The organism is Planomonospora sp. ID91781 (assembly GCF_015711595.1).
GTDB classification, from domain to species: domain Bacteria; phylum Actinomycetota; class Actinomycetes; order Streptosporangiales; family Streptosporangiaceae; genus Planomonospora; species Planomonospora parontospora.
In genome coordinates this window covers 171106-228206 of record NZ_JABTEY010000002.1, presented here as the reverse complement: position 1 = coordinate 228206, position 57101 = coordinate 171106, and the positions used below count along the sequence as shown (strand labels likewise).

Here is a 57101-nt window from a genome sequence, read left to right as displayed (position 1 = left end):
CGAACCGCGCGAGCGCCTCGTCGCGGGCGCGCCGCACGCTCGCCGGATCGGTCACGTCGGCGGCCAGCGCGAGCACCTCGGCGCCCGCCTCCTCCATCCGGCGGACCGCCGCGACGGCCCGGGCGGTCCGGTCCGTCCCGCCGGCGAGCGTCTCCCACTCCTGCCGCGGGGGCAGTCCCGAGCGGCCGAGCAGGACCAGCCGGGCCCGCACCCGCCGGGCCAGGTCCTCGGCCAGGGTGAGGCCGATCCCGCCGAGGCCGCCGGTGACGAGGTAGACGCCGCCCTCGCGCAGCCCTTCCGGCGCGCCGTCGCGGGGGGCCGGGGCGGCCACCGGGACGGGCTCGTACCCCCGCACCCAGCGCCGCCCGGACCGCAGCACCACCGGGGAGGGCGGCGTCCCCTCCGCGGGGGCGTCGAGCCGCGGGTCCCGGGCGAGCTCGGCCAGCACGGGACCGAAGCCGTACGGCACCGCCCCGGTTCCGGCGGGCTCCCCCGCCGCCCCCGCTGCCATCTCCGTGGTCTCCGCTGCGGCCTCCAGGTCGATGTGGCGGACCGACAGCCAGGGCGCCTCCAGGGGGACGACCTTGGCGATCCCGGCCACCGTCGCGTGCTCGGGGCGGCGCAGGTCGGGACCGAGCACGCCCTGCGTGCCCGCGGTCAGCACGTCCAGGTGCACCGCGGACTCCCGCTCGGCCGCCGCCAGCGCCTGGACGAGGGTGAGCAGGCTGAAGAAGCCGAGGTCCTGGGCGGCCAGCGTGCCGGCCGCGTCGCGGGCGGGCGGGCCGTCGAGCGCCCAGGCGTGGACGATCCGCTCCGGCACCCCGACCTCGGCGATCAGGGCCTCGTAGTCCTCCCGGGCACCGGGCCGGACCGTGATCCCGCCGTCGGCCGTGCGGCCGTACCGCTCTCCGGCGGCGACGGTCAGCACCTGCGTCCCGGCCGCGCGCAGCGCCGCCGTGAGCGGGGCGGCGGACGGGCCGGCGAAGACCAGGCAGCGCTCCGGCGCGGGCGCGCCGGATACGGGGACGGGCTCCTGCCGCCAGGCGGGCAGGCTGAACCACTCCTCGACGGGGAGCGCGCCGGTGCGTGGCGGGACCGGGTAGATCAGCTGCGGGTCGGGCAGGATCGGCACCCAGTGGTGGGAGCGTTCGAAGGGGTAGCCCGGCAGCGGGACGCGGCGCCCGGGTGCGCCCGCGGCGTCCGGGTCGATCGCGACGCCCGAGGCCCACAGGGCCCCGGCCGCGGCGTGGAGCACCTCCGCGTCCGGCTTGGGGTCCGCGGGGCCGGGCAGGCTCGCCAGCGGCGCCGGGGCGCCGGAGGGCAGCTGGGTCCTGGCCAGGCCGGCCAGCTGGCGGCCGGGGCCGCACTCGACGAGCCGCCACTCCCCCTCCGCCAGGAGGGTCGCCACGCAGTCGCCGAACCTGACCGCCTCCCGCAGGTGGCGGGTCCAGTAGGCGGGGTCGGTCGCGTCCTCGGCGGTGATCCACGTCCCGGTGACGTTCGACAGGAAGGGCAGGGCGGGGGCGTTGCGCAGGGTCGAGGCGACCACCTCGTGGAACTCCGCGAGGACGGGGTCCATCATGGCCGAGTGGAAGGCGTGCGAGGTGCGCAGCACCGTGCCTCCGACCCCCTGCCCGGCCAGTCGCGCGCCGTACTCCTCGACCAGGCCGGTGGGCCCGGCCACGACGCAGGTGCCCGGCCCGTTGACGGTCGCGATCGACAGCCCGTCGGGCAGGCTCTGGCGGACCTCCGCCTCGTCCAGGCGGAGCGCGAGCATCGAGCCCGGCGGCATGCTCTGCATGAGCCTGCCCCGGGCGGCGACCACGTGCAGCGCGCCGGGCAGGTCGAAGACCCCGGCCACGGTCGCCGCGACGTACTCGCCGATGCTGTGGCCGATCATCGCGGCCGGTTCGACGCCCCAGGAGCGCCAGAGGCGGGCCAGCGCGTACTCGACGGTGAACAGCGCGGGCTGGGTGAGCGCGGTCTGCCGGAGCCGCTCGTCGGCGGCCTCCCGCCCGCCGTCGCCGGGGAAGAGCAGGTCCCGCAGGTCGAGGCCGAGCTCGGCGCGGAGGATCTCGGCGCACTCGTCGACGGCCTGGCGGAAGACCTCCTCGGTCCGGTAGAGGCCGGACCCCATCCCGGCGTACTGCGCGCCCTGGCCGGGCAGCAGCCACGCCACCCGCGGCGCCGTGCCCGCCGCGCCCCTGACCAGGCGGCGGGGGTCGGTGAGCGCGCGGGCCGCGTCCTCGGTGTCGGTGGCGACGACGACCGCCCGGTGCTTCATCTCCTTGCGCCCGGTGCGCAGCGTGAAGGCCACGTCCGCCAGGTCGAGGTCGGCCGCGCCGGTCAGCCGGTCGGCGAGCCTGCCCGCCATGGCGTCCAGCGCGGCCGGGGTGCGGGCCGACAGCCGCAGGAGGTGGACCGGGCGGTCCTCGCGGGGGGCGGGCGGGACCGCCGGCGCCTGCTCGAGTACGGCGTGCGCGTTGGTGCCGCCGATGCCGAAGGAGCTGACCCCGGCCCTGCGCGGCAGGTCACCGGTCTCCCACTTGGTCAGGGCGGACACGACGTGGAAGGGGTTCTCGCCGAAGCCGATGCGGGGGTTGGGGCTGGTGTAGTTGAGGCTCGGCGGGATCATGCCGTGCTCGATCGACAGGACCGTCTTGATGAACCCGGCGATGCCCGCGGCGGGGCCGAGGTGCCCGATGTTGGTCTTGACCGAGCCGATCCCGCACCAGCCGGTCTCGGCGGTGTCCCTGCCGAACACGCTCGACAGCGCGGCCACCTCGATCGGGTCGCCCAGGGAGGTGCCGGTGCCGTGCGCCTCCACGTAGGTGACGGTGCGCGGGTCGACGCCGGCCAGGTCGAGGGCCTGGGAGACCGCGACGGCCTGCCCCTCGACGCTCGGCGCCGAGAAGCCGACCTTGGTGGCGCCGTCGTTGTTGATGGCGTTGCCGATCACGATCGCCCGGACGTGGTCGCCGTCGGCGAGGGCGTCCGACAGCCGCTTGAGCACGGCGATGCCCCCGCCGCCGCCCCAGATGGTGCCCGCGGCGGAGGCGTCGAACGCCCTGCAGTGCCCGTCGGGGGCGTAGATGCCGTCCTGGTGGTACTGGTAGCCCCACTCGGGCGGCATCTCGATCGACACGCCGCCGCTGAGCGCCATGTCGCACTCGCCGGACCGCAGCGCCTCGCAGGCCGTGTGGATGGCGACCAGCGAGGACGAGCAGGCGGTGTGCAGGGTGAGGCTGGGGCCGCGCAGGTCGAGCTTGTAGGACACCAGCGTCGACAGGTAGTCCGGGTGGTTGCCGGTGTAGATGGCGAGGTTGCCGACGGAGGCGTGCGTCCTGCGGTCCCTGCGGATGAACATCCACTGGTACTCGTCGGAGCCGATCGCCCCGTAGACGCCGACCTCTCCCGGGTAGCGCGCGGGGTCGTAGCCGGCGTCCTCCAGGGCGCTGTGCGACAGCTCCAGGAACATCCGCTGCTGCGGGTCGCGCAGCTGCGCCTCACGGGGGGACATGCCGAAGAAGGCGGCGTCCAGGGCGCCGTAGTCGTCGGCGATGGACGCCGCGCGCACGAAGTTCGGGTCGTCGAGCAGATAGTCGGGCACGCCGAGCGCGGCCTGCTCCTCCCGGGTGTAGAACCTGACCGACTCCACTCCGTCGACGAGGTTGCGCCAGAACGACGGGACGTCCGGAGCCCCCGGCATCCGGCACGCGAGCCCGACCACCGCGATCGGCTCGACCGCGTATTCCTCGGTCATTCCTCATTCTCCTGTCTTCCGGCCGGGTGGGGCCGGCGGGATGGTGCCCTGCGGGACGGGGTCCGGACCTGCCTGGCGGCGATCCGCCGGGAGGCGCGTTCCGGACCCGGGGTGCGCCCGGCGCCGTCGAGGTGGGCGGCGAGGGAGCGGACCGTGGGGAAGCGGAAGAGGTCCACGATGGGGACGGCGCGGCCGAGCAGCGCGGCGAGCCTGGCCTGGACCTCGGCGGTGGCGAGCGAGTGCCCGCCGATCTCGAAGAAGTTCTCTCCGGCGGAGATCCTCGGCAGGCCGAGGACCTCCCGCCACACCCCGGCGACGAGCCGCTCCGTCGCGCCGGACGGCTCGTCGGCGCGCGTGCCGGCCGGGCGGGGCGCGGGTTCGGGCAGCGCGGCCCGGTCGACCTTCCCGTTCGGGGTGAGGGGCAGCGCGGGCAGCAGGACCACCTCGGCGGGGACGGCGTGGGCGGGCAGCCGGTCGCCCAGGTGCCGCCGGAGGACGGCCGGGCGGACCCCCGCCCCCGCGGGGACGGCGTAGGCGCGCAGCACCGGCCCGCCCGGCCGGTCGGCGACCGCCGCCGCCGCGGCCCGGACGTCCGGGTGCTCCATGAGCACGCCCTCGATCTCGCCGAGCTCGACCCGGTGGCCGCGGATCTTCACCTGGCCGTCGGCCCGCCCGGCGAGCACGACCCGTCCGGCGGGGTCGTAGCGGCCCAGGTCGCCCGTCCGGTACCGGCCCGTCTCGCCGTCCCCCTCCAGGGTGAAGCGCTCCTCGGTGAGCCGCTCGTCGAGGTAGCCCTCGGCCAGCCGCCGGCTGCGGACCACCACCTCGCCCAGCTCCCCCACCGCGGCCGGCAGCCCGTTCCCGGCGAGTACGAGCAGTTCCGCGCCGGCGACCCCGTGCCCGACCGGGACGGCGTCGCCGCGGTCGTCCCGGCCGCCGTGACCCGCCCGGCCACCGGGGTCCGCCTGCTCCGCCCGGCCGCCGTGATCCGCCTGCTCCGCCCGGCCGCGGCGGTCCCCGCCGGTGATCTCGTAGACCGCCTGGACCTGGGGCGTCTCGGTGGTGCCGTAGGCGTTCAGCAGGCGCGCGCCGGGCGCGACCTCCCGGAACCGGGCGGCCTGTGCCCAGGTGAGCCGGTCTCCGCCGAGCAGGACCAGCCGCAGGTCCGGCAGCGGCACCCCGGCGGCGGCCACGAGCACGGCCAGCTGCGGGGTGAGGTGGGCGACGGTGACGGCGCGGTCCCGCAGCCAGGCGGCCAGGCGGGCGGGGTCGCGGATGTCGTCCTGGTCGGGCACGTGCAGCGTGCCGCCCAGGACGAGCGGGGTGAAGGCGTCGCGGAGCAGGGGGTCGTGCGCGAGCCCGGCGAGCAGGGCGAACCGGTCCCGCCCGGTCAGGCCGTACGTTCCGGGGTACCAGTCGAGGAATCGCGCGAGCGGCCCTTCCGCCGCCCGCACGGGTTTGGGGTCGCCCGTGCTGCCGGAGGTGAAGGAGAGGTAGCCGCGTTCTCCGGCCGGTGCGACCGGCCCGGGGTACGGTCCCGTCTCCTGGTCGCGACCCCCTCCTGAGAGGGTCTCCGCACCGGCCTCTCCGGGGAGCGCCTCCGTGCGGCCCTCTTCCGGGGGAAGCGGCCGCACCGGTGGAAGGCCGGCCAGTTCGGGCGGCGGGACCGCGCCGGGGCAGCACAGCAGCGCACGCGCGTCCACGGCGGCCGTCTGGGCGGCCAGCCGGGCGGGCGGGAGGGCGGGGTCGAGCACGGCCCAGCGGGCTCCGGCGGCCAGCACCCCGAGCAGCAGGGCGGGCAGCTCGACCCGGCGGGCGGCCAGGACCGCGACGGCCTGTCCGGGACCGGCCGCGGCGGCGGTCGCGGCGGCGGTCCGTGTCACCAGGGCGGCCAGCTCGCCGTAGGTCAGCTCGCCCCCGGCTCCGGTGACCGCGATCCTGCCGGGGTGCTCGGCTGCCCTGGCCAGGACGCGTTCCACCAGGCCGTCGGCGGCCGGGCCGGGCGGGGCCCCGGCGGACACGGCGGACGCGGCCCCGGCGGACGCGGCGGGCCGGGCTCCCGCGGACACGGCGGTCGCGGTCCCGGGCAGCGGGGCGCCGGGAGGGCGCATCGACGCGAGCCGCACGGGCGGTTCCGGAGCGGCGACCAGTTCGCCGAGCAGGTGGACGTATCCGGCCAGCAGCGCCTCGATCCGCCCGGCGTGGAACAGCCGGGGGTTGTACACGGCCTGGAAGACGTAGCGGCCGCCCCGCTCGCCGACGTAGAGGGTCAGGTCGAACAGGGAGCCGGGCAGCCCGGGCGGGAGCGGGCGGGCGCTCACCCCCGGCAGGTCCAGGCGGGGCTCGGTGAAGTCGTACATGTTGAACAGGACCTGGATCAGCGGGTTGCGCGACAGGTCGCGTCCTGCGCCCAGTCTCTCCACGAGGCGTTCCAGCCGGACGTCGAGGTGGGCGAAGGCGCGGGACAGCTCCCGCTGGCACGCGGTGACGTGGCCGGCGAACCCCGCCTCGTCCGTCACGGCCAGCCGTACCGGGACGACCTGTACGAGGCAGCCGACCAGCGGCTCGAACGCCGGGTCGCGGCGGTCGGCGACCGGTGTCCCGACGATCATCTCGGACTGCCCGGTGAGCCTCCTCATGACCTGGGTGAACGCGGAGAGCATCACGGCGTACGGCGTCGCGCCCAGCCGGGCGGCGAGCGCGCGGACCCCGGCGCAGGTCTCCGCGTCCGCCTCGGCCCGGGCGGCGGCTCCCTCGAAGGTCTGCACGGCGGGGCGCGGCAGGTCGCGCGGCAGGTCCAGTACGGCGGGCGCCCCGCCGAGCTGCTCCACCCGCCGCTCCAGGGCCGCGGTGTCCTCGCGCGCGGCGAGCCAGGCCGCGTACCCGGCGAAGGAGGCGGGGAGCGGGGCCGGGGGGTCGCCCCGGTAGGCGCGTGCGATGTCGTCGTAGAGGACGTCCTGCGACCAGCCGTCGAACACGATGTGGTGCGCCGTGACGGCCAGTACGTGGTCGCCGGGCGCCAGCCGGAGCAGCCGCGCCCGCCACAGCGGTCCCGCCGCGAGGTCGAAGGGCGTGCGGGCCTCCTCCTCCAGCCATGCCCGGACCCGCTCCGGGAGGTCGCCGTCCGCCCGTGCCCGTTCCGGGAGGTTGCCGTCCGCCCGCGCCCCGGCCGGGGCCTCCGGCGCGGCGCCGTCCGCCTCCGGTGCCCGGCCGGTCCCGTCCGGGGAGGGCCCCGGGGAGGGCTCTGGGAAGGGCTCCGCCGTTCCGGAGTCGACCGGGAGCGCGACCTCCCCCGCCGGGTCGACGACCACGCGCGGCACGCCCCCGGACTCCTCGATCCTCCAGCGGAGCACCTCGTGCCTGGCGGAGACCGCCGACAGCGCCGCGCGCAGGGCTCCGGTGTCGAGCGGGCCGGTCAGCCGCTGCGCCATGGCGATGTTGTGCACCGGCGTGCCCGGGGCCAGGCGCTCCACGAACCACATCCGCCGCTGCGCGGCGGTGAGCACGGGGGCGGCGGCCGCGACGGGCGCGTCCTCGATCGGCGGGGCCTGCCCGGCCCGCAGGGCGAGGCCCTCCACCGTGCGGCCGGCCAGGACGTCCTCGACGGCGATCTCCCTGCGCAGCTCGGCCCGGAGCCCGGCCACCAGGTGCATGGCGAGCAGGGAGTGGCCGCCCGAGGTGAAGAAGTCGTCGTCGAGGCCCGGTTCGGGCACCTCGAACGTCCTCGACCAGACGGCGGCGACGGCCCGCTCCACCGCGTCCCGGGGAACCCGCCTCCCCCCGGAGGGGACCTCCCGCTGCGCCGCCGGGCCCGTCCCGGCGGGCGGGCCGTCCTCGTGCCCGCGGAAGTCCTCGCCCCGGACCTGCCCGCGGGGGTCCTCACCGCGGGAGCGCGGGCGGGGTTCCCCACCATGGGCCTGTCCCCGGAGGTCCTCACCATGGGAGCGCAGGCGGGCGAGATCCACCTTGCCCGCCACGGTCAGCGGCAGCGACGGCAGGCGGACGACCCGGGTGGGGACCATGTAGACCGGGAGCCTGGCCAGGCAGTGGTCGCGGACCCCGTCCGGGCCGGGGGCGGACTCGGGGGCCAGGTAGGCGGTGAGCTCGGCCAGCCCGCCGGGCCCGGAGTCCAGGTCGACCACCGCGTGGCCGACGTCCGGGTGGGCGCGGAGCACCGACTCGATCTCCCCGATCTCCACCCGCTGCCCCTGCACCTTGACCTGGCGGTCCAGCCGGCCGAGGAAGCCGATCCGGCCGTCGGCCTCCAGCACCACCCGGTCGCCCGTGCGGTAGAGGCGGGAGCCGGGCGGGCCGTAGGGGTCGGCGACGAAGCGCTCGGCCGTCAGAGCGGGCCGGCCGAGGTAGCCCCGGGCGAGCTGGGGGCCTGCGATGCACAGCTCGCCCGGCGTGCCCGGCGGGCAGGGCGCGAGCCGGTCGTCGAGGATCCGGGCGGTGCACCCGGGCAGCGCGTGGCCGATCGGCAGCGGCCGGTCCCAGCTGCCGGTCAGCTCGCCGCCGACCACGCAGACCGTGGTCTCGGTGGGGCCGTACCAGTTGTGGAAGCGCCGGACTCCCGGGCGCGACCAGCGGGCCACCTGCTCGGGACCGGCCGGCTCCCCGGCGGTGAGCAGGTCGCGCAGCAGGGGCAGCCGGTCCGGGTCGAGCAGCGGGAGCAGCGCGGGCGGGAGGGTCCCCCAGGTGACCTCGTGGTGTTCCAGGAAGCGCTGCAGCCGTGCCGGATCGGTCCGGTCGCCGTCGGGGACGAACATCACCGAACCGCCCCTGGCCAGGGGGGCGAACACGTCGAGGACGGACACGTCGAAGCCGAGCGCGGCGAAGCCGATGCTGCGGCAGCCGGAGTCGAGGCCGAACAGCTCGCCGGCCATGGTGACGAAGGAGACGGCCGCGGCGTGGCCGACCACGACGCCCTTGGGCCGCCCGGTGGATCCGGAGGTGTACAGGACGTAGGCCGCCTGATCGGGACGGGCCGGGCTCGGCGGGACGGGCGTCCCGGCCGGACGGGCCGCGGGCCCCCACCGGGAGCCGCCGTCCCCGGGCCGTCCGGGCGGCTCCTCCGCGGCCGTTTCGGCGCGCGGTCCCGTCAGCCGCACCGGGGCCCCGGCGAGCAGCTCGCGCCCGGTGTCGTCGGCGACGACCGTGCCGATGCCGGCGTCCTCGATGATCGTGCGCAGTCTGGCGGGCGGGTGCGAGGGGTCCAGCGGCACGTAGGCCCCGCCCGCCATCATGATTCCCAGTACCGAGACCAGCAGGTCGGGCGTGCGGCGGCCGCAGACGCCGACCCGGGTCTCCGGCCGGACGCCCGCCGCGCGCAGCCGGTCGGCCAGCGCGCCCGCGGCGCCGACCAGCTCACCGTAGGTCAGCGTCCGGTCCCACTGCCGGACCGCCGTCGCGCCCGGCGTGCGGGCGGCCTGCCCCACGACGAGATCGTGCAGGGACCGCACCGAGGTCATCAGCTCACCGTTCCGTCATCGATCGGTCCACACGTCGGCGCTCAGCCGGGTCCGGCCGCGGGGCTCCGCGACCGCCGCCAGCGCCTCGCCCAGCGGCGTGTGCAGGGGCAGGAAGGTCACCTGCCAGCCGGCGTCCGCGGGCCACGGCCCCGGGGCGGCCAGGTCGGGGAATCCCGCCGCGGCCTGGGCGTGCGCGCCCGCGCGGGACAGCGCCCGCCTGGCCGTCCTGGCGCGGAGCTCCAGCCAGGGCCGGTCCTCCTCGGCCGCGTCCGCCAGCTGCTCCCGCTCCCCCGGCCCGAGCCCGTCACCGGGTCCGTCGCCGGACCCGCCACCGCGACCGGCGCCGGGGGAAGCACCGTGGACGGGGCCGTGGGCAGCGCCGGGAAACGCATCGCGGGCGGCATCACGGGCGGCGCCGTACGCCGCCGGCAGCCCCACGGCCGCGCCGACGGCACCGCCGCGGACCGTCACCTCGACCGCCAGGCCGCCCGCCCGGTCCACCGCGCGGGAGGGTCCGCCCGCGCCCGCGCCGGGAGTTCCCGGCGGCTCCCCGGCGGGGAACACGCGGACGTGGATCTCGTCGTCCTGCACGGGCGGCGGGTCCGTGCCCCTGCCGGGGCCGGGGCCCGCGAGATCCGCGGTGATCAGCCGGGCGAGCTCCGCGGAGCCGTCCCTGACGAAGAGGTGGCCGCCGCGCAGGGTCCGCAGGGCGAATCCGGCACGGGTGTGGCGTGCCCAGCCGAGCATGTCGCCCGGCGGCACCTCCGCGTCGCCGAGACCCGCGAACGCCACCACGGGGACGTCCAGTGGCGGCTCGGGCGCGTAGCGGTACCGCTTGATCCAGGTGAAGTCCGCCCGCAGCACCGGCAGGAGCAGCTCCCGCAGCTCGGGCACGTCCCTGAGCTCCTCGGGGGCGCCGGCGCGCCGTACGAGCTGGTCGATGAACGCCTCGTCGGGAAGATCCGCCGTCGCGGCCAGCGGCACCCTCCGGTCCGGGGGGTGGGCGGCCCCCGCGTAGAGCCTCAGCGGCGGGGGCAGTCCCCGGCGGCGCAGCTCGCGTGCCACCTCGAAGGCGATCCGGGCGCCCATGCTGTGCCCGTAGAGGGCGTACGGCCGTGCCGTGTGCGGGGCGATCTCGTCGGTGAGCCGCGGCACGGAGAACTCGGGCGGCTCCGCGATCCGGTTCTCCCGGCCGGGAAGCTGGACGGCGACGACCTCGACCGCGCCGCAGGCGCCTCTCAGGCCGTGATACGCGCCTGCCGCCCCTCCCGCGTAGGGGAGGCAGAGCAGGGCCGGGGCGGGTCCGGCCGGGGGATCCGGCTGGGGGGTCGGAGGGGGGGTGGGTCGCGTAATCGAGAGGGGCTCGATCGCCATGTGCCAGGTGCTCCTCCGCGGGGCCGCATCGCCCCTGACGGTTCAGAAGGATTTAATGCGCACGACAAATCACCTTATATCCACACGCACAACCCGGCGTCAACCTTCCTTAATGTAGTCCGATAACCGGGGTTTCGGACATGCCTATTCACAGAAGAGTCATTTATGACCCGCTTTTCATCTCGACTCGGGACGGGCGGATATGCATGAATGTCCTTCATCCGATGTAACGCGCCGCCCACCCGAAAGTGAGCCAGGTGTGACATCCACGCCCGACCTTTCCCCGAGCGGTCTCCGGCTCTCCGACACCAAGCGGGCCCTCCTCGAACAGCGGCTGCGCCGCCGCACCCCCGTCCGGGCCGCCGCCATCCCCCCGCGCCCTCCGGACCGGCCGGTCCCGCTCTCGTTCGGGCAGGAGCGGCTCTGGTTCATGGAGCAGTTCGCCCCGGGGAGCGCCGCCTACACGATTCCGATCTCCCTGCGGCTGCGCGGCCCCCTCGACCCCGACCGGCTGGAACTCGCCCTGCGCGCCGTCGTGGCACGGCACGAGAGCCTGCGGATGCGCTTCCCCGCCGACGAGGACGGCCGCCCGTACGTCGTCGTCGGGGAGACGGCCGACATCGAGCTGCGCCGCGCCACCGCCGACGAGGCGTCCGCCGCGGACCTCTTCAGCGCCGAGGCGGCCCGGCCCTTCGACCTGGCCGAGGGCCCCCTGATCCGCTCGATCCTGGTCCGGCTGGCGGAGGACGACCACGCGCTGCTGGTCACGGTCCACCACATCGCGGCCGACGGCTGGTCCACCGAGATCCTCACCGAGGAGCTGCGCGCCCTGTACGGCGGCGCCGACCTGCCCGACCCCGAGGTCCGGTACGGCGACTACGCGCTGTGGCAGCGCGAGCGCCCGGTCGCCGAGGCCGACCTCGACCACTGGCGGGAGCGGCTCGCCGGGGTCCCGCCGCTGGAGCTGCCCGCCGACGGCCGGCGCGCCGCGGAGCAGACCTTCGCCGGGGCCTCGCACGCCTTCCGCCTGGACCGCGAGCTGGTGGACGCGGTGGCCCGGCTCGCCGGAGAGGGCGGCGCGACCCTCTACATGGCGCTGCTGGCGGCCTACCAGGTGCTGCTCGGGCGCCACTCCGGGCAGGAGGACTTCGCGGTCGGCTCCCCGGTGGGCGGCCGGCCGCGGCGTGAGCTCGAAGGCGTGATCGGGCTGTTCGTCAACATGCTGGCGATGCGCGCCGAGCTGGGCGGCGACCCGACCTTCCGGGAACTGCTCGCCCGGGTCAGGCGGAGCGCCACCGAGGCCTACGCCCACCAGGAGCTGCCCTTCGAGCGGCTCGTCGGGGAGCTCGGAGTCGTCCGGGACGTCTCCAGGCCGCCGGTCTTCCAGGTCGTCCTCACCCTGCAGAGCTACCGGGACGACCGCCGGGACGGCTGGCCGGGCCTGACGGCCGAGCCGTTCGGCATGGAGGCCCGGGCCGCCCGCTTCGACCTCGAGCTCTTCCTGGAGGAGGAGCCGGACGGGCTCCACGGGGTCTTCGTCTACAACCGCGACCTGTTCGGCGCCGAGACGGTCGCGAGCCTGGCCTCGCACCTGGAGACGCTGCTGCGCGCGGCGGTGGCGGAGCCGGACACCCGCATCTCGGAGCTGGAGATCATCACCCCCGGTGAGAGGGCCCGGATCCTCTCCCACGCCGCCGGGCCGCGCGAGCCCTACGACCTCGAGGCCACCCTCGGCGCCCTGTTCCGGGCGCAGGCGGCGCGGACCCCGGAGGCCGTGGCCGTGGAGTTCGAGGACGTGCGGCTGACCTACGCCGAGCTCGACGCGCGGAGCGGCCGGCTGGCCCGCCGGCTGCGCGGGCTGGGGGTCGGTCCCGGCGCGCGGGTCGCGATCTGCGCCGAGCGCTCACCCGAGCTGGTCGCCGGCCTGCTGGGCGTGCTGAAGGCGGGCGGGGCCTACGTCCCGCTGGACCCGGACTACCCCGCCGACCGGCTCGCCTTCATGCTCGCCGACGCCGGGGTGACGGCCCTGCTCCTGCAGCGGGCCGTCGCCGACCGCCTGCCGCCGACCGGCGCCGTCACCGTGCCGCTGGAGGACGCCTGGGACGAGACGGCGGACGGGCCGGAGGATGAGCCGCCGCCCTCCGCGAGCCCCTCCGACGTCGCCTACATGATCTACACCTCGGGGTCGACGGGCCGTCCCAAGGGCGTGCCCAACACCCACGCGGCGATCGTCAACCGGCTCGACTGGATGCAGCGGGCCCACCGCCTGTCCGGTGGGGACGCCGGGGACGCCGGGGACGTCGTCCTGCAGAAGACCCCGGCCGGTTTCGACGTGTCGGTGTGGGAGTTCTTCTGGCCCCTCGTCACCGGCGCCAGGCTCCTGCTCGCCCGTCCCGGCGGGCACCGGGACGCCGCCTACCTGCGCGACCTGATCGCCGAGCGGGGCGTCACGACGATGCACTTCGTGCCGTCGATGCTGGCTGCGTTCCTGTCCGAGGAGGGGATCGAGCGCTGCACCTCGCTGCGGCGGGTCGTGTGCAGCGGCGAGGAACTGGCCCCGCACGTGGCCGAGCGGTTCTTCGCCCGGCTGCCGGGCGTGGAGCTGTACAACCTGTACGGTCCGACCGAGGCGGCCGTGGACGTCACCCGGTGGCGGTGCGTGCCGGGGGACGCCACGGTGCCCATCGGGCACCCGGTGCAGAACACCGAGCTGTACGTCCTCGACCGGCGCCTGCGGCCCGTGCCCTTCGGGGTCCCCGGCGAGCTGCACATCGGCGGCGTCCAGCTCGCCACCGGCTACCACGCCCGCCCCGGCCTGACCGCCGAACGGTTCGTGCCCGATCCGTTCGGGCCGCCGGGCGCACGCCTGTACCGGACGGGGGACCTCGTACGGCTCCGCCGCGACGGGGCGATCGTCTTCCTCGGCCGGATCGACACCCAGGTCAAGATCCGGGGCCAGCGCATCGAGCTGGGCGAGATCGAGTCGGTCCTGCGTGAGCAGCCGGGCGTCGCCGAGGCGGTGGCGGTCGTCCGGGAGGACGGCGCGCCCGGCGACCGGCGACTGGCCGCCTACGTCGTGCCCGAGGCGCGGCCCGAGGCGGCGCTCGACCCGGCCGGTCTGCGCGCGGCGCTCAAGGCCGTCCTGCCCGACGCCATGGTGCCCTCCGCGATCGTGGTGCTGGACGCGCTGCCGCTGAGTCCCAACGGCAAGCTGGACCGGGCGGCGCTGCCGACCCCGCAGCGGCACGGCGAGGCGGGCGGCCGGGGGGCCGGGCCCCGCACCCCCGCCGAGCAGGCCATCGCCGGGCTCTGGCGGGAACTGCTCGGCGTGGAGACCGTCGGCGTGGACGACGACTTCTTCGAACTGGGCGGCCACTCCCTGGTGGCCGTCCAGGCGGTCGCGCGCCTGCGCAAGGTGCTGCCCGGCCTGGAGGGGGGACGCGCGGTCGGGGTCATGGACCTGTTCAAGCACCCGACGGTGCGAGCCCTGGCCGAGCTCGTGGAACGGACGGACGTCCCGCGGGGACCCCGGTCCCTGCTGTACGAGCTGACCCGGCCGGGTCCCCGGCGGAGCATCACCTACGTCTGCATCCCGTACGGCGGCGGACAGGCGATGGTCTTCCAGCCGCTGGCCGACGCGCTGCCCGAGGAGTGCGCGCTGTACGCCATGGCCTTCCCCGGGCACGACCCCGGCCTGCCCGACGAGGAGACCAAGCCCCTGGACGAGATCGCCGACCGGTGCGTCACGGAGATCCTGGAGGGCATCGAGGGCCCGCTGGCGATCTACGGCCACTGCGGCATCGGCGGCGCGCTCGCGGTGGAGGTGGCCCGGCGGCTGGAGGCGCGCGGCCGGGACCTGGAGGCGGTCTACATCGGCGCGATCTTCCCCTTCGCCCGGCCCACCGGCCGCATCGCGGGCCCGCTGGGCCGGCTGACCCGCCTCGACCGGCTGCGCGGCGACCGGGCCTACGAGAACCGGATGAAGTCGATGGGCAACGACGTCTCCGGCCTCGACGAGGAGCAGATCAGGTTCATGGTCCGCAACCAGCGGCGGGACACCCTGATCGCGGAGGAGAGCTTCACCCGGTTGCTGGCCGGGGAGATCGCCCCGCTCCGCGCGCCGGTCGTCTCCGTGGTCGGCGAGCAGGACCCCGCGACGGACTACTACCGCGAGCGCTACCGCGAGTGGCACTTCCTCAGCCCGGTGACGGCTCTGGTCGTCCTCGACGAGGCCGGGCACTACTTCCTGAAGTACCGGGCCGAGGACCTGGCGGAGATCCTGACCAACACCCACATCGCGATGGGGTACGGCGCCGCGCACACCCTCGACCGGACGTCCCGCGGCCCGGCCGCGGGCTGGTGGATCGAGGAGACCTCCACCTTGCCGCGAAAGGCCCCGCCGCAGACCCCGGGGACCGCGCCCTCCGGCTCCGCCCCACCGGAGGCCGGTGCGGACGGCTCACCGCCGGAGCCCGGCGCGGACGGCTCACCGCCGGAGCGCCGCCCGGACGGCCGTACGGTGCCGGACGCCCGAACGTGGAAGCGCCGGGCGGGCGGGCGGCCCGCGCCCGCCCCCAGCATGCGGCGGTTCATGGCCGTGGCCCTGGCCCAGCTGGTCTCGATGACGGGCACCGCGATCACCGACTTCGCGATCCCCGTCTGGATCTACCTGACGACCGGGTCGCTGGTGGACTTCGCACTGTTCACCGCGCTCTCGATCATGCCGGGAGTGGTGGCCGCGCCGCTGGTCGGGGCGCTGGTGGACCGGGCGGGCAAACGCCGGATGATGGTCACGGGCGGCTGCCTGGCCGGCGGGACCCAGCTCGTCCTGGGCGCGCTGCTGTGGACCGGGAACCTGGAGATCTGGCACTTCTACCCACTGACGGCCTGCCTGTCGGTCGCCCTGATCTTCCAGCGGCTGGCCTTCACCACCGCCCTCCCCCAGCTGGTGCCCAAGCAGTACCTGGGCCACGCGGCCGGCATCGTGCAGATGGTGATGGGCACCTCCCAGTTCGTCGCGCCGCTGGTGGCCGTGGCGCTGCTGTCCTCCATCGGCCTGAGCGGCATCCTCGTCGTCGACGTGGCCAGCTTCGCGGTGCTGCTGGGGGTGCTGGCGCTCGTCCGCTTCCCCGCCACCATGGCCCACGTGCGCCGGGAGACGCTGACGGCGGAGATCGCCAACGGTTTCCGGATGTCGTTCGGCAACCGCCACCTGCGGGCGGCCCTGCTCTACTTCGCGGTCCTGAACGTGATGCTGGCGGCGCTGCTGCTGTCGATCTCGCCGCTGGTGCTGTCCTTCGCCCCGCTCGCCACCGCCGGGCAGATCTCCTTCGCGGGCGGCGTCGGCGCCGCCCTGGGCGGTCTGGTGATCGCGCTGTGGGGCGGTCCGCGCCGGCGCCGGATGCGCGGGGTGCTCCTGGCCACGCTGCTGCTGAGCCTCTTCGCGATCGTGACCGGCCTGCACGCCTCCCCCCTGGTCGTGGGCGTCGGCGCCTTCGGCCTGTGGGGCAGCCTCTCGATCGTCAACGGCGTCTTCATGACGATCGTGCACGTGAAGGTGCCGCAGCGGTTCCACGGCCGCGTCATGGCGGTCAACCAGATGATCTCGTGGTCGACGCTGCCGCTCGGCATGGCCGTGGTCGCGCCGCTCGGCGAGCGCCTGCTGGAGCCGCTGCTGGCCCCCGGCGGCGCCCTCGCCCCGACCGTGGGCGCAGTGATCGGCGTGGGCGAGGGGCGGGGGATCGCCTTCATGTACATCGTGCTCGGCCTCGGCATCGCCGTGCACGTGCTCGTCTCGATGCGGATCCCCGTGCTGGCCCGGTTCGACGACGAGGTGCCCGAGGCCGTGCCCGACGACCTGGTGGGGGCCCAGGCCCTGCGCGAGCGGGCGGGCAACCGGGTCAGCCTGGCCTGGAGCGCGCCCGCGTTCGCCAAGGCGCTCACCATGCCGCTGTCGCCGGAGAAGGCGTCCGCCCTGCTGGGCACCGAGGTGGAGCGGGTCGTGCTGCGCACCGGCGGGGAGATCAGCGCGGTCTACGAGGTCCGCTGCGCCGACCGGAGCCTGCCGCACCCGGACCTGGTCGTGAAGCTCTACCCCGACCTGTTCACCGCCAGGCTCCGCAAGGAGCTGCTCGTCTACGACCTGCTGCGCGGCAGCGGCGTCCCGGCGCCCGCCGTCGTGAAACAGGACGAGTCCAGGCGCGAACTCCCCCACGCCTACCTGGTCATGACGAAGATCGAGGGAAGGCCGCTGTCGGAGGTGTCCGGAGCCCTGCCCGAGCCGGTGATCGCGGCCCTGTACCGGGAGATGGGGGCCGCGCTGCGCGCCCTGCACGGGGTGGAGCTGCAGGAGTTCGGGCCGGTCGACGGGGTCCGCGAGCCGACCAACGAGGCCTACCTGGGCGGGCAGCTCGACCTGCGGACGGCCCAGTTCGCCGAGTTCGGCGGCGACCCGGCGCTGCACGCCGAGATCGCCGGGTACGTCGCGGCCCGGCGGCACCTGCTCGCGCGCTGCCGCACGCCCGTCCTGTGCCACCACGACTTCCACGAGCGGAACGTGATGGTCGCCGAACGCGACGGGTCGTGGCACCTGACCGGCGTCATCGACATGGAGAACGCCCTCGGCGGCGACCCGCTCATGGATCTGGCGAAGACCGACTACTTCGCGGTCCGGGGGGATCCCGTGCGCCGCCGGGAACTGCTGGCCGGGTACGGCGCGCTGCCCGCCGACTGGGCCGGGCGCGTCGCCCTCTACCGCCTCTACCACGCGCTGGACCAGTGGTGCTGGCTGGCCACCATCGGCGAGACCGACGCCCTGGCCCCCATCACCGGTGAGATCCGCGACTGCCTGAAGGACCCGTCGAAGGAGGCCCGTTGACCGGTGACGTCTTTCCCGCCTCGTTCGCCCAGGAGCGGATCTGGTTCCTGAGCGAACTGCAGCCGGGGCTGGCGGTGTACAACATCGCCACGTGCTCCGTCCTGCCCTGGATGCGGCCGGTGGACCCCGGGCTGCTGGAACGCGCGCTCGGCCTGCTGGTACGCCGGCACGAGCCGCTGCGCACCTCGTTCGCCCTCCGGGACGGCCAGGTCGTGCAGATCGTCTCCGCCGACGTCCCGGTGGTCCTGTCCAGGAGCGACGTGTCGGGCGCGGACGATCCCGGGGCGGAGTTCGAGCGGATCGCCGCCGAGGAGTCGTCGGCGCCGTTCCCCCTCGACCGCGCCCCCCTCTGGCGGGCCCGGCTGGTCCGCCTGGGACCGGACGGGACGGGCCAGGACGAGTGGCGGCTGCTCTTCGTCGCCCACCACACGGTCTACGACGCCTGGTCCGCGCAGCTCTTCGCGGAGGAGCTGGCCGAGCTCTGCGCGGCGCTGCGCGAGGAGCGCCCGCCGCGCCTGCCGGAGCTGGCGATCCAGTACGCCGACTACGCCGTCTGGCAGCGCGACCGGCTGGCCGGCGGCGCGCTCGACGCCGACCTGGACTACTGGCGGGAGAAGCTGGCCGGGAGCGTCCCGCTGGAGCTGCCGCCCGACCGGCCCCGCCCGGAGGAGTTCGGTTACGCCGGGGCCGCGGTCGGGTTCTCCGTCCCGGACGGCACGTCCGAGCGGGTGGCCGAGCTGGCCAGGCGGACCTCCACCACGCCGTTCATGGTGCTGCTCACCGCGTTCGCCGCGCTGCTGGCCCGCTGGACGGGCCGGACGGACGTCGTCGTGGGCTCCCCGGTGGCCGGTCGCGAGACGCCGGAGCTGAACCCGCTGATCGGCATGTTCGTCAACACGCTGCCGCTCCGGATCGACCTGGGCGGCGACCCGGCGTTCGGCGAGGCGCTGGAACGGGTCCGCGCCACGGTCATGGAGGCCCTCGACCACCAGGACGTGCCGTTCGCCAAGCTGGTGGAGGCCCTCCGGCCGCCCCGCGATCCCGGCCGGACCCCGCTCTACCAGATCGGCTTCAACCAGCTCCCGATCGACGCTCACGGCCGCCAGCTCTCCACCGGGACGGCCAAGACCGACCTCACCCTGGAGGTGCAGAGCCCGCAGGGCCGGCTGGGCGGCTGGATCGAGTACAGCACCGAGCTGTTCGAGGAGGGCACCGTCCGCCGCCTGCTCTCGGCCTTCCTGGTCCTGCTGGAGGCGGCCGTCGGCGACCCGGGGCGGCCGGTCTCCCGGCTCCCCCTCCTGGACGGCGGGGAGCGCGAGAAGCTGCTGACCGCCTGGCACGGCCCCGCCTCGCCGTACCCCGGCCGCTGCCTGCACGAGCTGGTGGCGGAGCAGGCGGCGCGGACGCCGGACGCCCCGGCGATCGTGTCGGGCGGCCCGGGGGGCTCGGGCGGCACGGTGACGCTGACCTACGCCGAGCTGGAGGAACGGGCCGACGACCTGGCCAGACGGCTGCGCCGGCGCGGGATCCGCGCGCAGGCCCCGGTGGCGGTCTGCCTGCCGCGCGACGCCGAGCTGGTCGTGGCGCTGCTGGCGGTGCTGAAGGCCGGAGGCTGCTACGTGCCGCTGGACCCGGACTACCCGGCCGACCGGCTCCGGTTCATGCTGGCCGATTCGGGCGCCGGACTGCTGCTGACCCGTTCGGCCCTGGTGGAGCGCCTGCCCGCCGACCACCCACCGGCGATCCTGCTGGACGCGCTCCTGTCCGGGTCCCTCCCGCCGCTGCCCCCGGAGAAGCCCTCCCCCGACGCGCTCGCCTACGTCATCTACACCTCCGGGTCGACGGGCACCCCCAAGGGGGTGATGGTCCCGCACCGGGGCGTGGTGAACCTGGTCACCGGCCTGGGTTTCACCCCGGCGGAGCGGATGCTGCTGCTGACCTCCCTGTCGTTCGACATCGCCGCGCTGGAGATCTTCGGGCCGCTGCTGGCGGGCGGCACCGTGGTGATCGCCCCGCCGTACGGGACCAGCGGCCTCGGCCCGCTGATCGCGGAGGCCGGCGTGACCACGGTGCAGGCGCCGCCCTCGGTCCTGGAGGAGGTCCTCCGGCACCTGCCCGCCGGGCTGCCCCGGGTGTTCAGCGGCGGCGAGCCGCTCTCCGCCCGCCTGGCCGGCCGGATCCACGAGGTCGCCGGTGAGCTGTGGAACCTCTACGGGCCGACGGAGACGACGATCTGGTCGACGGTCCACCGCACGTCCCGGGGCGCCGGGACCGTGCCCATCGGCCTGCCCGTGGCCAACACCGTCGCCCACGTGCTCGACGGGGCGATGGAGCCGGTCCCGCCGGGGGTGGCGGGCGAGCTGTACCTGGGCGGCGACGGCCTGGCCCGCGGCTACCACGGCCGCCCCGGCCTCACCGCCGAGCGCTTCGTCGCCGACCCCTTCGGGCACGGCACCCGCCTGTACCGGACCGGTGACCTCGTACGGCGGGCGCCCGACGGCACGATCGAGTTCCTGGGACGCGTCGACGACCAGGTCAAGGTGCGGGGCGTGCGGATCGAGCTGGGCGAGGTGGAGGCGGCGCTGTCGGCCCATCCCGGGGTGCGCAGGGCGGTCGCGGCGGTGCGGGACGACGCCCCCGGAGGCCGGGCGCTGGTCGCCTACGTGGACACGGAGGTCCCGGCCGGGGAGCTGCGGGCGTTCCTGCAGAACCACCTGCCCGCGACGATGCTGCCCAGCCTGTACGTGCGGGTCGGCGGCTTCCCCCGGCTGCCCAACGGGAAGCTGGACCGGGCCGCCCTGCCCGCACCGCATGCGGACGGCGGCCCGTCCCCGGCGGCGGGGCCGTCCACGGCGGCCGAGGAGCTGGTGCACGATGTCTGGTGCGAGGTCCTGGGCCGGGCGAACCTGGGCATCGACGACGACTTCTTCGACGTCGGCGGCCACTCGCTGCTCGGCACCCGGGTCGTCGCCCGGATCTGCTCCGAGGTCGGCATCGACCTGCCGCTGAACGTCGTGTTCACCACCCGCACGATCCGCCGCCTCGCAGCCGTCGTCGAGGAGCGCCTGGCCGCCGAGATCGACCGGTTGTCCGAGGAGGAGGCCGAGTCGCTGATCGACCGACGCGCCTGAGCCGCGGGGCTGATCGACGGGCACGGCCGGGCCGCGGGACCGCGGCTCGGCCGCGGATCCCGGCCGGCGACCCGCGCGCGCCGGGTGTGCCGCACGCCGATCGCTAGCGGGGCGCCCCGTCCCGCCCGCTTCTCTGCGCGAGGCGCCGGAGCTGCCCTTCGTGCACGTCGCTCACCCACTCCCAGCCGGGCTCGGCCGATGGGCCGATCCGCGGGTCGGCGGGGACCCGGCCGTCGCGCAACGCGAGTACGTACGCCCGGTCCTGGTCGATCCGTGCCTGCACCTGGCCGGATCCGCCGACGGACCCGTGGCCCGGGACGACGGCGTCGACGCCGCCCGCCACGCCCTCGAGCAGCCGCAGCGCGGCGAGGTAGTCCTCGATCGGGTCCGCGGTGCCGTCCCAGTCGAGCATCGGGACCAGGACGTCGGAGAGCATGTCACCGGCGACGAGGACCCCGCGTTCCTCGACCAGCAGCGCCGCGTGGCCCGGGGCGTGCGCTCGGTGTTCGATGATCCGGATCGTGGGGCCGTCCCAGGGGATCCGCGTGGTTTCGGCGGGCAGGCCGGTGATGAGGCCGAGCAGGTCCAGCGGTACCTGCCCGGCGATCTCCGTCTCGAGCAGGTGGTCGGCGACGCGGGCCTTCGCGCCCGCGTCCGACAGCCGTTCCCGGACGGTGGCCGCGCAGCGCGCCGTGCCGTACCGGGGCGCCGCGCCGAGCCGGTCGTGCCAGAGCAGGTGATCCCAGTCCGGGTGCGTGGAGAACCCCGCCACAACGGGCTGACCCGACTCGGACAGGTCGTTCGCGAGGCAGTCGATCTCGGAGCCGGTCACTCCGGGGTCGATGAGCAGCACACCGGTCCGGCCCTGCACCACAACGGCGTTGCTCTGCACGAACCGGCTCTCGTGGACCAGCACGCCCTCGGCGACCGGCCTCAGCACGGGCCCGCCTCCTTCGCGTCCAGGACGGCGTAGCGGTGCATCGTGACGCCCTGCCCGAACGATCGCTGCTCCAGCAGGTCGAGGGAGACCTGCATCGAGTAGACGAAGCGGCCCATCGGCCCTCTTTCCCGTATAGTGATTGCATTCTGCAATCACTATTGTCGGGCACGGAACACCTGTCAAGGAGGAACAGTGGAACCACGGTCCGGGTGTCCGATCAACACCGCCGTCGAGGTGCTCGGAGACCGCTGGTCGTTGCTCGTGCTGCGCGACGTCATCTTCGGCGACCGCCGCCACTTCCGGGCACTGCTCACCGGGTCGATCGAGGGCATCGCCTCGAACATCCTCGCCGACCGCCTCAAGCGGCTCATCGACGCGGGCATCCTCACCCGCGGCACCGCCGCGCGGGGGCAGCGCGCTCGCTTCAGCCTCACCGAAGCCGGCATCCGGACTCTTCCGGTCATCCACGCCCTCGGCAACTGGGGCCTCGACTGGCGCCCGGGCTGCGACGAGCTCCGCATCCGGCAGCAGCTCATGCGCGACGAGGGTCCGGCGTTCATCGAGGAGCTCATGGACGAGCTCCGTGTCCGTCACCTCGGCGCCCCGCCGAAACCGCACGACGGCCCGGGCGCGTTCGAGCGCCTCGACGCCGTCTACGCCGCGGCCACCGGGCGGGAACACGCCGATCAACGGTGACGGGCCGGTCCCGGCCCTGACCGTCGCGGTCGAACGGCCGCCGGGCCTCCTGGACCGTCCTCGGTCCGGCCCTCCGATCGGCGAGCGCGGCCGGTTGCAGCGCCCGCGGTGCGGGATACGGCAGGACCGGCGAATGCGCCGGCGGACGAGCCTCTCGAGTGAGGGCGACAAGATCTCCGCACCCCACCGGGCGACCATCCCGTTCCATGACCGCTTGCGGCCTAGCCTGAGGAAACGGATCCCGGGAAGGCCGGCTCACGCACCGCTCCGCCGCACATGTCCCTCGGTGGATCCGGAGCGATCAGGAGACCCCGCCAGAAGGGATGTTCACCATGACGGCAGACGACGGCTTCACCTACGACCGCCTCTCGGTCGATGACGCGATCGCGCTCTTCGTCGACCACCAGTCCGGTCTGATCTCACTGGTGCAGGACTATCCACCCGGCGAGTTCAAGAACAACGTGCTCGCGTTCGCGGACATCGCGAAGTTCTTCGGCCTGCCCACGGTGCTGACCACCAGCTTCGAGGACGGCCCGAACGGCCCCATGGTTCCGGAAATACGCCAGACCCTTCCCGACGCCACGTACATCCCGCGCCCCGGTCAGATCAATGCCTGGGACAACGAGGACTTCGTCCGTGCGATCGAACGGACCGGACGGCGGCAGCTGATCATCGCCGGCGTGGTCACCGACGTCTGCGTGGCCTTTCCCGCACTCTCCGCTGTACAGGACGGATACCAGGTCTTCGTGGTCACCGATGCCTCCGGAACCTTCAACGAGGCCGTTCGCAACGCCGCCCTGGCCCGTATGGCAAGCGCCGGCGTCCAACTGATGAACTGGTTCAGCGTCGCGTGCGAGCTGCAACGCGACTGGCGCAACGACATCGAGGGCCTGGGCGGCCTGCTGTCCACCCATATCCCGGGTTACCGCAACCTCATGACGAGCTACTCCGCCGCGAAAGGCGTGAAGGGCTAGGGGCCGCTGCCGGCGGTCCGTCGGATCCGGTGCTCCGGCCGCGTAGGTCCACCGGATCGGATGTGCCGTGACATCCGGTCCGGCGGCGTGAGCCGACCTCGAAGGCCGGCCCGCCTGCACTGAACGCGTCACGCCTTCGCACTCGGGATGCGGCTAGATCGGGAAGCGGCCGCGGCACCACCGCCAGTGGCGGCCGGCCTTCAGATGGTCGATGACCGCGCGCTGGAGCACGGTGCGACGCGGCAGTCGGTCGAGCGGCGTGGTCAGGGTGCGGAACACGAACCGCAGCACCTCGACGTCGGCGTCCAGCCCTTCCGGCTCCTCGTAGGGCTCCAGCTCGAACCTCCGCTGGAACCGGACGATGTTGGAGTCCTCGGGCAGGTACTCCAGCAGCTGCGGGTCGAGCAGCCACGAACCGCAGGAGAACGCCGTGTAGCGCTCGTCGGGAAAGTGGCGTGGGAAGAACGCGCGGGCCTCGTCGAGCGACGCCGCGACCGCCTCCGGCGTCATCGGCCCCGACTCCGGGATGTGCAGGCCGATGGCGGTGTCGCCGCGCTGGTACTGCAGCCGGCCCAGCTCGTAGACGGCGCCGCGCGCGTGCAGCGTCAGCCAGCTCTGCATGACCGGCCAGCCCTCGCCGCGCATCCTCCGGTCGATCGCCAGGTTGCGGCCCATATCCGCCAGGGCCGTCCATGACACGGCGTCGGCGATGCCGTGGTCGCGGTGGTACCCCCTGACGACGTCGACCAGGGCCAGGTACGCGTACACGTAGAGATGCCGCCAGGCGGGCCCCCGTTCGCGCGGTAGCTCCGGGCCGGGAGGCAGCCAGCCGTGGCCCCCGAGATCCGCGCGGACCAGGGCGATCGAACGGTCGAGCAGCCAGCGCAGCTCCGGGGTCCACAGCGGAGAGCCGGGGTCGGGCCAGCCCGCCATGATCTCGGCGGCGTCGTCCGGCCGCACCGCGAGCCGGTCGAGGATCGCGGGCGCGTCGGCTTTGGCCGGCAGCGGAGCCGACGGGCGGCCGCCGGCGAGCCGGTGCACCCGGTCGACGTCCTCGACGGGCACCCCGAGCCGGGCGGCGGTCTCGTCCAGGTCCACGCGGACGATCTTACCGGCCGGCGGGGTCGCCGCTCCAGTCACCGGTTTCCCGATGGCGGAAACCCCTTGGGTTCCGATGGACGGTCGCGGCCTGTTCTGACGCGGTGTCCCGTTCCAGTGGATCCGCTCCGGCAGTGCCCACGCCGGCGACGCCCGCGATCCCCCTCCGGCTCGGCCTCCCCGGAGAGGCGTCACCGGCCGTCGCCCATGATCCTCTCCGTCTCGGCGAGCAGCCGCCCGATGTAGTCACGGGCCGTGCCCGCCTTGGTCAGCGGTGCGGCCTGGCCCGCCCACAGGTTCACCAGATCGGTCAGGCCGCGGCGGCCCGCCTCCCGGCGCAGGCCCAGCATCAGCGTGTTCTGCACCGGGTAGGGCGGCACCTCCGCCTCGAAGGCCGTCATCTCCCGGACGAACCGGTTGGGGATCGCTCTGGCCAGGCGCCCCGAGAACAATCTGGTGAGCACGGTGACCCGGGCCTCGGGGGTGTGCAGGGCGGCCTTGTGCAACGTGCTCGCCCCCGACTCCCGGGTGGCCAGGAAACCGGTGCCGATCTGCACACCGTGCGCGCCGAGGGTGATCGCCGCGGCGACGCCGCGCCCGTCGGCGATCCCGCCCGCGGCGATGACCGGGACCGAGACGGCGTCGGCGATCTGCGGGACGAGGGAGAACGTGCCGACCAGTGATTCGCCCACGGGCCGCAGAAAGGCGCCCCGGTGCCCTCCCGCGTCGCTGCCGGAGGCGACGATGGCGTCCAGTCCCGCCTGTTCCAGGGCGATCGCCTCGTCCACGGTCGTCGCGGTGCCGATCGTCGGAATGCCCTTGCGCCGGGCTTCGGCCAGGACCCGTGCGGGCGGGACGCCCATGACGAAGCTGAGCACCGGGGGACCGGCCGCGAGCAGCGCGTCCGCCTGATCGTCGAAGTCCGGCCCGGCCGGGTGGCCGGCCTCGGGCGCCGGCAGGCCGAGTTCTTCGAAGTAGGGCCGGAGCCGGTCGACGTCGGCCGGTGTCGCCCGCAGCTCCGCCTCGCCGGGGTGGGGGACCCAGAGATTGACCGCGAAGGCTCGGGTGGTGGCCGCCTTGAGCGCGGTCACCAGGCCGGTGAGCTCGTCGGGAGTGAGGATGTGCCCGCCGTAGGACCCCAGGCCGCCCGTCTCGGACACCGCCGCCGTCAGCGCGACGGACGACAGGCCGCCGCCGAAGGGGCCCTGCACGATCGGGTGGTCCAGCCCGAGCAGCCGCTCCATCCTGCCGCTGGACCATGCGGGAGTGCGCGTGCTCATCAGACGGCCGTCCCGTCCAGGGCGCGGCGACCGGAGGCGAGCCGGAGCGCGGTCTGGGCGACCCGGCGGCCCAGATGCTCGGCCGTGCGCAGGTCGGCGAGGGAAGGGGCGGTCTCAGGACCCGCGTCGGAAGGCGACTGCGCCATCGCGCCCAGGAAGCCGCCGAGCCGGTTGAGGTCGTCGTCGCGGCCGTCGGCGCTGTACAGCCAGCCCGGCGGCAGACCCAGGGTCACCCAGGTCATGCCGTGCTGGGCGGCGAGGAGCGCCATGGAGGTGAGCGTGTTGAGCTTGTCGCCGTTCACCCCGGCCGAGTTGGTGAAACCAGCGGCGATCTTGTCGCGCCAGCCCATGTCCACCCAGATCTTGGCGCTGGCCTCGGCGAAGGCCTGGAAGGCGGCCGACTGGCTGCCCATGTAGGTCGGAGAGCCGAAGATGATGGCCTCGGCCCCGCTCAGCCCTTCCCACAGTCCGTCGGTCAGGGAGGTGACGTCGTGCAGTTCCGCCCGCACGCCGGACACGGAGCGCGCGCCGTCTGCGGCGGCCCGCGCCTGGCGCGCGGTGTGGCCGTAGCCGCTGTGGTAGGCGACGGCGACAGTGATCAAGTCAGGCATGATGCCCTTTCTGGTTCGCAGGTGCAGAAGGAGCTTATAGACGACCGGTCAACTATGTCCAATTGTAGTTGACCGACCGTATACTCCCGGTTATGGGACGATCGAGTACCGCCCGCGAACGGCTTCTCGACGCCGCCTGCGAGCTCATGCTGAGCAGGGGGTACGGCAGCATCGGGGTCGCGGAGATCTGCGCGCGCGCCGACGTGCGCAAGGGCAGCTTCTACCACTTCTTCGAGTCCAAGCAGGCGCTGACCATCGCGGTCGTCGATGCCCACTGGCAGGCGCAACGATCGGCCTGGACCGCCGTCCTGCGCGAGCCGGTGCCCGCGCTCGACCGGCTGGAGCGGCTCTTCCGCGGGCAGGTGGAGGGACAGCGCCGGACCAAGCTGACCGCAGGGGCGGTGCACGGCTGCCTGCTGGCCAACCTGGCGCTGGAGCTGAGCCAGCAGGACAGCCCGGTCCAGGAACGCCTGGAGGAGATCTTCGCCGAGCAGGTCGATCTGGTCCAGGCCTCCCTCGACGACGCGGCGCGCGAGGGGGCCATCCCGCCGCCGCGGCCGAGCACGGCCCGCTCCCTGGTGGCCCAGCTGGAAGGGCTGGTCCTGTTCGCCAAGCTGAGCAACGATCCGGAGATCCTGAACGACCTCTGGGAGCAGGCCAGGCTCCTGCTGGGCGTGGCCGACGACCTCTCCCCCACCGCATAGACCGGCCGCGCCGGCTCCCGCCCCCTCGCGCTCACGGTGCTCCAGGACGACGTTCCTCACTTGACCTTGACACGGTGGCAAGGGCTTCACTGTCACCTGTCGCCGAGAAGGCGGTCCCGACGCCGTGCCGGAACAGGACGGGGCGGCGGCCGGCCCTGCTCTGCGCACCCCCGCCGGCGGGCCGGACGGATCCGGCCACGCGGGGTCCGTCCCAGATCTCGACGCGCCCGACGCGCGACCGGAGGTGCAGCCGCCATGACCGTGATCTACAAGTCCGAGGCCGGCGAACGCGAGCTTCGCGACCGCTACCGGCAGGTGCTGGACACCTGGCCGGTTCCCGCCGAGCACGTGCGGGTGCCGACCCGCGAGGGCGAGACCTTCGTCCTCGCCTCCGGTCCGCAGGACGCGCCGCCCCTGGTGCTGCTGCACGGCTCGGGCGCGAACACGTCGATGTGGCGGGCGGACGTCGCCACCTGGTCCCGGCGCTTCCGCACGTACGCCGTCGACCTCGTCGGCGAGCCGGGCCTGAGCGCGCCCTCACGCCCCGCCCTGGACTCCGACGCCGTGGCCCTCTGGCTGGACGACGTACTGGAAGGGCTCGGGATCACCGGCGCCGCGTTCGTCGGCGCGTCCCTCGGCGGCTGGACGGCCCTCGACTACGCCATCCGCCGCCCGGAACGGGTCACCCGCCTGGCCTTGATGTGCCCCGGCGGCGTGGGACGGCAGAAGGTCGGCTGGATCCTCAAGGCCCTGCTGGCCCGCCCGTTCCGACGCGGCGGACTGCGCGAGTCGGCGATCGCCGTCGCAGGCCTGGACCCGGAGAGGGACCGGCAGGCGCTCGACGCCGTCGTCCTGACGTTCACGCACTTCAATCCGCGCCGGGAGAGGCTCCCGGTCTTCCCCGACGACGCGTTGCGCGGCCTCACCATGCCCGTACTCGTCATCGTCGGCGGCCGTGACGCCATGTTCGACTCCCACCGGACCGCGCGGCGCGTCCGTGAGTGCGTCCCGCACTCGACCGTGAACCTGCTCCCCGAGGTCGGTCACGCCGTCTTCGGCCAGGCCGAGCCGATCGCCGAATTCCTCACGGCCCGGGGATGAGCCGCTCCCCGCCGGCGGCCCGGGGGGACGCAGAAATAAGGTGGGGCCCGATGACGCGGACCGCCGGGGTTACGAAGGGTCGTGGTGAGCTCTGCCCACCAGGCACACCAGGCCGGCCGAGCGGGAGGTCCGTCCGGTCAGCACGGTGGCCGCAAGGCCGCACGCCTCCATCGCCGGTGTCACCGCAGCGACGATCTCCTTCACCCTTCCCGGGTGCGGCGGCTCCCAGCACAGGTGGAGGCTCCCGCCGGGAGCGAGCCAGCGGCGCAGGGCGCCCAGCTCCCGGACGGGGTCCCGGGTCCAGAACAGGTTGACGTTGATCGAGAAGATCCGGTCGAAGGAACCGGCCGGGAACGCGCTCTCCTCCAGCGCGGCCACCAGGAAGTTCGCCCTGCCGGCCGCCACGTCCCTGCTGTTGCGCTGCGCGGCCGCCGCGATGGCGGCGGCGGACCGGTCGATCGCGGCGAGCGATCCCTCCGTGAGGCGGCCGAGGACGAGTGCGGCCGCGAGGCCGCGGCCGCATCCGATCTCCAGGACCCGATCGGACGGCATGAGATCCAGTGTCCCCACGGCCCAGGAGATCCGCTCGGGTATCGGCTGTCCGGTCATGGACACATGATCGCTGAAAACCGTGGCTCAAGGACCGGCCCCGTCACGCTCGACCGCCCGCCGTAGCTGCACCTGCGCCGGCCGGTCGCACCGCTTGAGCGGCTTGGCCACGCCCCGGACGGTATGGCCCGTACGACACCGCAGCTCAGCCGGCCCCTGCGGGTTCGACCGGAGCATCCCGTCAGCGGGCGAGCCGTATCGCCAGCTGGGTCTGCCAGCGGGTCTTCATCCGTTCCGTCCGCGGATCCGTGCGGTAAAGCTCGTAGCGGCAGCCGAATCGGTCTCCGGCCGGGTCCTCCACGCAATCCATCGCCAGGTCGTTGCCACGGATCCATTCCAGGAGCGTCCGGTTGGCCCGTCGCCCGTGTCCGACATAGGTCATGGTGGCGTAATCTCCGGCAGGCAAGACCCCGGGCTGGACTCGTCCATCCGGTGCCACGGCCGCACCGGTGACGATCCCGACCTCGACGTGCATGTCCCCGGCCATATCGACGACGTGCAGCCTGAAGAACGTATCCCCCTGATCGAATCGGGCATGAAGATCCTTCATGAGCTGATCCCGGACCAGGAACATGCCCTTGAACGGAGCGGTCGTCCGAATGCCCGCATAGTGCCGTTCGGGCAGAGCGACGACTTCCGGGGCTTCGATGATCTCCATCACTGCATTTTGCCTTACGTGGCGGAGCCGAGGTGAGCGCGGCAGGCGCCGGCGTACTTGTCGAGGCCCCGGAACATGGCGGCCCGCTGCGGGTTCGATCCTCTCCGACCGGTGGGCGAGCACCGTCCGGTCCGGCCGCCGACCCACCCGGCGATCGGACCGGGACCGCGAGCTCCGCGGGCGGCGGCCGGGGAGCCGACGGCGCGGGCCTCGCCACGGTCAGCCGCTGTACGGGGCCGTGACGTCCAGGACCCAGACGACGCCGAAGCGGTCCTTGAGCATCCCGTAGAGCGGTGCCCACTGCGCGGGCTCCAGCGGCTGCACGACGGTCGAGCCGACGGCCAACTTGTCCCAGAGCGCGGTGATCTCTTCGGTGTCGTCGCCGCGCACGGAGACGAAGACGGCGTTCTCGCCCGGGTTCCACGGCGTCCGGGAGGGCACGTCGTAGGCCATGACGCGGAAGCCGTTGCCCGCGACCACCTGGCCCCACATCACCCAGTCCGCCTCGTCCGGATCCTGCACGCCGCCCGCGTCCTTGTAGGTGACGGCGACGACGTCTCCGCCGAAGACGGATTGGTAGAAGTCGAGCGCTGCGCGGGCGTCGCCGCGGAAGTTCAGGTGCGTCGTGGTCGTGATGGACATGAGGGCTCCAGTCTTCGATCGGTCGGACGAGCGCCGGACGGGCTCGTGCCGGAAGCGGGCGGGCACGCGGTGCCGCAGTGGCCGCCCGCGCCGGTGACCTCACACTTCCACCGGTACAGGACAGGATGTGTCCTGTACTTGAGGCAGGATGAGTTTCATGCCGAAGACGTCCGCGCGGCTGCTCGCGCTTCTCTCACTGCTGCAGACCCGCCGTGACTGGTCGGGTGAGGACCTGGCCGCGCGGCTGGACGTCAGTACGCGCACGGTCCGCCGTGACGTGGACCGTCTCCGGGACCTCGGTTACCCGATCACGGCTTTCAAGGGGCCCGACGGCGGATACCGGCTGGACGCCGGTTCGCAGCTGCCCCCGCTGCTGTTCGACGACGATCAGGCCGTCGCCCTCGCCGTGGCCCTCCAGACGGCCGCCGCGACCGGCGCCGGCATCCAGGACGCCGCGGAACGCGCCCTCAACACCGTCCGGCAGGTCATGCCCGCCCGGCTGCACCACCGGATCGACATGCTCCGGGTCACTGCGGTCACCCCGTCCGACGCGCGCCCGGCGCAGGCCGACAGCCGGGTGCTCATGGCGATCAGCACCGCCATCCACGCCCGCGAGGAACTGCGCTTCCACTACGCCCCCGCCTTCCGCTCCGCCCAGGACCAGGACCAGGACCAGGACCAGGACCAGGGTGCTGCGGACCGGCGCCGGGTGCAGCCCCACCATTTGATCACCTGGCGAGGCCGCTGGTACCTCCTCGCCTGGGACGCCGACCGTGCCGACTGGCGGACCTTCCGCGTGGACCGCATCTCACCCGGCAGTCCCACCGGTCCCCGCTTCACCCCGCGGGAGGTGCCCGGAGGTGACGTGGCGTCCTTCGTCACCGGCAGGTTCCGGGGCTCCGGCGGGCCCGCCGACTGGCCCTGCCGCGGTGAGGTGATCCTCGACCTGCCCGCCGCCGACGTGTCCCCCTACATCCACGACGGAGCCGTCGAGGAAGTCGGCCTGAACCGCTGCCGGCTCGTCCTGGGCTCGTGGTCGTGGAACGGCCTGGCCGCCGCCGTCGGCAGGTTCGACGCCGACATCGAGGTCGTCGGCCCGGCCGAGCTCAAGGCCGCCTTCGCCCACCTGGCCCGCCGCTATGCCGCCGCCGCTCCGGCACCGGTGGACGACGGCTCGACCATCGGACACTGACGGCGGCACGCCCTTCGGGCCTCCTTCGGCGCGGGCGGGGCCGCCGAACGATCCTGGCCGGAGACGCGCAGCGCTCTCGTGGCACTCTGATGGCATGACATCGACGGACCCGCCCCTCCTGACCTTCGGACACGGGACGGCGGACCGGTCGCGGATCCTGGAGGTGCTCCACGACGCGGGGGCCGTCCTGCTCGTCGACGTCAGACGCTTTCCCGGCAGCCGTCGCCACCCGCATGTCGCCCGGGACGCCCTGGCTCGGTGGCTGCCGGCCGACGGCATCGCGTACCGGTGGGAGCCGCGGCTCGGTGGGCGGCGCCGCATGGCCTCGGCGGAGGCCTCGCCCGACTCCTGGTGGCGGGTCGAGGCCTTCCGCGCCTACGCGGCCCACTGCCGCTCCCAGGAGTTCGGTGAGGCGATGACGGCCCTGCTGGATGAGGTGAGAGCCGCCAGGCCGGGGGCGACGGTGGTGATGTGCAGTGAGACGGTGTGGTGGCGCTGCCATCGGCGTCTGATCAGCGATGTGGCCGTGCTGGTCCACGGCCTGCCCGTCGAGCACCTCGGCCACGACGGACGGCGGACCCCGCACCCGCCGTCGGCCGGAGCACGCCTCACCGCCGCCGGTCTCGTGTACGACCGGCGGTGACCGCCGGAGCGAGGTCTCGGGACATGCCCGACCGGTCGTTCTCGTGCGCGCTGCCGCATGCCCCGCCGGGCGCGGACCGGCGGGGCATGCGGCACACCGCCGAGGATCGGTCGGCCCGGCGCGAGCGGGTCGGCGAACTTCGGCGGCCGCCGCCGGGAACGACGGTTCAGCGGGGCCGGTGGCCCTTCCCGCCCCGGCCGGTCTGCGCGCCCCGGCGGCCCGACCCGCCCGGGGCGGGGCTCCTCTGCTGCTTCCGCGCCTTCCCCGGGGCAGGGGCGGGGGTACGGCCCCGCGAGCTGTTCACCGTACGCCCGCGGACGATGCCGATGAAGTCCTCCACCAGCTCGGTCGTCGCCTCCGCGGGCCAGGCCAGCGCGATCTGCGACTGCGGCGTCTCCGCGACCGGCCGGGCGGTCAGGTCCTTGCGGTGGTACAGGCGCGCCAGGGACTGCGGGACCAGCAGCAGCCCGGCCCCGGCCGCCACCAGCTCGACCGCCTCCGCGGTCGTGTCCGGTCGCGTGAAGGCGGGCAGCCCCGGCGGGGCCGCCCATCCAAGGGTGTCGTCCATCGGGTGGAGCACCTCGTCGTCGGCGAGATCGGCGACGGTCACCTCGTCGGCGGCGGCCACCAGGTGGTCCTTCGGCACCACGACCACGGTGGTCTCGACGTAGAGAGGAATCACGCTGAGCCCTTCGCGGTCCACGGGCAACCGCACGAAACCGGCGTCGGCGCCGCCGTCGTGCAGGAGCCGCACCGCCTCGGCGGCGGCGACGGGGACCAGGGTGAGCGGCACGTCGGGCACCCGCTCGGCCCAGACTCCGGCCCATTTGGCGGGCGTCACCCCGGGCACGTAAGCCAGCCGGAACTCTCTGTCAGTCACCTCCTCAGCGTACCGATGTCAGGGAAAGCGGCTTCGCCGCATACCCTTGGCACCATGACCAAGCTCAAGACCACCCAGACGATGAAGCCCGCGACCGCGGCCAAGAAGCTGGGTGTGCTCCTGGAGGCCGCTCCCGCCGAGTTCCAGGAGGGAGTCGTCTCCAGGGACGAGCTGAACGCACTGCAGGCCGCTCCGCCGGCCTGGCTGACCGAGCTGCGGCGCAACGGGCCGCATCCCAGGCAGGTCGTCGCCGTGAAGCTGGGCGTCTCCAACTCGGGCCTGGCGAGGGGCGGCATCACCGGGCCGCTCACCACCGCCGAGATCGACGCCATCAAGGCGGAGGACCCCGAGTGGCTGAAGCACGAGCGGTCGGTCCAGGCCGAGGTGCGCAAGGAGGCGCAGCGCCTCAAGCAGCGCTAGGAGCCGTCCGGAGTCCGGATCTCCACGCGGCCGCCTGACCCGTCTTCTCCGGATGGCCGCTCGGATACCGCGTCGGCGCAGGTGGGAGCGGTCGGCACGGGCTGCGTGAAACCGCCGCATCACCACGTTCTCAGCTGTAGCGGGCCAGTTCCCACGGGTCGTGCGCGGAGAACACCTCGACCTCGCCCCCGTGGTCGCGCACCAGCTCGCGCAGCCGGGCCTGGGTGCCGAGCCGCAGGTCGCGGTGCACCTCCGAACCGGTCTGGACGATGTCCATCAGCGGGTGCGGCTCCTTCAGCGCCTCGAGCTCACGGTGGTAGTAATAGGCGTCGCCGCAGTGCAGGAGCCACCGGTCACCGCCGTGCACGGCGACCCCGGTATGACCGGCGGTGTGCCCGCCGAGCGGGATCAGCTTGATCTCCGGCGGCAACCCCTCCGGCTGCACCGCGGTGAAGCCGAACCACTCCTCCCCCGGTACGGGAGAGTAGGCGACCCAGTCGGGACCATGAGCCCAGTGGGCGGGACGGTAGCGGAAGCTGGGCGCCTGGGCCAGTGCCGCCTCGAGTTCGGCGGCGAGCACATGGACCCGTGCGCCAGGAAAGTCGGGAAGGCCGCCGCAGTGGTCCACGTCCAGATGGGTCACGATGATGTGGCGCACGTCGGACGGCGTGTGGCCGAGCCGGGTGATCTGGCGGACGGCCGTCTCCTCCTCGTCCAGGGCCGGTTGTGCCATCTCGACCCATTCGGCACCGAGCATGCCGCGCGGGTCCCGGACATCGCCGAGGCCGAGGCCGGTCTCGACCAGCACCAGGCCGGCGGCGTCGGTTTCGACCAGCAGACAGTGGTTCACCGCGGGTGCGGGCTGCGGACCGTCGTAGGTGGCCTCGATCGTCCGGACGGACCCGCAGTTCAGGTGATGGATCTTCATGCCGTCTAGACTGCGACTTGAATCGCGGTTCAAGTCAAGGGGGCGTCGATGAACGAGGGTTCGCTGGATATCGCCGAGGTGGCGCGGCGGTCCGGGTTGGCGCCTTCGGCACTGCGGTTCTACGAGAAGAAAGAACTGATCACCTCCGCGGGACGCAACGGGCTCCGCCGCACCTACCGGCCGGACGTGCTGGAACGCCTGGAACTGATCACGTGCGCGCGTGGCGCCGGATTCTCGATCGCGGAGATCAGCCGGTTCCTGGTGGCCCGGCCCGGCGACCCGGACCTGCGTGTCCGCATGGCCGCCAGGGCCCGCACCCTCGATGAGCAGATCGGCCGGCTCTCCCGGCTGCGCGACAGTCTCCGGCACGCCGCCGTCTGCGATCACGAGCCGATCGTCGAATGCCCCGACTTCAAACAGGCCATCGGCAACGAGCCCGCCGGGCGTGAGGACGGCCATCGCGGTCCGGTTCACACCGCCGGAGCGGATGTCATGGCACGTCCAACGGGAGCGGATCCAACCCGGCGAACCTAGGCGGTCAGAGCCAGTCGGCCGATGGGACCGGCGGTCCGGTCCGCCGGTGTCATGGTGGGCCGTCGGCGGTCGGGAGGGTGAAGGTGAAGCGGGCGCCGCCGCCGGAGTTGTCGGTGGCGGTGATGGTGCCGCCGTGGCGTTCGACGATCCGCTGGCAGATGGCCAGGCCGAGCCCGGTGCCGGTGTAGCCGGTGGCGGCCCGGTGGAACCCGGCGAAGATCGCCTGATGCTCACCCGGAGGGATGCCGATACCGCGGTCGGCGATCTCGACGCACACCCGGCCGTCGCCGGTCCGCGTCCCGGTGATGTCGACGTGGGCGGCGTGTCCGGGCGGGGTGTATTTGATCGCGTTCCCGATCAGATTGGTCAGCAGCTGGCGGATCATGGACAGGTCGGCCTCGACGGTCGGCAGCGGGCCGATGTACACCTGCGGTTCGGATGCGGATGCGGTGGAGCGGACTCTAAGGTCGGGCCGTGCGGTGTCGATAGGTGTTCCGTCAAGGTCGGGACTCGTGCAATGGATGGGGCGGATGGCGCCGAAAAACTGGAGCGCCGGACCGGACATGCACGATGATCCGGCCACGCTCATCCTGCGCGTGCTCGACGAGCGCGCGGTCTTCCCGCTGTACCAGCCGATCGTCGACCTCACCACGAGGAACATCGTCGGTGTCGAGGCGCTGGCACGCGGTCCGGCCGGCTCTCCGCTGGAGTTCCCGGACGCTCTGTTCGCGGCGGCCGCCCGGACCGGGGTGCTGCCGCTGCTGGACCAGTTGTGCGCCACCCGGGCCATGGAGATCGCCCGGGACGCCGAACAGGAAGTTCCGCCGCTGCTGTTCTTCAACGCCGAACCGGCTGCGCTGAACCATCCGTTCACCCCTGAGCTGCTGGCCGTGGCGCTGTCCGAGCGACCGTACCGGGCCGTGCTGGAGTTCACCGAACGGGCCCTGGCCGACCACCCGGCGGCGTTGCTGGACATCGCCGCCGCCGTGCAGCGGACCGACGGGGCGCTCGCCCTGGACGACGTAGGTGCCGACCCGCTGTCGCTGGCCTTCCTGCCGCTCATCGAGCCGGAAGTGATCAAGCTGGACATGCACCTGCTGCGCGACCCGTACGCCACGGGCACCATCGCGACCGCCGCGATCGTCAGCGCCCACGCCGAGCGTACCGGGGCGGTGGTGCTCGCCGAAGGCATCGAGACCGAGGACGACGCAGCGACCGCGCGGGCGCTCGGCGCCCGTTGGGGGCAGGGCTGGTTGTTCGGCCGGCCCGGCGGGCTCGGCGCGCTCGCCGGCCGGCCGATCGACCATCACGCCCGACTTCGATCGCCCCGGCCGAACCTGCACCTGCCCGACGGGACCCCGTTCAGCACGGCCGCGGTGCGCAACCACAGCCGGGTCGGAGATCAGAAGATGATCGACGGCCTCATCGACCACCTGCTGTCGCTGGCGGCGAGCGCCGGCCCGCACGCGGTGGTGCTCGGCGCGTATCCGGAACCGGCCGTCGGCCGGGCCTGGCTGCCTCGCCTGGCGTCGCTGGGCGACGAGGTGGCCTTGGTCGGTGTCGCCGGTCCCGGGCCGATCGCCGCCGCTCCGCATCCGGTGCGGGTGGCGGTGACCCCGGCCGATGCCGAGACGGTCCTGGCCGTGGTCGGCCCGCACACCGCAGCCGCGCTCTGTGTGCGGCCGGGCGCCGGTGACGGGGTGGATTTCGTGCTGACCCACGAGCCTGACCTGGTGCACGCGATCTCCCGCATGCTGATGCGGCGCCTGGACAGTGCGGCCGAGCGGCTGGACCCGCTCGCCGCCGGCCGGTAGGCCGGTCCCTCGCCCGTGCGCCGGCGGCCGGCGGGTGCGGGGACCGGCGCGGCCGTTCCGGACCGTGCGGGAAGGCCGCCGGTCAGCGGGGTACGGCGCGCACCCACTCGCGGTCGTCGTCGAGGAACCCGGAGAGCGTCAGACCGGCCCGGCCGAGCTCACGGCCGAGACGGTCGTCGTCGAGGCGGCGGCTGACGAAGGTGTGGGTCCAGCGCCGTTCGCCGATGACGTACTCCATGGTGGCCTTCAGCAGGCCGGGGCCGGGGCGGCTGACGTCCTTCATCCGGACGGTGCCGCCGTCGCCGGTCCGGCGTTCGGACGGCCGGACGGTGTCGTACCACTCGGGGGGCTTGCGCTGCAGGATCACGCAGCCGTCATCGGCGACGTGGCGGCGGCAGGTGTCCAGGAACGCCGCGCGCAGGTCGTCGTCGGCGGTCTCGACGACGAACGACATCAGCAGTACCAGATCGAAGGTCCGGGGCAGGGCCAGGGACTGGATGGGAGAGCAGACGGTCTCGGCTCCGGTGATGTGGGCGAGCATCTCGGGAGACTCGTCGACGGCGACGACCTCGTGCCCGAGTTCCAGCAGGGGACGGGTGATGCGCCCGGCCCCTGCGCCGAGTTCGAGGATGGCCGCCCCGGGCGGGACGGCGGCGTGGATGAGTCCGGGCTCGCCGCCTGCGGTGAGGGTGGCGTAGTAGTCGACCGCGCAACCGTCGGGGGTGATCGGTCCTGGTCCCGTGCCGTGGTAGATCTCCATGCCCTCCAGTCTGGGCGCCGCGGGCGGCCGGAGCGCGGACGGAACGAGGACGGAAAACGGACGGGTGTCCGGAAGGCGCGCGGCGGCCCGTGTGGTCCGGTGGCCGGGACGGACCGTGCTCCGCTGACACCGGGACGCCGGCGGGGCGGTCCGCCTCCGTACCGGCGTTGTCCGGATCGTCCTCCGGGGGCCACCATGTGCAGATGAAGGTCCATCACCTCAACTGCGGGACGATGACCCTGCCGGCCGCGCCGCGCATGGTGGCCCACTGCCTGCTCCTCGAGACCGAACGCGACCTGGTGCTGGTCGACACCGGCTTCGCCCTCGGCGAGGACCGCCTGGAGGCGGCCTTCCTGCGCACGGCCCGGCCCTCCCTCGACCCCGCCGAGTCCGCCGTGCGGCAGCTCCAGGACCTGGGACTGGATCCCGAGGACGTGCGCCACATCGTGCTCACGCACCTGGATCCCGACCACGCCGGCGGGCTGCGGGACTTCCCGCACGCCCGCGTCCACGTGCACGCCGCCGAACTGGCGGCGGCCACCCGTCCCGGCGGCGGCGTGGCCCAGCGGCACCGCTACCTGCCCGCCCAGTGGGCGCACGGCCCCGACTGGGCCCCCTACGACGACGCCGGGGAGGAGCTGTACGGCCTGCGGGCCCGTCCGCTGGACGGCGTGGAGGGCGTGGCGCTGGTCCCGCTGGCCGGGCACAGCCGGGGACACTCCGGCGTGGCCGTGGACACCGGAGACGGCTGGCTGCTGCACGCCGGTGACGCCTACTGGTTCCACGGAGAGCTCTCCGCACCGTCGCACTGCCCGCTGACGCTGCGCCTCGCCCAGCGGCTCGTCGCCGTCGACCACACCCAACGGCTGGCCAACGTGGCCCGGCTGCGGGAACTGCCCGAGCAGATCCAGGTCTTCAGTGCCCACGACGCCGCCGAACTGACCCGATACACCGGGTGAACGGGCGGGCTCGCCGCCGCCAGCGGCGGGGTCGACGCAGGGGCGGGGTCGGCGGACGCCGGCCGGGCGTTAGGGGGTGGTCGGCCGGCAGGTGTCGGCCAGGAGCCGGGCCAGCCGGGCGGCGAAGGCTCCGTCGTTCTGCAGGCGCTCGTTGAAGGTGTCCGTCTGCGCCTCCGACAGACCCGGGTGGTCCGGGATCGTCCGGTAGGCCTCGGCCATCTGCGCGGGGTCGGCGTAGACGGTCGACTGCACCCGGCACAGGTGACCGGCGTGGGAGGTCAGGAAGAGATCCTCCGGTGTCCGGGCCGCGGCCGGCCGCGGGGCGGTGACCGGAGCCGCGGCCGGCTGCGGGGCGGTGACCGGGGCCGCGGCCGGAGCCGCGGTGGCCTGCCGTCCGGCCACGCCGGTGGCGTCGGACAGGAGCATCACGAGGGCGGCCGCGGCGAGCGCGGACAGGACCGCGACGACCGCCACGACGGCGCGGCGCTTGCCCGCTGAACTGTTCGCGGGCGGCTGCGGCCGCTCCTGCGGGGAGGTCGCGGAGGCCGGGGCGGTGCCGGTGCGGTGCTTCACGTCGGGTTCCTCCTGCAAAGGGCTCGGACGGTGGTGGACGAGCGGACGGGCCGGGGCGGTGCGGCCGGGTCCTCACGGGCCGGCCGCACCGCCGGGGTCACTCGACGGTGAGAGCGAGCTCGCCGGTGTGGCCGCCGCCGGTGTAGGCGGCGTGCACCGGGAGCCTGTAGGTGCCCGCGGCCAGACCGGAGGCGTCGAAGCGGACGGCGGCGTAGTCCTCGCGGGCCACCGCCGGTGCGACGTCGTCGTACAGACCGGCGGAGGTCTTCTCTCCGGGGTAGGCGATCTCCAGCCCCGCGGGCGGGGCCACGGTGACGCGGAAGTCCCGCAGGCCGGGCCTGCGTGCCTCGAAGGCGATCCTGACCCAGGAAGGGGTGTCCCTGGCCACGGTGACGGCGGTGGTCTTCTGCACCACCGCGGCACCGGTCGCCGGGGCGATCGGCAAGGTGGCGGTCACCGTCTGGTTGCCCTTGGGACCCTTGCAGTCGAACTTCTCCGCCACGGACGGGTCGTCCTTCTTGGCCTGGCCCGGCGGCAGCCGGGTGTAGGAGACGTCGAACGTCACCTTCGCCGCGCCGGACGCGCCCGCCGAGACGCTCACGTTCAGCGCGGTGAAGTCCATCGCGTCGGCGGCCAGCTTGTCCGCCTCGTACAGCGAGGTGTAGGAGCCGGTGTTCGCGGGGTAGCCGATGGTCAGCCCGGGCGCGGTGGCGGTGACCTTCACGTCGCACACGTCGGTGGTGGCCTTCCACACGGCGCTGATCCAGCCCTGCTGGCCGGGCAGCATGGAGGCGAGCGTCGGTACGACCAGCTGCAGGCCGTCGTCCTCGGCCGCGGCCTGCGCGCCCAGGGCGGGCACGGCGACGAGCGCGGTGGTCAGGGCGGTGGTCCCGGCGAGCGCGGCCGCCAGGCGGGAGACAGAACGCATGAGGGTGTTCCTTCCGTGGAATCCGGCCTCCTGGTTCCTCGGCCGAGAGGTCCGGCGGGTCGATGCGGGCACCCTCGAAGCCCCGGCCCAGGCCGACCGGTGCGAGCGCACCCGCGGAGCGGCTCGTACGGTGAGCACGGACGACGGCCGCGTCACGGCTGACGCGGCCGCCCTCGTCGTCCAGTGAGCCGGACCGCTGGAGCAAGAGGGGTGCGCCGGCGGTGCGGAACGGTTGCGTTCGCGCCCTGCGGCCGCAGGAGTATGGATCGCGTCAACGATCCGCCCGGCGGCGTAGGGAAACCGTCAAGATGCGAGGAAGCCTCCGGATACCGCTGTTTCATAGATCTCGGTACAGCTTGTTGGCTTTAGCGCGTTTTCAGAATCCGAGGAACGGTGATCGGCATGCCACGGGGGCGGCTGCGGGTCTACCTGGGCGCGGCCCCGGGAGTCGGCAAGACCTTCGCGATGCTGGACGAGGGGCGCCGCGGGCTGGAGCGGGGCCGGGACGTGGTCGTGGGCCTCGTGGAGACCCATGGCCGTGACCGTACCGCCGCGCTGCTGGAGGGCATGGAGGTCCTTCCCCGCCGGAATGTGCTGCACCGGGGGGCCGCCCTCGCCGAGATGGACACCGAGGCGATCATCGCCCGTCGGCCGGAGCTCGTCCTCGTCGACGAGCTCGCCCACACCAACGCTCCCGGGGCGAAGAACGCCAAACGCTGGCAGGACGTCGAGGAGATCCTGGACGCCGGCATCGACGTCGTGTCCACGGTCAACGTCCATCATCTGGAGTCGGTCAATGACGTGGTGCGGCAGATCACCGGGGTGCCGCAGGACGAGACCGTGCCCGACGAGGTCGTCCGGCGGGCCGAGCAGGTGGAACTGGTCGACATGACCCCCGAGGCGCTGCGCCGCCGGCTGGCGCACGGCAATCTCTACCCGCCGGAGAGGATCGACGCCACGCTCTCGAACTACTTCCGCGAGGGCAACCTGACCGCGCTGCGAGAGCTGGCGCTGCTGTGGGTGGCCGGGAAGGTCGACGAGCAGCTGGAGCGCTACCGCGCCGAGCACGGCATCGCCGCCACCTGGGGGGCGCGGGAGCGGGTCGTGGTCGCGCTGACCGGCGGTCCGGAGGGCGACACGCTCATCCGGAGGGCCGCCCGCATCGCGGGCCGTACCAAGGGCGCCGGTCTGCTGGCCGTACACGTCACCCGCGCGGGCGGCCCGGCCGGTGCGGGTCCAGCCCACCTGGCCCGCCAGCGCACCCTGGTCGAGGACCTGGGCGGCTCCTACCACCAGGTGGTGGGCGAGGACGTCCCCCGCGCGCTACTGGACTTCGCCCGCGGGGTCAACGCCACCCAGCTGGTGCTCGGCGCCTCCCGCCGGGGCCGGTCGGCCCGGCTGCTCTCACCGGGCGTCGGCGCGGAGACCACGGCGCTGTCCGGCTCCATCGACGTGCACATGGTCCCGCACGAGGAGACCGGCGTGGGCCGGCGACACCCGCCGCGCTCCCGGGCGGCGCTCACCCGCACCCGGCGGATCGCCGGGTGGTGCATGGCCGTCCTGGGCGTTCCCGCCCTGGCCGCGGCGATGGTCCCGCTGGACGGGCTGACCCTGTCCAGCCGGATCCTGCTGTTCCTGCTGATGGTCGTCGGAGTGGCCCTGGTGGGCGGCAGGTGGCCGGCGATCACCGCGGCCATGGGCGGATTCGCTCTGCTCAACTGGTTCTTCACCCCGCCGCTGCGCACCCTGGTCGTGGCCCGGACGGAGAACCTGCTCGCGCTCCTCAGCTTCGTGCTGGTCGCGGTGACCGTCAGCACCGTCGTCGACCTGGCGGCCCGCCGCAGCCGGGAGGCCGCCAGGGCCGGCGCGGAGGCCGAGGTGCTGTCCACGCTGGCCGGGCACGTGCTGCGCGGCCAGGCCGCGCTGACCTCCCTGCTGGCCCGCCTCCGGGAGACGTTCGCGCTGACCTCGGTGACCCTGCTGGAGCGCACCGGCGACCCCGGACTCGACGATCGCGGCGACCCCGAGACGTGGCGCATCCTCGCGGTCTCCGGCGGTCCGCCCTGCACCGGCCCGGAGGCCGCCGACGCCGATGTGATCATCGACGACTCCCTGGTGCTGGCGGTGCGCGGGCGGTTGCTGGAGGCCGCCGACCGCCGGCTGCTGGAGGCGTTCGCCGCCGAGGCCGCCGTCGCGCTGCGCCAGGAGCGCCTGCAGCGGGAGGCCGAGCAGGCCCGGCCGCTGGCCGAGGCCGACAAGATGCGCACCGCCCTGCTGGCCGCCGTCAGCCACGACCTGCGCACCCCGCTCGCCTCCGCCAAGGCGGCCGTCGACAGTCTGCGCAGCACCGAGGTCGATTGGTCGGCGCAGGACCGCGCCGAACTACTGGCCACCGCCGCCGAGTCACTGGCCATGCTGGACCGGCTGGTGGCCAACCTGCTCGACATGAGCCGCCTGCAGGCCGGAGTGCTCGGCCTGGCGCTGAACCCGGTGGCGCTGGAGGAGATCGTGCCGCGCTCCATCGACGCCCTGGGTCCGCTCCGTGACCGGGTCGAGGGTGACATCCCGCTGGAGCTGCCCGAGATCGTCGCCGATCCGGCCCTGCTGGAACGCGTCCTGGTCAACGTGATGGCCAACGCGGCCCGCTACAGCCCACCCGGGCACAAGGTCCTGGTCACCGCCAGCCGGTACGGCGAGCGCGTGGAGATCCGCGTGATCGACCACGGTCCCGGCATCCCCCGCGAACTTCGCGACCAGGTCTTCCTCCCCTTCCAACGGCTGGGCGACCGCGGCGGCCACACCGGTGTCGGCCTGGGACTGGCGCTCGCGCGCGGTCTGACCGAGGCCATGGGCGGCACACTCACCCCCGACGAGACGCCCGGAGGCGGAGTGACGATGATCGTTTCCATGCCGGTCTCCTCTCCCCGCGGAGACGTGCCGAGGGAGGAGGACAGATGACCCGCGTCCTGGTCGTCGACGACGAGCCGCAGCTGCTGCGGGCGCTCCGGATCAACCTGGTGGCCCGCCGCTACGAGGTCGCCCTGGCCGACGACGGCGCCTCCGCGCTGCGCCAGGCCGCACAGTTCCACCCCGACCTGGTCGTACTGGATCTCGGCCTGCCCGACATCGACGGCGTGGAGGTGGTCCACGGCCTGCGCGGCTGGACGACGGTGCCGATCGTGGTGCTGTCGGGCCGGGCGGGCAGCCAGGACAAGATCGACGCCCTGGACGCCGGCGCCGACGACTACGTCACCAAGCCGTTCGACATCGAGGAGCTCCTGGCCCGCATCCGGGCCGTCACCCGCCGCGCCTCACCGCACGAGGCGCAGCCGGCGCGGATCCGCGTCGGCTGCCGCACGGTCGACCTGGCGGCGAAGACGGTCTCCGGTGACGTGCGGCTGACCCCCACCGAGTGGCGGATGCTGGAACTACTGCTGCGCAACCCGGGCAAGCTGATCAGCCAGCGCCAGATGCTCACCGAGGTGTGGGGCGCCGACTACGTCAAGGAGACCCACTACCTGCGCCAGTACATGGCCCAGCTGCGCAGGAAGCTGGAGTCCGACCCCGCCCGCCCGGCCCATCTGATCACCGAGCCCGGCATGGGCTACCGGTTCACCCCCTGAGGATCGAAATGAGCACGCCGACCCCGCCGCGGACCGGCTCCGCGCGCGAAGAACGCGGAGAACGCGGAGAACGCGGAGAGTCCGCGCTGCACCGGTGGTTGCTGCACGGACTGCCGCGGAGCGACGCCAAGACCACCGGCCCGCACCATGAGCACACACCCGGTCACCGGCACACCTGGTGGCAGGTGATGTGCCTGACCGGGGTGGACTACTTCTCCACCCTGGGCTACCAGCCCGGCATCGCCGCCCTGGCCGCCGGAGCGCTCAGTCCGGTGGCCACCCTGCTGCTGGTCGCGCTCACCCTGCTGGGGGCGCTGCCCACCTACCGGGCCGTGGCCGAGCAGAGCCCCAACGGGCTGGGATCGCTGTCGATGCTGGAGAAGCTGCTGCCCGGCTGGCGCGGCAAGCTGCTGGTGCTGTTCCTGCTGGGCTTCGTGGCCACCGCGTTCATCGTGACGATCACCCTGTCGGCCGCCGACGCCACCGCGCACGTGCTGCACAACCCGTTCGTGCCCGGGTTCCTCGCCGGCCGGCAGGTGCCGGTCACCCTGGTGCTGATCACCGCCCTGGGCGGGGTGTTCCTGCTCGGGTTCAGCGAGGCGATCTCCATCGCCGTGGTCCTGGTCGCCGTCTACCTGGCGCTGAACGTCATCGTCGTGGGCGTCGCGGTCGAGCACGTCGTCGTCGGCCCTCACCTGGTCGGTGACTGGTACGGGGTGCTGACGGCCGAGCACTCCAGTCCGATCGCCATGATCGCCGTCGCACTGTACGTCATGCCGAAGCTCGCCCTCGGCCTGTCGGGCTTCGAGACCGGCGTGGCGGTCATGCCCCTGGTCAAAGGCGACCTGGACCGGCGGATCACGGGCGCGAAGAAGCTGCTGACCACCGCGGCGCTCATCATGAGCGTCTTCCTGATCGCCTCCAGCTTCGCCACCACCGTCCTCATCCCGGCCGAGGAGTTCGCCGAGGGCGGCCGCGCCAACGGCCGGGCCCTGGCCTACCTGGCGCACGAGTTCCTGGGCGACTGGTTCGGCACCGCCTACGACCTGTCCACGATCGCGATCCTGTGGTTCGCCGGCGCCTCGGCCCTGGCGGGACTGCTCAACATCGTGCCGCGCTATCTGCCCCGCTACGGCATGGCCCCCGACTGGTCGCGCGCCACCCGGCCGATGGTGCTGGTCTTCACCGTCATCTCGTTCGCCATCACGCTGTTCTTCGACGCCGACGTCGAATCCCAGGGCGGCGCGTACGCCACCGGAGTGCTCGCGCTGATCCTGTCGGCGGCGGTCGCGGTCACCCTGTCGGCGTGGAAGAGCAGGCGGGCCGGGGCGACCGCCGGGTTCGGGTTCATCACGGCCGTCTTCGGCTACGCCACCGTCGCCAACGTCATCGAACGTCCCGACGGCCTGGTGATCGCCGGGTTCTTCGTGGTGTTCATCGTGGTCACCTCCCTGGTCTCCCGGGCCACCCGCTCCACCGAACTGCGCGTCACCCGCATCACCCTGGACGACACCGCCCGGCGCTACATCAACGAGACCGGGGAGATCCATCTGATCGCCAACGAGCCCAACGCGCGCGACTGCGCCGAGTACGTCGGCAAGAAGCGGGAGGCGTGGGAGCTGCACCGGCTGCGCACCAGCGAGGGCGCGCTGTTTTTGGAGGTGACCGTCCCGGACGCCTCGGAATTCGAAAGCGAACTGCGGGTGGTCGGCGAGGAGCGCCACGGCTTCCGCATCCTGCGCATGGAGAGCACCACGATCGCCAACGCGATCGCCGCGCTGCTGCTGTACCTGCGCGACCAGACGGGCAAGACGCCGCACGTCTACTTCCACTGGGCCGCCGAAGGCAACCCTATCGGCGCGCTCCTGCGCTACCTGGTCTTCGGCGGCGGAGACATCCCGCCGTTGACCCGCGAGGTGCTGCGCCAGGCCGAGCCGGACCCCGCCCGCCGCCCGCTGGTCCACGTCGGCTGAACGTTCGGCTCGGCGACGGGCGGCGGTGGCGGTTCCGCTCCGGCCGCACGCGTCAGGGGTGGTCGATCCGGGCGCGGGCGGGCTGTGCGCGGGTCAGGTCGGCGTGTCCGGCGCCGGCCTGGCTCCGGCCGTCCGCCGACGACGGCTGCGGCGGACGGCCGCCGCGGTGGGCGGTGAAGTACGTGACCGCGTTCTCTGCGGCGGTGCCGGCCGGCGCGGTCGTCTGCCGGTCGAGTGCGCCGCCGGTGGGGAACAGCGTGCTCAGCCCGGTCAGTTCCAGCAGGCGGCCCAGCGGGCCGTGCACCCGGATCAGGCGCAGGCTCCCGCCCTGCTCGTTCGTCTGCCGCCACGCGGTGATCAGCGTCCGCAGGCCGCAGGAGTCGCAGAATCTCAGGCCGGCGGTGTCCACGACGAGATGCACGCGGCCGCAGGCGAGGGCCCGCTCGATCACCTGGCGCAGACGTCCGGCGGAAAGGGTGTCGAGTTCACCGTTCAGGGTGACCACCGAGAATGCGCGGTGGTCGCTCACGGTGATCGAGAGGAAGGTCATGCGGGGGTTTCCCGATCCACGGCGGATGGAGACTTCGCGCGCAGGTAGAACACCCGCAGGCGGTGACCGCTGCTTTCACCGTACGCCGTCCGGAGCCTTTTCCCTAACCATGCGGCCGGGAGTGCGCCCGCCACCGGACGCTGTCCTGCGCTGATGGGGATTTTCTTTTTTCTCCGGCCGCGGAACGGCATCGCGCTCGGGCGGTCCCGTCCGCGGCGGCCTTCCTCCCCCGCCCCATCAGCCCCTGCCCCCGCGAGCGGCGCCGCCGGAGCGACCGTGTCAGCACGGCGACGGCCCGGTGTCAGCACGGCCGGTGATGGTGGGTGCCACGAGGTGTCCAGGGACTGCGGCGTTCGTGGCCGCGTTCGCGGTCTCGACTCCCTCGAACTATTAAGTGTTGCTAGGTAGCAGTAGTAAGTGTTACTTTGTACCGGTAGTCAGTGTAACCAAGTAGCTGGAGGGAGGGCGCCGCCATGGGCAAGCAGATGACGGAGATGCTCAAGGGGACGCTGGAGGGCATCGTCCTGGCGATCCTGTCCGGCCGGCCCGCGTACGGCTACGAGATCACGGCGCGGCTGCGGGATCAGGGCTTCTCCGACATCGCCGAGGGCACCATCTACGCGCTGCTGGTCAGGGTCGAGCAGCGCGGCCTGGTCGACGTGGAGAAGGTCCCGTCCGAGAAGGGGCCGCCGCGCAAGGTGTACTCCCTCAACGCCCAGGGTCGGGAGTACCTCGACGAGTTCTGGAGGACCTGGAGCTTCCTCGCAGAACGGCTCGAACAGCTCCGCGAAGGAGGCAAGCAGACATGACCGCAGGGTCGAACGAGCAGAAGAACCGCTACCTGCAGTACCTGGAGACGGTCACCGGGCCGCTGGAGGACAAGCGGCGCTACCGGCGCCACAAGGCGCGCGTCAGGGCGCTCCCCGCGGACTACCGCACGGCGGTCGACGCGCTGGAGCGGTACATGCAGTTCTTCGGCCCGGGGAAGGCCGACAGCCTGCTGGCGATGCTGGACGACCTCGCCGACCTCTTCGAGCAGAGCGCGGCGGACGGGACCCCGATCCGCGAAGTCGTCGGCGAGGACCCGGTGGAGTTCGCCGAGGCGTTCCTCCGCAACTACCCCGAGGGCCAGTGGATCCACCGGGAGCGGGAACGGCTGGCCGACGCCATCGACCGCGCCGCCGATCACGCCACGGGCGACGAGCCGCGACGGAACAGAGAACGGACGGACGGATGACAGTCGATCAGATCCAGGAACCGGCGATCCGCGTGCAGGGTCTGGAGAAGTCGTACAAGGAGCTGCGGGTGCTGCGCGGCGTGGACTTCGACGTGGCGCGGGGCGGCGTCTTCGCCCTGCTCGGCTCGAACGGGGCGGGCAAGACCACGGTCGTGAAGATCCTGTCCACGCTGCTCAGGGCCGACGCGGGCACGGCCCGTGTGAACGGCTTCGACGTCGCTGAGCAGGCCGCCGACGTGCGCGAGTCCATCAGCCTCACCGGACAGTTCGCCGCCGTCGACGAGATCCTCACCGGGCGGGAGAACCTCGTGCTAGTCGCCCGGCTGCGGCACCTCGAGCACCCGGGAAAGATCGCCGACGACCTGCTGGCGCGCTTCTCGTTGACCGAGGCGGGCACGCGGAGGGTGTCGACGTATTCGGGCGGCATGCGCCGCCGCCTCGACATCGCGATGAGCCTGATCGGCGACCCGCCGGTCATCTTCCTCGACGAGCCGACCACCGGGCTCGACCCCCAGGCGCGCATCGAGGTCTGGCAGGCCGTCCGGGAACTCGCCGACCGCGGCACGACGGTGCTGCTCACCACGCAGTACCTGGACGAGGCCGAACACCTCGCCGACCGGATCGCGATCCTGCACCAGGGCCGGATCATCGTCAACGGCACTCTGGCCGAGCTCAAGCGGCTGCTGCCGCCCGCCAAGGTCGAATACGTCGAGAAGCAGCCGACCCTCGAGGACGTCTTCCTCGCCCTCGTCGGTGACGACGGCAAGAACGGCCATGACCGCAACGTCGGCACGAACGCGTAAGGGACTTCGATGAGCAAGCACTTCCTCGGCGACACGGCCGTCCTGCTGGGACGGACCCTGCGCCACATCGCGCGCAGTCCGGACACCATCATCACGACGGCGGTCATGCCGATCGCCATGATGCTGATGTTCGTCTACGTCTTCGGCGGCGCGATCGACACCGGGTCGGACTCGTATGTGAACTACCTGCTGCCCGGCATCCTCCTCATCACGGTCGCCTCGGGCATCGCCTACACCGCCTACCGGCTGTTCATGGACATGAAAGGCGGCATCTTCGAGCGCTTCCAGTCCATGCCGACCGCACGCTCGTCGGTGCTGTGGGCGCACGTGCTGACCTCGCTGGTCGCCAATGCGGTCTCGCTGGTGGTCGTCGTGCTCGTCGCCCTGCTCATGGGCTTCCGCTCGGCGGCGGGAGCGCCGGCATGGCTCGCGGCCGCCGGCATCCTGATCCTGTTCACCCTGGCACTGACCTGGATCGCCGTCATCCCCGGCCTGACCGCCACGACCGTGGAGGGCGCGAGCGCGTTCTCCTACCCGCTCCTGTTCCTGCCGTTCCTCAGCTCGGCCTTCGTGCCCACCGACACCATGCCCGGCCCGGTGCGCGCCTTCGCCGAACACCAGCCGGTGACCTCCGTCGTCAACGCCCTGCGCGACCTGTTCACCCGGCAGCCGGTCGGCGCCGACATCTGGATCGCCCTGGCCTGGTGCGTCGGCATCCTCGTCATCGCGTACGCCTTCGCCATGAACACCTACCGCCGCAAGATCTCCTAGCCCTTTCACCCACGCCCGTCCCGATCCGGATCGAACGCGGCTTCCACCTTCACCGAAGACGCACTCCCCCGAAACGAGGAGAGATCATGAGCGAATCCCTGCACACCGTCCCGGCGATGCCGGCGGAGCGCCGGCCCGGTTGCCCCTTCGACCCGCCCGAGGAGCTGATCCGGGCCCGCGAGCACGGCCCGATCAGCCGCCTCCCCTTCCCCAGCGGGCACCAGGGCTGGCTGGTCACCGGCTATGACCTGGTCCGGTCGGTCCTGGCCGATGCGCGGTTCAGCTCCCGCAAGGAGCTCATGCGCCACCACCCGCTCATCGACTACGGCGACATCGAGGTTCCCCCGGCGCCGCCCGGCGAGTTCCTGCTCATGGACGAACCCCAGCACAGCCGGTACCGCAAACCGCTGGTGGGCAAGTTCACCGCCCGGCGGATGCGGCTGCTCACCGAACGCATCGAGCAGATCACCGCCGAGCACCTGGACGCCATGGCGCAGGCCGGACCGCCGGCCGACCTGGTGACCGCGTTCGCCAAGCCCATCCCCGTCATCGTGATCTGCGAACTGCTGGGCGTGCCGTACGCGGACCGGGGCCGCTTCCAGGAGAACATCGACGGATTCATGAACGGGGAGACCAGCGACGAGGAGCTGATCGCGGCCTACACCGCGGTCCAGGCCTACCTCTCGGAGCTGGTGGCCGCCAAGCGCGCCGACCCCACCGACGACGTGCTCAGCGACCTGCTCGACAGCGATCTGACCGACGAGGAACTGCGGGGCATCGCCCTGATCCTGCTGGCGGCCGGGTTCGACACCACCGCCAACACGCTGGCCCTGGGCGCCTTCGCCCTCCTGCGCAACCCGGACCAGCTCGCCGCGCTGCGCGCCGAGCCCGCGCTCGCCGACCGGGCCGTCGAAGAGCTGCTGCGCTATCTGAGCGTCGCCAAGCAGTTCCACCGGGTCGCTCTGGAGGACGTCGAGCTGGGCGGCCACACCATCACGGCCGGCACGACGCTCATCCTGTCCCTCAACACCGCCAACCGCGACCCCGAGCGCTTCCCCGACCCCCACGCGCTCGACCTGCGCCGGAACGACGGCAGCCACCTGGCCTTCGGCCACGGTATCCACCAGTGCCTCGGGCAGCAGCTGGCCCGCGTCGAGATGCGGGTCGCGCTCCCCGCGCTGATCCGCCGCTTCCCCTCGCTGCGCCTGGCCGTACCGGCCGAACAGGTCGCCCTGCGCCCGGAGGCCGCGGACATCCACGGGGTCAAGAGCCTCCCGGTCGCCTGGGACGCATGACCGCGAGCCGGTGACGGGCACCCCGTTCCGCGAGCCGGCCCCCAGCGTGACGGCGGCCGGCCCACGGCGATCACCGTCCGGCCCTGCGGAGCGACGGTTACCAGCCAGTGGGCCGAAAGAGCCGCTTTCGCACGTTTATGCAGGCCACAGGCCTAGCGAGCACGACACGTCTATGTAACGCGCTCTTGCGGCCCGACCGTAAATAATTACCTTTGGCAATCAGACGATCATTTACGGTGAATCACCGCAGGTGCCGACCGCGTAGACGGCCACCCGGCGGGACGCCGTAGCCATCCAGAAGGGGGCCTTCCCCATGCCCGCCGGTTCACCGCTCCGCCTCCCCTTCCTGCGCTCCGGACCCGCCCGCCGCGCCGCTGCGGCCGACGCGCCCGCCGAGTCCCTCGCCCTGGCGACCACGACCCTGGCCTACGTCGTCAACGGCGGTGACGGCACGGTCTCGGTGATCGACACGACCACCAACACCGTGACCGCCACCATCACCGTCGGAAACGACCCGTACCGGGTGGCGGTCACCCCCGACGGCACCACCGCCTACGTCCCCAACGCCGACGGCGGCACGGTCTCGGTGATCGACACGACCACCAACACCGTGACCGCCACCATCACCGTCGGAAACAGCCCGTACGGCGTGGCGGTCACCCCCGACGGCACCACCGCCTACGTCCCCAACAGCGACGGCGGCACGGTCTCGGTGATCGACACGACCACCAACACCGTGACCGCCACCATCACCGTCGGAAACGACCCGCTCGGGGTGGCGGTCAGCCCGGACGGCGCAACCGCCTACGTCGTCAACCAGTCCGACGACACGGTTTCGGTGATCGACACGGCCACCGGCACCGTGACCGCCACCATCGACGTCGACGACCGCCCGATCAGCGTGGCCTTCGGTCCGGACGGCGCCACCGCCTACGTCGCCAACCCCGGTGACGGTACGGTCTCGGTCATCGACACGGCCACCGGCACCGTGACCGCCACCATCACCGTCGGAAACAGCCCGTACGCTGTGGCGGTCACCCCGGACGGCGCCACCGCCTACGTCCCCGGCAACAGCGGCGGCACGGTCTCGGTCATCGACACGGCCACCGGCACCGTGGTCGACACCATCACCGTCAGCGCCGACCCGTACGACGCGGCGGTCAGCCCGGACGGCGCCACCGTCTACGTCACCCATGAGGACGGCGGCACGGTCTCGGTCATCGACACGGCCACCGGCACCGTGGTCGACACCGTCACCGCCGGTGACGACCCGCGCGGGGTGGCGGTTGCCGCCGTCCCCGTCTCCTCGGCGGTGACCCTCACCGCCAGCCCCGATCCGGCCCAGGTCCACCGGCCCGTCACCCTCACCGCCCAGGTCACCTGCACCACCGGCACCCCGGCCGGCACCGTCCGCTTCTACGACGGCGCCGCCCTGCTCGGCACCCGCCCGCTCAACGCGGCCGGCACCGCCGTCCTCACCACCAGCGGCCTGGACGCCGGCGACCACCAGATCACCGCCGTCTACTCCGGCGACGGCATCTGCCCGCCCGCGGTCTCCCCTCCCCTGCTCCTGACCGTCAACAAGGGCGTCTCCAGCGTCCAGGTCCTCGCCGTGCCCAACCCGGCCCTCGTCTTCCTGCCCGTCACCCTCACCGCCCGCGTCACCTGCGACTCCGACATCCCCACCGGCACCGTCCGCTTCATGGACGGCGCCGTCACCCTGGGCACGGTCCCGGTGCTCGCCGGCGCAGCCGTGCTGATCACCGCCTTCCGCAGCCGCGGCCCCCACCAGATCACCGCCATCTACTCCGGTGACGCCGACTGCGAACCCTCGGCCTCGCCGCCGCGCACCGTCACCGTCATCGGCCTGCTGTGACCGCACGGCCGGGCGCGACCTGCCGGGGCACCGGCGGGGTCAGCTCTCCGCGGCCCGGCGGAGGGCCTCATCGGTGCCGGGACAGATGACGAACGCCTTGTCCAGACCCGTGATGGCCAGCAGCCGGGCCATCACGGCGGGCACCGCGCTGAGCAGCAACCGGATGCCGGCGGCCTGGCCGTGTTTCATCGTCGCGATCAGCTCCCCCAGTCCGGACGAGTCGCAGAAGGTGATCCCGCTCAGGTCCAGGATCACCGCGCGGGTGGCGGGCGGGCCCCAGACGGCGCCCGACTCCAGCGCATCGCGCAGGATCGGCACGGTGTGCAGGTCGAGCTCTCCGCCCAGACGGACCACGACGATCTGCTCACGCCGGACGAGGGAAACGGTCAGGTTCGGGCGGTGGCCGGAGCCGGTCGGGGATGTCATCGTAGAAGTTCCTGCCTGCAGGGTTCGTGTCACGTGTCCATCACCCCTACCAACGATCACCGCCGTATAACGCCCGGGCAGCCTCGGCGTGGAATGAAGCGTACGATTTCGCGTCCGCGGCGTCTCCGGCGCCCTCCGGCAGGAAGCGGCCGACACCCTCCGGCGCCGGATGGCCGGCTCAGCCGGCCGGGGCGTCCGCCGGTCGGGGCGACGGCACCAACGGGCCGGCGGTGTCCTCCCTCGCCGCCGGGAAGGCCGCGGTCGGCTGGTCCACGGAGGGCTCACCGGGAGCCGGGCAGAGGCAGTAGCCGCGTGCGACGATGAGCCGGCCCCGGGCCGGGGTGTAGACGCCGCCGTCGGCTCCGCCCTCGGCCACCAGGACGCGGGTGCAGGTGCGGCACACGAGCTGAGCGGGAATCTCCATGACGCCTCCGGATGTCCGGCTGCCACGCGTCCGTCGCGTGGGCCGCCCGCACCGGCCGGTGGACCGTCCCGGGGACTCGGCCGTCCTGTGCGGTGGATGTGGCCTGGCTGCCGCAAGGCCACCGGGGACGCGGGTGCCTCGGTCGCCGTGCGCCGACGACCGAGGCACCCGCGTCCCCGGATGCGAACACGGGTCCTCCCCCTGTGGCGTCCCCGCCCGCACGGATGTGTCTATCAGCATTCGGTCCGTTACGGTGGGTGAATGTGTGAATGAGGTGGGTGCGTGTAGCCCGGATCGTCACCGGCCCTACGAGGAACCGCACCGCCGCGGGGCGGGCGGGTCGAACCAGGTCTCGGGTGAGGCCGGGTCGATCCGGGCCAGGATGTGACGCATCGTCGGCGCCATGGGCATCGCGTCGTACTCTCCCGGGGCGGCGAAGCGGAAGCGGGCGACCTCCTCTCCGTCGGGCACCGGCTCACCGGCGACGATCCGGCAGGCGAACACCGTCGCCACGTACGCGACCCGGTCGCCGTTGCGGTACTCGACGACGAACTCCGGGCCGCCGAACACCCCCAGTACGGCCGTCGGCTCGACCTCGACGCCGAGTTCCTCCCGCATCTCCCGGACGAGGGCGTCCGCCGGTCCCTCACCGGGGTCGACCGCCCCGCCGGGCAGCATCCACCGGCCGGTGTCGATGTCCTCCACCAGCAGGAAACGGCCCTCGTCGTCGCTGATGACCGCCGTCACCGCCGGCATCAGCAGCAGGTCGTGCCCCACGTACCGCCGCAGCCACTCCAGGTAGGCGGAAATCCCCATGAGGCCCCCTCTTCCGGCGCCCACCGGACGGGGCCGCCACAGCGATCATGCCTCAGCCCGGGTCCCGGTAGTAGTCGGCGAGGGCGGCGAACGCGGCCTTGGGCTCCCACGGCAGGCCGGGGTAGGCGGCTCCGAGGCGGTCCTCGTAGACCTTGACGATGCCGTAACTGGCCAGGTCCAGGTCCTCTCGGGGGTCGCCGCCGGGACGGTGCGGGTGGTCGTGCAGCGCGAAGGTGAACACGAAGGCGCCGTCGACCCCTCCGGCGTCGAAGATCTCCAGCAGCTCGCGCAGGTAGGCGGCCTGCCCGGCCTCGTCGCGGGCGTACTCGCCGTTCAGCCGGACAGGAGCGCGGGTGACCGCGTCGTATTCGACGATCTCCAGACCGCGGGCGCCCCTCTCTCCGGCGCCCCGGTAGCAGGCCGCACCGAACTCGGTGATCGCGACCGGTTTTCCCTGCGCGACGAGCCCGCGGACGCCCTCGGCGAAGTGGCCGGCGATCTCGGCCGACCGGTAGAGGTCCACGGACACGATGTCGAACGGGGCCCAGTCGACGCGCTCGAGCGGTACGGAGGCATAGGTCACCCGGCCGCCGAAGCGCTCGCGGACGAGTGCCACGGCCCTGCCGAGGAAGTCGTTGACCCGTGCGCCGACCTCGCCGATCCGCTCACGTAACCGGTGCGGCCGGCTCAGCAGCTCGATCCGCTCGTCGATGCCGTCACCGGGCAGGAACCCCTTGTTCATCAGGCTGAGCTCGGCACCGGTGACGAACACGATCTCGGCGCCCCGCCGCCTGAGCCGCTCCGCCCGGGCGGCGCAGTCGGCGAACAGCGGCAGCATCTCGTCGGCGGTCAGTTCCAGCGGATAGGGCGAGAACCAGACCTCCAGGCCGAGGTCGGCGGCGTGCGCCGCCGCGAGCTCCATCCGTTCCGGATCACCGCCCATGATGCGGACCGCGGTGCAGTGCAGGTCGTCACGGATGATGCGCAGCTCGCGCTCGACCGCCTCCGGGTCGAAGCGCGGATGGCCGATCGCTCCCTTGTAGACGAAGCCGGTGTCGTAACTGATGCCTTTGGCTCGCATGTGCCGTCTTCTCCCAGTCAGATGATTAAGGTACAAAACGTACCCTAGTTGCCGGATGCGAGCATGCCAACCAGAATGGGAAGGTACGGTCGGTACCGGTTCCAGGAAGGGGCCATGGCGGGCGATCCGATGAGGCGCTCAGGCGCCGGGCAGACACGGCGACGCGGCGCCGCCCTCGAGGAGGCGATCCTGCGGGCCGCGACCGACGAGCTCGCCGAGTCCGGATACGCCGGGCTGACCATGGACAAGGTCGCCGCCCGGGCCGGCACCAACAAGAACGCCATCTACCGCCGCTGGCCGAACCGCCTCACGCTGGGCATCGCCGCCTACCGGCGGCTGGCCACGACGACCCCGCCCCCCGACACCGGCGATCTGCGCGGCGACGTCCTGGAACTGCTCCGCCAGGCGAACCGCTACTGGAGCTCGTCCTCCGGCGCGATCCTGCGCGAGCTGCTCGCCGCGGCCGGCGGCGCTTCGGAACTCCTCGCGCAGTTGCAGGGGCAGTCCGGCGACGCCGCGGCCGCCCCCTGGCTGACCGTCCTGGGCCGCGCGGTCGCGCGTGGCGAAGCCTCCCCCGAAGCGCTCCATCCGCGGGTGGCGACCGTGGCCATCGTCCTGCTGCGCAACGAGTTCGTCATGCGCGGGGCGCCCACCGCGCCCGACGACGTCCTCGTCGAGATCGTCGACGAGGTTTACCTCCCCCTGGTACGGCGACGCGGTCCGGTCCCGGCCTGAGCGCCCGAGCCTCCCGGGAGACCCGCGTCCGAGGTCCGCAACCGCCGCACGTAGCATGCGAAGACCGCCCCCACCCCGAGGAACGCCTGTGACACACCCCGGCAACGCTCCCGCCCGGCCCCTGGCCGCCGACCGGCCGGACCTGCCCGCCGACATCCGGCTGATCGTCACCGACATGGACGGCACGCTCCTGGACGACGACGGGCGGATCCCCGCGGACCTGTGGCCCCTGCTGGAGCGGCTGCGCAGCCGCGGCGTGCTGTTCTGCCCCGCCAGCGGCCGGCAGTACGCCTCGCTGGCCGTGCAGTTCAAGGACGCCTTCGACGGGACGGTCTTCATCGCCGAGAACGGCGCCTTCGTGGTCCGCGACGGCCAGGAGATCAGCTCCGACCTGCTGGAGCCGCCGTTCGTCCGCGACGTCGTGGCGGCCGCGCGCGACCTGGCGGCGGACGGCGTGGACATCGGCGCCGTCGTCTGCGGCAAGCGCACCGCCTACGTGGAACGCACCGACCCGGCCTTCCTGTCCGAGGCCGTCAAGTACTACGCCCTCCTGACCCCGGTGGACGACCTGGCCTCCGTCGACGACGACATCATCAAGATCGCCCTGTTCGACTTCGGTACGGCCGAGCACAGCACGGCGCCGGCGTTGAAGCCGTTCGACGAGACCCACCAGGTGGTGGTCTCCGGCGAGCACTGGGTGGACGTCATGCACACCGGCACCGGCAAGGGCGCGGCCGTGCGACGGCTCCAGCAGGAGCTGGGCGTCACGCCCGCGCAGACCATGGTCTTCGGCGACTACCTCAACGACCTGGAGATGCTCGACGCCGCCGAGTGGTCCTTCGCCATGGCCAACGCCCACCCGCAGGTCATCGGACGGGCCCGCTACCTGGCCGGCTCCAACAACGAGCACGGCGTCCTGCACGCCATCGCCCGGGTCACCGGCCTGACCCCGTAGCGGTCGGCGCCCCGCCGACCGCCCCCTACCGACCGCCCCGCCGACCGCCTCCTGCCGACGCCCCCGGCTCGGGCGCCTTCGCCGGCATGCGCACCCGCGTCACCCGGCCCTCCGTGCACGGGCTCGAGCTCGTCCCCATCCGGCGTCCCGCGCCCGTCCACCCGTGGCCGCTCGCCCGGCGCGCCGTCAGCGACCATCCCGCCCCCGGCGATTTCCGCGACCGCCTGCGCCACGTGCCCGCGTCGGTCCCGTCACCCGGCACCCGGACCCCTCGCGGTTCCGGAAGCGGGTGAACGGGACGGGGACGGCCCCAGACCTGCCGGCTGGACGGCCCCAGACCTGCCGGCGCCTCCCGGCGCGCCCGGCCTGCCCGCATGGGACTGCCACCCCGAGCAGGGTCGCCGCCGCCCGTCCGGTGCGCGGATCCGCCGACCGCCGCCGGCGAGCGCACCCCCTTTCCCGCAGCGCCCCAGGCGAGTCTCCCTCCGGATGCTTCCTTGACGGGTTCCTTATATGGCAATATCTAATGTACTAGGAGACTAGATAAATGGAGATACCGGTGATCGAGTTCCATCTGGATGCGAAGTCCGGGGTCTCGCCGTACCTGCAGCTGGTCCAGCAGGTACGGCACGCGCTCCGGCTCGGCCTGCTGCGCGAGGGAGACCGGCTGCCGACCGTCAAGGAGACGGTCGCGCAGCTGGCGATCAACCCCAACACCGTCCTGAAGGCCTACCGGGAACTCGAGCACGAGGGCCTGGTCGCCGCCCGGCCGGGGGTGGGGACGTTCGTGACGAAGACGCTCACCGACACCTCACTGGCCGCGCACGGGCCGCTCCGGCTGGAGCTGCAGCGCTGGCTGGCCAAGGCCCGCCGGGCCGGCCTCGACGACGAGAGCATCGAGGCCCTCTTCACGACCACCTTTCGGACCACCGCTCAGGAGGACATAGCGTGACTTCCGTCTTAGAGGCCCGGGCAC

Annotated in this window: 48 protein-coding genes (2 of these 48 only partly in view); 26 read left to right on the top strand and 22 right to left on the bottom strand. The window is 73.3% G+C overall.

Features of this window, described 5'->3' with window-relative positions; translation table 11 throughout:
* The 3 genes in view from HS048_RS20200 to HS048_RS20190 are tightly spaced (at most 15 nt apart) and all read right to left on the bottom strand, a layout consistent with a single transcriptional unit that may run on beyond the window.
* Positions 1-3763, bottom strand: partial view of a type I polyketide synthase gene (locus tag HS048_RS20200; protein WP_196468240.1) — the 5' portion only. 1799 nt of this gene lie to the left of the window's left edge; only the first 3763 of its 5562 coding nucleotides appear in the window; it begins with the start codon at positions 3761-3763; its stop codon lies beyond the left edge, outside the window.
* Positions 3760-9234 carry a non-ribosomal peptide synthetase gene (locus tag HS048_RS20195; RefSeq protein WP_230881801.1) on the bottom strand — a complete coding sequence of 1825 codons (5475 nt, stop codon included), beginning with the start codon at positions 9232-9234 and terminating at the stop codon, positions 3760-3762. Before HS048_RS20195 ends, HS048_RS20200 begins: the two co-directional genes overlap by 4 nt.
* Positions 9235-9249: 15 nt before the next feature.
* Positions 9250-10608, bottom strand: coding sequence for a thioesterase II family protein (locus tag HS048_RS20190; protein WP_196468239.1), 1359 nt, complete (start codon positions 10606-10608; stop codon positions 9250-9252).
* Between the two features lie 259 nt (positions 10609-10867).
* On the opposite strand from HS048_RS20190, the gene HS048_RS20185 reads away from it, so the two are divergent.
* Positions 10868-17485: a non-ribosomal peptide synthetase gene (locus tag HS048_RS20185; protein WP_307832566.1), complete on the top strand. Its 6618-nt coding sequence runs from the start codon at positions 10868-10870 to the stop codon at positions 17483-17485.
* Complete coding sequence (locus HS048_RS20180) at positions 17482-20616, top strand: non-ribosomal peptide synthetase (RefSeq protein WP_196468237.1); 3135 nt, start codon at positions 17482-17484, stop codon at positions 20614-20616. The genes HS048_RS20185 and HS048_RS20180 overlap by 4 nt, the downstream gene beginning before the upstream one ends.
* A 103-nt stretch (positions 20617-20719) precedes the next feature.
* Here the strand turns inward: HS048_RS20180 and HS048_RS38555 are convergent, their stop codons facing one another.
* The gene (locus HS048_RS38555; protein ID WP_196468236.1) at positions 20720-21556 is read right to left on the bottom strand and encodes an MBL fold metallo-hydrolase; all 837 of its coding nucleotides are present in this window, start codon (positions 21554-21556) and stop codon (positions 20720-20722) included.
* Positions 21550-21672 (bottom strand): hypothetical protein, encoded by a 123-nt coding sequence (locus HS048_RS38215; protein WP_255529721.1) that lies wholly within the window; start codon positions 21670-21672, stop codon positions 21550-21552. Before HS048_RS38215 ends, HS048_RS38555 begins: the two co-directional genes overlap by 7 nt.
* Before the next feature lie 76 nt (positions 21673-21748).
* On the opposite strand from HS048_RS38215, the gene HS048_RS20170 reads away from it, so the two are divergent.
* A complete protein-coding gene (locus HS048_RS20170; protein WP_196468235.1) occupies positions 21749-22252 on the top strand; it encodes a helix-turn-helix domain-containing protein in 504 nt (167 codons plus the stop codon).
* A 332-nt stretch (positions 22253-22584) separates the two neighbouring features.
* On the top strand, positions 22585-23226 hold the full coding sequence (gene ycaC / locus HS048_RS20165) for an isochorismate family cysteine hydrolase YcaC (protein ID WP_068901032.1): 642 nt from the start codon (positions 22585-22587) through the stop codon (positions 23224-23226).
* A gap of 153 nt (positions 23227-23379) precedes the next feature.
* Here the strand turns inward: ycaC and HS048_RS20160 are convergent, their stop codons facing one another.
* From HS048_RS20160 to HS048_RS20150, 3 genes are all read right to left on the bottom strand, one after another.
* Positions 23380-24324: an acyltransferase domain-containing protein gene (locus HS048_RS20160; protein WP_196468234.1), complete on the bottom strand. Its 945-nt coding sequence runs from the start codon at positions 24322-24324 to the stop codon at positions 23380-23382.
* A 191-nt stretch (positions 24325-24515) separates the two neighbouring features.
* The gene (locus HS048_RS20155; protein WP_068900865.1) at positions 24516-25604 is read right to left on the bottom strand and encodes a nitronate monooxygenase family protein; all 1089 of its coding nucleotides are present in this window, start codon (positions 25602-25604) and stop codon (positions 24516-24518) included.
* Positions 25604-26206 carry a flavodoxin family protein gene (locus tag HS048_RS20150; RefSeq protein ID WP_374058781.1) on the bottom strand — a complete coding sequence of 201 codons (603 nt, stop codon included), beginning with the start codon at positions 26204-26206 and terminating at the stop codon, positions 25604-25606. Before HS048_RS20150 ends, HS048_RS20155 begins: the two co-directional genes overlap by 1 nt.
* Before the next feature lie 101 nt (positions 26207-26307).
* Here HS048_RS20150 and HS048_RS20145 point away from each other — a divergent pair, with 101 nt between their 5' ends.
* Together HS048_RS20145 and HS048_RS20140 are read left to right on the top strand one after the other, a co-directional pair.
* Entirely contained in the window at positions 26308-26919 is a 612-nt protein-coding gene (locus HS048_RS20145) for a TetR/AcrR family transcriptional regulator (protein ID WP_196468232.1), read from the top strand.
* Between the two features lie 255 nt (positions 26920-27174).
* Positions 27175-28020, top strand: a complete 846-nt coding sequence (locus HS048_RS20140; protein ID WP_196468231.1) for an alpha/beta fold hydrolase — start codon at positions 27175-27177, stop codon at positions 28018-28020.
* Positions 28021-28089: 69 nt separating this feature from the next.
* Here the strand turns inward: HS048_RS20140 and HS048_RS20135 are convergent, their stop codons facing one another.
* The 3 genes from HS048_RS20135 to HS048_RS20125 all read right to left on the bottom strand — a co-directional run bounded on the left by HS048_RS20135 (position 28090) and on the right by HS048_RS20125 (position 29929).
* Positions 28090-28629, bottom strand: a complete 540-nt coding sequence (locus HS048_RS20135; RefSeq protein ID WP_153054490.1) for a class I SAM-dependent methyltransferase — start codon at positions 28627-28629, stop codon at positions 28090-28092.
* A 181-nt stretch (positions 28630-28810) separates the two neighbouring features.
* The gene (locus HS048_RS20130; RefSeq protein ID WP_153054489.1) at positions 28811-29287 is read right to left on the bottom strand and encodes a GyrI-like domain-containing protein; all 477 of its coding nucleotides are present in this window, start codon (positions 29285-29287) and stop codon (positions 28811-28813) included.
* A 219-nt stretch (positions 29288-29506) separates the two neighbouring features.
* Positions 29507-29929, bottom strand: a complete 423-nt coding sequence (locus tag HS048_RS20125) for a VOC family protein (RefSeq protein ID WP_196468230.1) — start codon at positions 29927-29929, stop codon at positions 29507-29509.
* Between the two features lie 157 nt (positions 29930-30086).
* Between HS048_RS20125 and HS048_RS20120 the strand changes: the two genes are divergently transcribed.
* Complete coding sequence (locus HS048_RS20120) at positions 30087-31121, top strand: YafY family protein (protein ID WP_196468229.1); 1035 nt, start codon at positions 30087-30089, stop codon at positions 31119-31121.
* Between the two features lie 94 nt (positions 31122-31215).
* Positions 31216-31764: a DUF488 family protein gene (locus tag HS048_RS20115; protein ID WP_196468228.1), complete on the top strand. Its 549-nt coding sequence runs from the start codon at positions 31216-31218 to the stop codon at positions 31762-31764.
* A 166-nt stretch (positions 31765-31930) separates the two neighbouring features.
* On the opposite strand, the gene HS048_RS20110 is transcribed toward HS048_RS20115, so the two are convergent.
* The gene (locus HS048_RS20110; protein WP_307832565.1) at positions 31931-32644 is read right to left on the bottom strand and encodes a LysR family transcriptional regulator substrate-binding protein; all 714 of its coding nucleotides are present in this window, start codon (positions 32642-32644) and stop codon (positions 31931-31933) included.
* Between the two features lie 54 nt (positions 32645-32698).
* Here HS048_RS20110 and HS048_RS20105 point away from each other — a divergent pair, with 54 nt between their 5' ends.
* On the top strand, positions 32699-33064 hold the full coding sequence (locus HS048_RS20105; RefSeq protein ID WP_196468227.1) for a DUF5997 family protein: 366 nt from the start codon (positions 32699-32701) through the stop codon (positions 33062-33064).
* Between the two features lie 130 nt (positions 33065-33194).
* Here HS048_RS20105 and HS048_RS20100 read toward each other — a convergent pair whose 3' ends face one another.
* A complete protein-coding gene (locus HS048_RS20100; protein WP_068900847.1) occupies positions 33195-33992 on the bottom strand; it encodes an MBL fold metallo-hydrolase in 798 nt (265 codons plus the stop codon).
* A 48-nt stretch (positions 33993-34040) separates the two neighbouring features.
* On the opposite strand from HS048_RS20100, the gene HS048_RS20095 reads away from it, so the two are divergent.
* A complete protein-coding gene (locus tag HS048_RS20095; RefSeq protein WP_196468226.1) occupies positions 34041-34526 on the top strand; it encodes a MerR family transcriptional regulator in 486 nt (161 codons plus the stop codon).
* A 49-nt stretch (positions 34527-34575) separates the two neighbouring features.
* On the opposite strand, the gene HS048_RS20090 is transcribed toward HS048_RS20095, so the two are convergent.
* Positions 34576-34953: an ATP-binding protein gene (locus HS048_RS20090; RefSeq protein ID WP_196468225.1), complete on the bottom strand. Its 378-nt coding sequence runs from the start codon at positions 34951-34953 to the stop codon at positions 34576-34578.
* 103 nt (positions 34954-35056) lie between these two features.
* Between HS048_RS20090 and HS048_RS20085 the strand changes: the two genes are divergently transcribed.
* The gene (locus HS048_RS20085; protein ID WP_196468224.1) at positions 35057-36340 is read left to right on the top strand and encodes an EAL domain-containing protein; all 1284 of its coding nucleotides are present in this window, start codon (positions 35057-35059) and stop codon (positions 36338-36340) included.
* Between the two features lie 82 nt (positions 36341-36422).
* Here HS048_RS20085 and HS048_RS20080 read toward each other — a convergent pair whose 3' ends face one another.
* Positions 36423-37100: a bifunctional 2-polyprenyl-6-hydroxyphenol methylase/3-demethylubiquinol 3-O-methyltransferase UbiG gene (locus tag HS048_RS20080; protein WP_068900841.1), complete on the bottom strand. Its 678-nt coding sequence runs from the start codon at positions 37098-37100 to the stop codon at positions 36423-36425.
* A gap of 203 nt (positions 37101-37303) precedes the next feature.
* Here HS048_RS20080 and HS048_RS20075 point away from each other — a divergent pair, with 203 nt between their 5' ends.
* On the top strand, positions 37304-38059 hold the full coding sequence (locus HS048_RS20075; protein WP_196468223.1) for an MBL fold metallo-hydrolase: 756 nt from the start codon (positions 37304-37306) through the stop codon (positions 38057-38059).
* Between the two features lie 69 nt (positions 38060-38128).
* Here HS048_RS20075 and HS048_RS20070 read toward each other — a convergent pair whose 3' ends face one another.
* Positions 38129-38632, bottom strand: coding sequence for a hypothetical protein (locus tag HS048_RS20070; RefSeq protein WP_196468222.1), 504 nt, complete (start codon positions 38630-38632; stop codon positions 38129-38131).
* A gap of 97 nt (positions 38633-38729) precedes the next feature.
* Positions 38730-39560, bottom strand: coding sequence for a hypothetical protein (locus HS048_RS20065; RefSeq protein WP_196468221.1), 831 nt, complete (start codon positions 39558-39560; stop codon positions 38730-38732).
* On the opposite strand from HS048_RS20065, the gene HS048_RS20060 reads away from it, so the two are divergent.
* The 4 genes from HS048_RS20060 to HS048_RS20045 all read left to right on the top strand — a co-directional run bounded on the left by HS048_RS20060 (position 39559) and on the right by HS048_RS20045 (position 45156).
* Positions 39559-39747: a hypothetical protein gene (locus HS048_RS20060; RefSeq protein WP_068900833.1), complete on the top strand. Its 189-nt coding sequence runs from the start codon at positions 39559-39561 to the stop codon at positions 39745-39747. The two genes, HS048_RS20065 and HS048_RS20060, sit on opposite strands and share 2 nt — an antisense overlap.
* Positions 39748-39962: 215 nt before the next feature.
* Positions 39963-42518: a DUF4118 domain-containing protein gene (locus HS048_RS20055; protein ID WP_068901026.1), complete on the top strand. Its 2556-nt coding sequence runs from the start codon at positions 39963-39965 to the stop codon at positions 42516-42518.
* Positions 42515-43183 (top strand): response regulator, encoded by a 669-nt coding sequence (locus HS048_RS20050; protein WP_196468220.1) that lies wholly within the window; start codon positions 42515-42517, stop codon positions 43181-43183. The genes HS048_RS20055 and HS048_RS20050 overlap by 4 nt, the downstream gene beginning before the upstream one ends.
* Before the next feature lie 8 nt (positions 43184-43191).
* Positions 43192-45156, top strand: coding sequence for an amino acid transporter (locus tag HS048_RS20045; RefSeq protein WP_230881800.1), 1965 nt, complete (start codon positions 43192-43194; stop codon positions 45154-45156).
* Between the two features lie 52 nt (positions 45157-45208).
* On the opposite strand, the gene HS048_RS20040 is transcribed toward HS048_RS20045, so the two are convergent.
* Complete coding sequence (locus tag HS048_RS20040; protein WP_196468219.1) at positions 45209-45706, bottom strand: STAS domain-containing protein; 498 nt, start codon at positions 45704-45706, stop codon at positions 45209-45211.
* Between the two features lie 473 nt (positions 45707-46179).
* Between HS048_RS20040 and HS048_RS20035 the strand changes: the two genes are divergently transcribed.
* The 6 genes from HS048_RS20035 (at position 46180) to HS048_RS20010 (ending at position 51688) form a co-directional block, all read left to right on the top strand.
* Positions 46180-46515 (top strand): PadR family transcriptional regulator, encoded by a 336-nt coding sequence (locus tag HS048_RS20035; RefSeq protein WP_068900827.1) that lies wholly within the window; start codon positions 46180-46182, stop codon positions 46513-46515.
* Positions 46512-46943 (top strand): DUF1048 domain-containing protein, encoded by a 432-nt coding sequence (locus HS048_RS20030; RefSeq protein ID WP_068900825.1) that lies wholly within the window; start codon positions 46512-46514, stop codon positions 46941-46943. The genes HS048_RS20035 and HS048_RS20030 overlap by 4 nt, the downstream gene beginning before the upstream one ends.
* The gene (locus HS048_RS20025) at positions 46940-47746 is read left to right on the top strand and encodes an ABC transporter ATP-binding protein (protein ID WP_230881799.1); all 807 of its coding nucleotides are present in this window, start codon (positions 46940-46942) and stop codon (positions 47744-47746) included. The genes HS048_RS20030 and HS048_RS20025 overlap by 4 nt, the downstream gene beginning before the upstream one ends.
* A gap of 9 nt (positions 47747-47755) precedes the next feature.
* A complete protein-coding gene (locus HS048_RS20020) occupies positions 47756-48517 on the top strand; it encodes an ABC transporter permease (protein WP_196468218.1) in 762 nt (253 codons plus the stop codon).
* Positions 48518-48603: 86 nt separating this feature from the next.
* On the top strand, positions 48604-49812 hold the full coding sequence (locus HS048_RS20015) for a cytochrome P450 (RefSeq protein ID WP_196468217.1): 1209 nt from the start codon (positions 48604-48606) through the stop codon (positions 49810-49812).
* Positions 49813-50125: 313 nt separating this feature from the next.
* A complete protein-coding gene (locus HS048_RS20010) occupies positions 50126-51688 on the top strand; it encodes an Ig-like domain repeat protein (RefSeq protein ID WP_196468216.1) in 1563 nt (520 codons plus the stop codon).
* Positions 51689-51727: 39 nt separating this feature from the next.
* On the opposite strand, the gene HS048_RS20005 is transcribed toward HS048_RS20010, so the two are convergent.
* From HS048_RS20005 to HS048_RS19990, 4 genes are all read right to left on the bottom strand, one after another.
* Complete coding sequence (locus tag HS048_RS20005; protein ID WP_084008761.1) at positions 51728-52114, bottom strand: STAS domain-containing protein; 387 nt, start codon at positions 52112-52114, stop codon at positions 51728-51730.
* 178 nt (positions 52115-52292) lie between these two features.
* Complete coding sequence (locus HS048_RS20000; RefSeq protein ID WP_196468215.1) at positions 52293-52538, bottom strand: hypothetical protein; 246 nt, start codon at positions 52536-52538, stop codon at positions 52293-52295.
* Between the two features lie 306 nt (positions 52539-52844).
* A complete protein-coding gene (locus HS048_RS19995) occupies positions 52845-53354 on the bottom strand; it encodes an NUDIX domain-containing protein (protein ID WP_304609694.1) in 510 nt (169 codons plus the stop codon).
* A 52-nt stretch (positions 53355-53406) separates the two neighbouring features.
* Positions 53407-54435, bottom strand: coding sequence for a hypothetical protein (locus tag HS048_RS19990; RefSeq protein WP_230881798.1), 1029 nt, complete (start codon positions 54433-54435; stop codon positions 53407-53409).
* 114 nt (positions 54436-54549) lie between these two features.
* Between HS048_RS19990 and HS048_RS19985 the strand changes: the two genes are divergently transcribed.
* The 4 genes from HS048_RS19985 to HS048_RS19970 form a co-directional block, all read left to right on the top strand.
* Positions 54550-55170, top strand: coding sequence for a TetR/AcrR family transcriptional regulator (locus HS048_RS19985; protein WP_230881797.1), 621 nt, complete (start codon positions 54550-54552; stop codon positions 55168-55170).
* An 88-nt stretch (positions 55171-55258) separates the two neighbouring features.
* Positions 55259-56125 (top strand): Cof-type HAD-IIB family hydrolase, encoded by an 867-nt coding sequence (locus HS048_RS19980; protein ID WP_196468214.1) that lies wholly within the window; start codon positions 55259-55261, stop codon positions 56123-56125.
* Between the two features lie 559 nt (positions 56126-56684).
* On the top strand, positions 56685-57077 hold the full coding sequence (locus tag HS048_RS19975; RefSeq protein ID WP_084008782.1) for a GntR family transcriptional regulator: 393 nt from the start codon (positions 56685-56687) through the stop codon (positions 57075-57077).
* On the top strand, positions 57074-57101 hold the 5' end (the start) of the coding sequence (locus HS048_RS19970) for an ABC transporter ATP-binding protein (RefSeq protein ID WP_196468213.1). Its footprint extends 863 nt past the window's final position; 28 of the gene's 891 nt are visible here — the first part of the coding sequence; it begins with the start codon at positions 57074-57076; its stop codon lies beyond the right edge, outside the window. Before HS048_RS19975 ends, HS048_RS19970 begins: the two co-directional genes overlap by 4 nt.

What these genes read in the sequence shown, in the direction of transcription:
- HS048_RS20195 (WP_230881801.1), bottom strand. Translation starts at nt 9,234, where the DNA reads ATGACCTCGGTGCGGTCCCTGCACGATCTCGTCGTGGGGCAGGCCGCC.
- HS048_RS20190 (WP_196468239.1), bottom strand. Translation starts at nt 10,608, where the DNA reads ATGGCGATCGAGCCCCTCTCGATTACGCGACCCACCCCCCCTCCGACC.
- HS048_RS38215 (WP_255529721.1), bottom strand. Translation starts at nt 21,672, where the DNA reads ATGGGCCGCTTCGTCTACTCGATGCAGGTCTCCCTCGACCTGCTGGAG.
- ycaC (WP_068901032.1), top strand. Translation starts at nt 22,585, where the DNA reads ATGACGGCAGACGACGGCTTCACCTACGACCGCCTCTCGGTCGATGAC.
- HS048_RS20155 (WP_068900865.1), bottom strand. Translation starts at nt 25,604, where the DNA reads ATGAGCACGCGCACTCCCGCATGGTCCAGCGGCAGGATGGAGCGGCTG.
- HS048_RS20145 (WP_196468232.1), top strand. Translation starts at nt 26,308, where the DNA reads ATGGGACGATCGAGTACCGCCCGCGAACGGCTTCTCGACGCCGCCTGC.
- HS048_RS20140 (WP_196468231.1), top strand. Translation starts at nt 27,175, where the DNA reads ATGACCGTGATCTACAAGTCCGAGGCCGGCGAACGCGAGCTTCGCGAC.
- HS048_RS20135 (WP_153054490.1), bottom strand. Translation starts at nt 28,629, where the DNA reads ATGACCGGACAGCCGATACCCGAGCGGATCTCCTGGGCCGTGGGGACA.
- HS048_RS20130 (WP_153054489.1), bottom strand. Translation starts at nt 29,287, where the DNA reads ATGGAGATCATCGAAGCCCCGGAAGTCGTCGCTCTGCCCGAACGGCAC.
- HS048_RS20125 (WP_196468230.1), bottom strand. Translation starts at nt 29,929, where the DNA reads ATGTCCATCACGACCACGACGCACCTGAACTTCCGCGGCGACGCCCGC.
- HS048_RS20120 (WP_196468229.1), top strand. Translation starts at nt 30,087, where the DNA reads ATGCCGAAGACGTCCGCGCGGCTGCTCGCGCTTCTCTCACTGCTGCAG.
- HS048_RS20115 (WP_196468228.1), top strand. Translation starts at nt 31,216, where the DNA reads ATGACATCGACGGACCCGCCCCTCCTGACCTTCGGACACGGGACGGCG.
- HS048_RS20105 (WP_196468227.1), top strand. Translation starts at nt 32,699, where the DNA reads ATGACCAAGCTCAAGACCACCCAGACGATGAAGCCCGCGACCGCGGCC.
- HS048_RS20100 (WP_068900847.1), bottom strand. Translation starts at nt 33,992, where the DNA reads ATGAAGATCCATCACCTGAACTGCGGGTCCGTCCGGACGATCGAGGCC.
- HS048_RS20095 (WP_196468226.1), top strand. Translation starts at nt 34,041, where the DNA reads ATGAACGAGGGTTCGCTGGATATCGCCGAGGTGGCGCGGCGGTCCGGG.
- HS048_RS20085 (WP_196468224.1), top strand. Translation starts at nt 35,057, where the DNA reads ATGGCGCCGAAAAACTGGAGCGCCGGACCGGACATGCACGATGATCCG.
- HS048_RS20080 (WP_068900841.1), bottom strand. Translation starts at nt 37,100, where the DNA reads ATGGAGATCTACCACGGCACGGGACCAGGACCGATCACCCCCGACGGT.
- HS048_RS20075 (WP_196468223.1), top strand. Translation starts at nt 37,304, where the DNA reads ATGAAGGTCCATCACCTCAACTGCGGGACGATGACCCTGCCGGCCGCG.
- HS048_RS20060 (WP_068900833.1), top strand. Translation starts at nt 39,559, where the DNA reads ATGAGGGTGTTCCTTCCGTGGAATCCGGCCTCCTGGTTCCTCGGCCGA.
- HS048_RS20065 (WP_196468221.1), bottom strand. Translation starts at nt 39,560, where the DNA reads ATGCGTTCTGTCTCCCGCCTGGCGGCCGCGCTCGCCGGGACCACCGCC.
- HS048_RS20055 (WP_068901026.1), top strand. Translation starts at nt 39,963, where the DNA reads ATGCCACGGGGGCGGCTGCGGGTCTACCTGGGCGCGGCCCCGGGAGTC.
- HS048_RS20050 (WP_196468220.1), top strand. Translation starts at nt 42,515, where the DNA reads ATGACCCGCGTCCTGGTCGTCGACGACGAGCCGCAGCTGCTGCGGGCG.
- HS048_RS20045 (WP_230881800.1), top strand. Translation starts at nt 43,192, where the DNA reads ATGAGCACGCCGACCCCGCCGCGGACCGGCTCCGCGCGCGAAGAACGC.
- HS048_RS20040 (WP_196468219.1), bottom strand. Translation starts at nt 45,706, where the DNA reads ATGACCTTCCTCTCGATCACCGTGAGCGACCACCGCGCATTCTCGGTG.
- HS048_RS20035 (WP_068900827.1), top strand. Translation starts at nt 46,180, where the DNA reads ATGGGCAAGCAGATGACGGAGATGCTCAAGGGGACGCTGGAGGGCATC.
- HS048_RS20030 (WP_068900825.1), top strand. Translation starts at nt 46,512, where the DNA reads ATGACCGCAGGGTCGAACGAGCAGAAGAACCGCTACCTGCAGTACCTG.
- HS048_RS20025 (WP_230881799.1), top strand. Translation starts at nt 46,940, where the DNA reads ATGACAGTCGATCAGATCCAGGAACCGGCGATCCGCGTGCAGGGTCTG.
- HS048_RS20020 (WP_196468218.1), top strand. Translation starts at nt 47,756, where the DNA reads ATGAGCAAGCACTTCCTCGGCGACACGGCCGTCCTGCTGGGACGGACC.
- HS048_RS20015 (WP_196468217.1), top strand. Translation starts at nt 48,604, where the DNA reads ATGAGCGAATCCCTGCACACCGTCCCGGCGATGCCGGCGGAGCGCCGG.
- HS048_RS20010 (WP_196468216.1), top strand. Translation starts at nt 50,126, where the DNA reads ATGCCCGCCGGTTCACCGCTCCGCCTCCCCTTCCTGCGCTCCGGACCC.
- HS048_RS20005 (WP_084008761.1), bottom strand. Translation starts at nt 52,114, where the DNA reads ATGACATCCCCGACCGGCTCCGGCCACCGCCCGAACCTGACCGTTTCC.
- HS048_RS20000 (WP_196468215.1), bottom strand. Translation starts at nt 52,538, where the DNA reads ATGGAGATTCCCGCTCAGCTCGTGTGCCGCACCTGCACCCGCGTCCTG.
- HS048_RS19995 (WP_304609694.1), bottom strand. Translation starts at nt 53,354, where the DNA reads ATGGGGATTTCCGCCTACCTGGAGTGGCTGCGGCGGTACGTGGGGCAC.
- HS048_RS19990 (WP_230881798.1), bottom strand. Translation starts at nt 54,435, where the DNA reads ATGCGAGCCAAAGGCATCAGTTACGACACCGGCTTCGTCTACAAGGGA.
- HS048_RS19985 (WP_230881797.1), top strand. Translation starts at nt 54,550, where the DNA reads ATGGCGGGCGATCCGATGAGGCGCTCAGGCGCCGGGCAGACACGGCGA.